We start from the raw sequence: 57,671 nt of genomic DNA, 5'->3' as shown, positions 1-57,671 counted from the left end.
ACAACTTCAGGCTCTGGAGCTGGTTGAACCGGCTCAGCTGGCGCTGCATTTTGACCAAATAAGTAGTTAATACCAATTTTTGCACCAACATCTGTGTAACCACGGTCAAGGCCTTGGTATACAGCTGTTTCAGCGTTTACGAATAAACCATCTGTAATAAAGTGTTGGTAACCAACACCAGCATTTAAGAATGTGTTGTCATCTACTACGTCCATTTCTTTAATACCAAATAGACCGTAGAAAGGACCGCCGTCAAGGTGGTAAAGTGCATCAATACCGTAACGCTCGCCGTCAATGTTGTTACGGTTGCCAGCTACTTTGTCAAAAGCGTTAAAATCCATGTCTGCGTATTCTAAGCGTGCGCTCCAGTAATCGCTGAAACGGTAACCAGCTTCAACACCCCAGCCTGTAGACTCATTTACGTCTAGGCCAGCTTGGTCACGCATGTTTTTCCAAGATGCGTCGTAGTAATCGCCAAATGCGCCAATGTAGAAGCCTTCTTCTTTATCAGCAGCGAAAGTAGATGCGCTAGTTGCAGCCAACGCGATTGCAATTGTAAGTGATTTTAATTTCATTGTTTTCTTCCCATTTTAACAACCAATAAATTGTAGCTAATCAATTCTAGCTCAACCAGTTTTTTACAGACTACCTGAGCTTTTGTTAATCGATACTTAACGAAAAATAAAGTTTATAAATTTTTTCAATGGTCTATGACGACATCCAACCATTTATTGTAGGTCAGATTAAACGCTTTACCTAACCTGCAAACAATAAATATAGTGGTTTTATTATAAATCGCTTACTTGTAAGCTAATACAAGGTAAATTCAACTATATGCACTGTATATACGCAAAAAATTACTTGGCTTTACGGTCGCGGATATTACCACTTGAATATACTTTGCTCAATCAATGAACACTATTTAAAGCCAAATATAGCCGTATATAAGTAAATATGGCCATTTATAATCATGAACTTATGAGTTAACCCAGCACTTAAGTACCGCAAAATGTGCGGTAATCTTTGTCCTCTTTAGGCACTTCCTGATACTGAGTGATGTTTTTGCTAGTAAAGTATGGATCACTAAGCACTTCCATAAACGGCTTTAGTAATTCACTAGTCCCCATGTTTGTATATTCATCTAAAATTGTTTCAATAATATGATTACGAGGGATCACTCGAGGATTAGCAGCTCGCATAATTTCATAAGAACTGTTATCTGTTCGACTTTTCCAAAGCTGTGCCCATTGCGTTAATGGCTCAGGTATTACAGATTCACCCTTTAATGACTCAGTAAGGGCATCAAAGGTGTTGGTGTAATCAAGCTTATATTCTTGAAATAAGAGTAATAACTTACTTACTAATTCAACATCGTCTTCATTATGACCCGCTAAACCTAGTTTTTGTGCCCACATTTGATTGTATCTATCGTTAAATAGCATTGAGAACTGGCTGATTATGGGCGTCATTAAGTTTACAGCTTGCTCGTCATCGTCATTAATAAGCGGTATTAAACTCTCGGCTAAACGAGCGCAGTTCCAGCTCGCTATGTTTGGTTGATTACCAAATGCATAACGCCCTTGCTTATCAATAGAGCTAAATACGGTATCAAAATCAAATACATTCATCATCGCACACGGGCCATAATCTATGGTTTCACCGCTTACTAGCGTGTTGTCGGTATTCATAACGCCATGAATAAACCCGACTCTCATCCAGCTAATTATTAAGTCTAATTGGTTTTTTATCACCGCATCTAAAAAGGCTAAGTAACGCTCTGGCCCGGTTATGTTAATTTCAGGGTAATGGCGCTCAATGGCTGTATCGGCAAGCTTTTTAAGACCCTCAGTATCCCCTTGGGTAGCTAAATATTGAAACGAGCCAACTCGAATGTGACTACTTGCTAAACGAGTAATTATTGCACCTGGCTGAGGGGGATTACGGTAAACCGCTTCTCCTGTGCCTACAACAGCTAAGCAGCGCGTGGTTTTAATACCTAACGCATGTAAGGCCTCACTCATAATATATTCACGAATTGCAGGGCCTAATGCACAGCGTCCATCGCCCCCTCTAGAGTAAGGCGTAGCGCCGGAGCCTTTTAGTTGAATATCCCATAGCTGATTTTTATCGTCGCTAATAGCACCAAGCAAATGCGCTCGCCCATCACCTAAACGTGGTGAAAAGTGTCCAAACTGGTGCCCAGAATAACCCAGTGCCACTGTCTTTACAGATTGCGGCTCGTTGCCTGCAAAAATGCTAGCACGCAGCTGCGGCTCAACATCTAGATTAAATTGCTCAGCTAACGATGTATTCCACAATAGCAACTGCGGAGCAGCAACACTCGATGGGTTATCCTCTATCGCAAAGTTATCTGCTATGTCTGTGTATCTAGGCACTAATTTCATTATTAATCCTCTGCCTTTTGGCGTATGCCAACCCGGTTATCGCCAACGCTATAGGCCACAATTAAACTAAGTTCTTGTAGGCTTAAACCACTTTGCTTTTGCATTTCGTTAAAAAATGCCTGCGCTGCAGTGAGTGATTTTTTAGTTTGTAGCCCACCATCAATAATTTTATGTGCTCTTAGGTAACTTTCTACATCGCGCGAAAGTAAAAATGTATCTTTACCGAGCGCTCTTAAGGCATACGGACCGGTATTCCCACCTAATCGAGCGCCCTGTTTTTTTAAATGCGCCCACAAGCCAATAATATTATCTGTTGGCCACTGAGCAATAAACTTGCTAAAACTGCCATGTTCCTGAGCTATTTCGTGGATCATGTAAGCATTTTCAGGAATCGTTTTCACTTTTTTATAATTACGAATGATGCGCTCATCCGTTGCTTTTTGCTCTAGCATATCGGGCGGCATCATTAGTAATTTATCAACACTAAACTCCCAAAAAACCTCTCTAAAGCCCGGCCATTTGCTGTTTATTACCGACCAATAAAAGCCACTTTGAAATACTTTTCGAGTAAATTCCTCAAGCCAATCGTCGTCACTTAACGTGCTTAACGCTTTTTTAGATAAAGGTTTTGAGAGTAATAACTTAAGCATTTTTTCAGAGCCTTTTCGCTCTACCGCTCGCTTATAAATATCACTAAATTTTTCCATACTTATTAAATACCTCGCTGCTCATAGGGTTAGTGTACGAGAAAAGCAGCCAATACGTAACCACCACTATTTTCGATGAGCTAATCTATATTTAGCAGCTTGACACCTAGACGGCTAAAATGTTTTAATCGCCGCAATTACCCTATTTAAATTGTATTTTGTTAAAGCCTTATTAGTTAAAACAAAATACAAAGGGCTAGAAGAGGTGCGTTATTCAGGTAGCGTATGTTAGGAGCGCAAACTCCAGTGAGCATACGCCAGGGGAATACCGCCGAGAGGTAAACGCTTTTGCGAAGCAATTACTTCGGGCGACTAGGTTGAATCCTAGCGACTGTCACCAAGAGCTGTTTTTTAGCAGCTTATTAGTTTGGTGGAGAGCTTCTGGTCTTAAATAATAAGGCCGTGCGCCCTATTATTTTAAGCCCATTCGCTCTTCGAATACTGTTCGAACGACGTTAATGCGGCTCACATCATAAAGCCCCTTTAATATCTCGAACACCTTATAGGTTCGTAAGAGATGATCAACAACTTCAATTTAGACGACTACGCACTGTGGACAGCGCTTGTAACGCCGTTTGATCAACAAGGTAATGTTGACTACGACACACTGACAACTCTCGTTAGTGAACAAGAAGCCGCGCAAAACGGTATTTTACTCCTTGGTAGTACAGGTGAAGGCTTAGCGCTTACACTTAAAGAGCAGCAAGCCATTGTTGAGCACGTGTGCCAGTTAAAGCCCCGTGTGCCGCTTATGGTTGCTGTGGGCGGTAGCAATTTAGCCCAACAAAAAGAGTGGGTTAGCTACTGTAACCAATTACCTATTCACAGTTACTTACTAGGCTCGCCCCTTTATGCAAAACCAGGTGCTGTAGGGCAAACTCATTGGTACGAAAGCTTATTAAACGTAAGCGCGCACCCGTGTATGTTATACAACGTACCAGGTAGAAGCGGTGTAAGTATTCCGGTGCAAACCATCGAAAATCTACAGGCGCATCCAAAGCTGTGGGCGTTAAAAGAAGCCAGTGGCAACATCACCCAATTTGAAGCATACCGACAAGCTGCGCCTAATTTAGCGCTATACAGTGGCGACGATGCACTTATGCCCTATTTCGCGCAAGCTGGGGCAAAAGGCTTAGTATCGGTTGCGGCAAACGCGTGGCCAAAACAAACGCACGAGTTTGTAAAACGCAGCCTAGGTGGCCAACACCCCAATTTATTTGCTCAGTGGACTCGCGCTATTAATAGCCTTTTTGCTGTTGCAAATCCCATTCCCGTTAAAGTGTTAATGCACCAACAAGGCCGCTTAAGTAGCCCTTTGCTGCGCCCACCTTTAACACATCTTGAGTTAACGCAAACCGATTGCATTACCACTGCAAACGACACCATTTTATCTTGGCATTAAATACAGGTTTTTATAATGAGCTGGTTAGAACTACTAAATAATTTAGAATCGGGCGCAGTACGCGCAGCATCACAAAACGAAAGCGGCCAATGGGAAGCTAACGTAGAAGTAAAACAAGGCATTTTAGAAGCCTTTAAAAATGGCACTAACACTGAGTTTGTAGGTGGTTTTGTAGATAAACACAACCTTGCACCGCAAGAGTTTAGTACTGACGATGGCGTGCGTATGGTACCTGGTGGTTCAAGCGTTCGTCGTGGTGCATACGTAGCTAAAGGCACTATTATTATGCCACCAGCGTACGTAAACATTGGCGCATACATCGACGAAGGCACGATGGTTGATAGCCACGCATTAGTTGGTTCGTGTGCACAAGTAGGTAAAAACGTACATTTGAGCGCAGCTGTGCAACTTGGCGGTGTACTTGAGCCAATTGGTGCAAGCCCTGTAGTAGTTGAAGACGATGCCTTTATTGGCGCAGGTTGTGTCATTGTTGAAGGCGTAGTTATTAAAAAAGGTGCAGTACTGGCACCTGGCGTACGTTTATCTGCAACCATTCCGGTATACGACTGCGTTAATGAGCGTCAGCTTGATAAAGGCGAACCAATCCCAGAGTACGCAATTGTAATACCTGGCTCTCGCCCGGCGTCTAACGAATGGGCACGTGAGCAAGGCTTAAGCATGTCGTGTGCGTTAATTGTTAAATACCGCGACGAACAAAGCGATGCATCATTATTGCTAGAAGAGGTTTTACGATAATGAGCTTTTTGAGCACGCCAATCAAAACCGCTGTTAATACGCTTACACAGCAGCTTGATACTCCTTTTTTTGTTTACGACTTAGATAGACTAAACGCACACCTTACGCGCTTAGTTGCGCAAACCGATGTAAAACTTTGGTATGCAGTAAAAGCGAACCCGCTTTCTAAGATTATTCAAAGCTTAGATAGCGCAGGCTTTAACTTTGACGTAGCAAGTAAAGGTGAACTTGAACAAGTACTTGCACAAGGTATTAGTTCGCAGCGCGTGCTCAACACAGGGCCTGCAAAGAGCCCTAAACAAATTAAACACTTTATTGAGCGCGGCGTACGCATATTTGTTGCCGAAAGCCTCAATCAGGTACGTTGGTTAAACCAACAAGCGCAGCTGCAAAGTACGCAGCTGCAAGTATTACTGCGTGTTCAATTACGCTGGCCCGAAGGTGAAAAAAACCCACTAGGCGGCGACAGCCTAACTCCGTTTGGGCTTGGCTGCGATGAATGGCAAGCACTAAATACCGCCGATTACTCAGCTCTTAGCTTTGACGGCCTACATATTTTTCAGTGGGGCAACATGCTTAGCACGCAAAAGCTAAGCGAGCTGTGGTCGCAAATGATTGCACCGCTTACAGCCCTTGCTAATAACTTAAATATAAACCTGAAAATTTTAGATTTAGGAGGCGGTTTAGGTATCCCTTATACATCAAGCGATGCAACACTTGAGTGGGATGGCCTTATAGCCGCGCTTGCTAAAATTAAAAAAGATGCAGATGTAGATGAATTATGGATGGAGCTTGGCCGCTATGCTGTAGGTGAATGCGGTCATTACGCCAACCCCGTAGTCGAGTGCAAACAAAACTACGGCCAACAGCAAGTTATTTTAAGCGGTGGTATTAACCATTTATTACGCCCTGCTGTTACAAGCCAAGATTTTCCTGCGGCGTTATTGCGCGAATCAACTGCGCCAGAACAGGCAATGAGCCTATATGGCCCTTTATGTACGGCCCTTGATTGCTTAGGCGAGCATAACCTACCAAGCGATTTAAACGCGCAAGACTGGCTGGTATTTAGCCAATGTGGCGCCTATGGTTTTACCGAAAGCATGCCGTATTTTTTATGCCATGAGCTGGCAGCAGAATACGTTTTACAAAATGGTGAGCTCACCTGCGTACGCCAAGCAGAAGATGCCAGCCACTATTTAAGGTAATAAACATGAGCACAACAACACCAATCAGCCAAGAAAACATTGTAGTGGGGGAAGTGGCTAACGGCTTACCACTCACTATTCCTGTGTATCGCTTAAAAGGCAATGGCAGCGGGCCAAGTGTTTATATTCAAGCCAATATGCACGGCGCTGAAGTACAAGGTAACGCGGTTATTTTTCAGCTGTTAGAGCAATTAAAACAGCTCAATTTAAAAGGCGACATTACCTTAGTACCTTACGCTAACCCTATTGGCTGCAATCAAAAATCAGGGGAATTTACCCTTGGACGATTCGACCCGATTACTGGCACTAACTGGAACCGCATGTATCACTACAACGCTGATTTAGTGGCCCAGTTTGCCAAAGATCATAGCCAGTACGACGATGCAGCTTTAAAAAATAACTTTAAACAAGCCCTGATTGATGAAATAGATACCAAACTTAACGGCCCAGCTTATTTACTTAATACGGGTAAACGCATTGCGCTTAATTTGCAAAAGCTTGCGCACCAAGCCGACATAGTCCTTGATTTACACACAGGGCCTATTTCAAGCAAGCACCTATATTGCCCAACGTATGCAACCGAGAGCGCCAGTTATTTCAATATTGAGCATGTACTGCTGATCCCAAGCGACTTTGATGGCGCCATGGACGAAGCAAGCTTTTGCCCATGGTGGCACCTAAGTGATGCACTTGGTGCACAAGGCAGGGACTTTAACGTACAGGTAGAAGCCTTTACGGTTGAGCTAGGTAGCCAAGAAAAAATAGACTTAACAGAAGCACTCAACGATGCAAATAGCATTTTAAGCTATTTAAATCATAAAAATGTATTGGTAGACGCCCCACACAAACCGAGCAATATAACCCGCTACGCATGCCATTTAGATGACTACTTTGCTTACTACGCCCCTATTGGCGGCATGGTTGAATATGTAGCCCCACTAGCTGGGCATATTAAAGCAGGTGAGCCCATTGCGCATATTTTACGCATGGAGCGCTACTTGAGTGAGCAGCCACTACAAACACTTAGCCTCGATTGTGATGCTATTGCAATTTTGCACTTTGCCTCGGCAAGTGTTAACCAAGGCACTGAACTTTATAAGTTTTTTACAAACGTATTTGAGCTATAGCTCACCCTTCTCATTGCGTGAGAGTAAATTAATGATTTAAAAGTTAATTTACATTAGATAAGCGGCTTAGGCCGCTTTTCTTTTGATCTAAACACTACGAGCAAACGTAAATAACATGGTATAAACGTAAATTCAGTAAAAGTTCACCGTTACAAATGTAAAAAGACGTTATAATTTATAAATCTACCCTACTCTCAAAGGAATAAACAATGAGCTGGCGTTATTGGATTGCACTCACGGCTTTACTTAGTACCCCCTCTTTTGCCCAAGAAGAGGTAAAAGAAAACGAACAAGACAACGATATAGAACTTGTTAAGCAATGTATTTTAAACGAAGTAATTGGTGGCGACGGAAAGCAAACCTTAGACGAACTCCGTCAAAAGTGTTCAGCTCTTGAAGAAAACAAACAACTTACCGCACTTGATAAACGTAAAGCCCGCGAAGAAGTAAGCAAAAAAAACCGTAACGTGATTACACCGCATAAACGTAACTACATTTTGCCACTTTCGTATGTATCGCATCCAAACGATCGCCCGTTTGATGGCTTTGACGAGCTAACAGATGAAGAAAATGGCGAACCACTTGATAACTTAGAAGCTAAATACCAGCTGTCTATTAAAGTGCCACTATACGATGATTTTGCTGATGAAGACCAAGCTATATTCTTTGGCTTTACACTGCAGTCATATTGGCAGATTTATAACTCAGAGATTTCATCACCGTTTCGTGAAACCAACTACGAGCCAGAAATATTTTGGGTAAATTACCTCGATGAAGAGCATGTGCTTTGGGGCGACGAAATGGCAATTGCACTGGGTATTTCGCACCAGTCTAATGGCCGCAGCCAGCCAAACTCTCGTTCATGGAACCGTATTTACGCCGATTTTATTTGGGAAAACAGAGGTTTTGTTTTTAGCTTTAAGCCTTGGTACCGAATCGCTGAAGATAAAAAAGAAGATCCACTAGAAGCCGATGGCGATGACAACCCAGATATTTACAAATACATGGGTTACTTTGAATTTAGCGGCGCGTACCGTTACCAAGATCATGAGTTTAGCTTTATGACTCGTAATAACTTAAATTCAGATAACCGTGGTGCGATTCAATTAGATTGGTCATTTCCTATGTGGGGCCGTTTACGTGGTTATGCACAATACTTTAACGGCTACGGCGAAAGCTTAATTGATTACAATGCCGATATTGAACGTATAGGTGTAGGTATATTATTGACTGATTTGTTATAAAATCAGCGCATAAAAAAGCCAAGCATTAATTACTTAGTGCTTGGCTTTTTTAATGAAGCATTGCCCGTTATTTCTTAACGGCAAATACACCTTCAAACTCTGCAACTACGTTGTCACCATCATAAATAGTTACTGGCACTACGTAACTTGTTTTACCATCGGTTTCTAAGTCGCTCAGTTTACCTTTACATGTTTGTAATTCTACACAGCCTTTAGGGTCAGTATTAAGTGGTTTTAAGTACTTAATGCTCGCATCCGCCAGTACAATATTACCTTCAAGCCCCGCTTCTTTAAGCGCTAAATACGTTGCCCCCCAACCAGTGAGCGTTGCTAAACTATAAATAGAACCTGCAAACATGGTGTTATGTAAGTTTAAGTTAGCATCTAAATCTGCACTAGTTGTAAACTGCCAATCTGTGTAGCTTTCTACTTTAATACCCATTGCATCACTAATAGGAATTGATTCGCGCCAAATATTTTGCAGTACTTGAGTCCAATTTGGGTGGCGGAACCAACCCGGCTCACTAGGTTTTTGCTTAATCATTTTAAAATGCTGCACATCGCCATACGCAAGGTGAGCTTTTTCTTTTAGCTCGTAACCATGGCGTTTATAGAACTCAAGTGCACGTTCGCGAGCAAATAACACCAGTTCACCTGCATTTTGCGTCCACGCTATTTTTTCAAGCTCATGCAATAAACGGCTACCAATATGCTGGTTTCGGTTACCTTCAGCCACAGCCATGTAACGTACTTGCGCTTGTTCATGGTTATTAAAGTGCAAACGTGCAACACCCAGTACATCGCCTTCTTTATTTTTTATAAAACGATGCTCAGAATCTTGCTCCATGTCGTCTTGCTCAGAGCCTCGAGGCTCGCCCCAAGGCGCACGTAATACTTCCCATCGTAATTGATAATACGCTTGCCAATCTTCGCTGCTTTGCGGTGTACTTACCTGAAACATACATACTCCTGTTGTTTGGCCGTAAATAAAAAATAAAGGCTACGGCATGTAATCCAACTGAATAACTCTTTAACCCACGCTCTGGTTATTAAAAACTAAAAAATTAAAGATTAAGTTGGTTGGAATTATTATGGCAAATACCATACTCCATCTTTGAAACACTGCCAATACGACTTTGGTAAGCGAGCGAAAAAATAACTAATTTAAAGTGTGAACATTAAATCCACCTTTAACGCTACTTTAAGCGCTAGCTAGGTTAAATAATTTGGCTTATAACTACAATTTTAGTTAACTATTTTACCCAGTGCACCATGTAGTTTATGCTAAATGTTATGAGCGATTTTATAAACCCTTTAACGGGTGTAGTTAGTAGCCACTTTATTAGCCACAGCCAAGATATTGGGCAACTAGTTTACTGGCATAAATATGCAGGCGATCACATACAGGTTCGCCAAGCCGGACAGCTTCGCTGGCTGCTGATTAACGATACTTTGCAATCGGTGATAGAGCTTAGCAATCCACAACGCCTGCTATTTCCACATTTAACCTATTTGGCTAAGCAGTGGCAAACCTTAGCACCACCAAATCGTGTATTAGAGCTTGGCCTTGGCGGCGGCGCTATACGTAATTATTTACAACACACCTACCCGCAGGCACAAGTAACATCAGTTGAAAAAAGTGCTGATATAATTGCCTGCTATACAGATTTTTTTGCGCTTAAAAACCAAAGTGATGTGCAGTGTGATGACGCGCAAAATGTACTTAAAAAAGCATATAACAATGACTGGATTATTCTTGATTTATTTAGCCAGATAGACGCGCCACGGTTTTTATTTGAACACGCTTTTTATCAAAAAATATATAACGCCCTCAATGGTGGTGGCACGCTATTTATTAACTTTTTATCGCAACATGAGTCGCAGTTAATTCAGTTACAGCAATTACTATTTAATGTATTTGGGGTAAAAGTAAGCCCGCATAAAGTAACGGGCTTTGTAAATCATATTGTTATTGTTACTAAGTCTGATAATTAAACCGATAAGTTAAAAGTGACAGGCCCATCGTTACATAGGCTCACTTGCATATCTGCGCCAAACTCACCGGTTGCAACGCTAATACCCTGTGCTTTAGCTTGAGTTACAAAGTACTCGTAAAGCGCGTTAGCCTGGCTTGGCGTTGCTGCTGATGAAAAGCTTGGGCGCATGCCTTTTTTGGTATTAGCTGCCAATGTAAATTGCGAAACCACTAGTAACTCTCCACCTATATCTTTTAGGCTTAAGTTCATTTTGTCGTTTTCGTCAGTAAAAATACGATAATTGCTTACCTTATGCAGTAACTTATCGGCTGCTTGCTCATCATCTGGTTTTTCTACACCTAATAACAATAAAATACCATGGCTAATCTCACCTACAATTTGGTCATTAACTTCTACTTTGGCATTTTTTACACGCTGTATTAACCCTTGCATTTAGTGTGTATCCTTCAAGTTTGGCTCTTCTTCAAGTTCAAGTTCAATTTCTGGGGTATCTTCAATATCATTTGGGCTAATACACGCTGTAAATTCAGCGCCTAGCAACACCACTACCCAAGACAAATACACCCAAACAAATAAAATAGGTATGGTAGCAACAGCACCATAAATAACTTCGTACGATGGGAAATGGCTAATATAAAGGGCAAACCCTTTTTTAGTTAACTCAAATAATATAGCCGCAAAAAGAGCGCCGGGCACAGCCGCCCTAATAGAAACAGGCGTATTAGGTACTAAGGTGTATAGCATTAAAAAACCAATCATCGAAAAACCATAAGGCACCAGCTTTAACAAAAAGCCGCTAAACCCAGGAATTCCCTGATCAGCAAACGAGACTAAAGATACAATATACGATGTAACACCAATACTTGCGCCAAGTAGTACGGGGCCTAGGCTTAATACCATCCAATACACTGCAAAAGAGATCATCATAGGGCGTTTTTTCTTAATTCGCCAAATCCGGTTTAGCGTGGCATCAACATTACGGATAAGCAACAATGCAATAGCTGCTAAAAAGCCAATACCTACTGCGGTCATTTGATTAGCATTGCCTGCAAAGGAGCTTATGTGCTCTTTAATAACATCGGACGAGGTAGGTACAAAGTTAGTAAATAAAAAGCTCTCTATTTCCATACGAGTCGATTCAAACCCCGGAAACGCCGAAAATATAGCTACACCCACTGCAATTAGCGGTATTAATGAAAGCAACGTTACGTAAGCAAGGTAGCCTGCATTAACTGTTATTTGATCGTCTATACATCGATTTATATATTGCATCCACCAGCTAGGCTGCTGGCGCATAAAGGACTTAACTTGCTGTTTGTAATGGGAGAGCTTATCATTCATACAATTGACTTGTGCTTATCGAGTTTTGATTATAATAACAATCAGTACCATAATTTACAGCACTTACACGTAAATAGGGATCCAAATGAAAAAACAAACACTACTTAGCGCCTCTATGCTTGCACTTACGTTAGCATTATCGGGCTGCCAATCAGCTTACTATTCTGCAATGGAAAAAGTAGGTGTTCACAAACGTGATATCCTTATTGACCGCGTAGAAGAAACAAAAGACTCACAAGAAGAGTCACAAGAAGAGTTTAAATCAGCGCTTGAGCGCCTAACTACATTAATAGATTTTAACGGCGGCGAACTACAAGACACTTATAATCAGTTAAACGACGATTACGAGTCGAGCTTAAAAGCCGCAAACGAAGTATCAACGAACATCAATAAAGTAGAAGACGTAGCAGAAGCACTTTTTGATGAATGGAGCGATGAGCTAGAGCAATATAAAAGTGCCTCACTTAAACGTGAAAGCAGTAAAAAGCTAGCCGCTACTCAGCGTCAATTTAGCCAGTTACTTAGCTCAATGCGCAGCGCAGAGAGCAAAATGGAGCCAGTACTAACGTCGCTTCATGATAATGTTTTATATTTAAAGCATAACTTAAACGCACAAGCAGTATCGGCTATTAAAGGTGAGTTCACTAACCTTAAGCGCGATATACAAATATTAATGAACGACATGAACAAATCGATTGCCGATTCAAACAAGTTTATAGAGCAAATGAATAGCGCAGGCTAATCACTTTAAACGCACTTATTAAGCCTGCAAAATTGCAGGCTTTTTTGTTGTTACTTTTTGTTACCTTTGAATTATTCGTTAATCTACTGTTGTTGTTATACTTTTACAAAATAATAATTAAATTATGACAATGAAACTAACCACTTTTAGCCTCATCACTACCTGTATGTTGCTGAGCGCGTGCCAAACACCCAATCACATTGAAGTTATTGCAGGGGAAGATACCATAACTCCACTGCATCAAGATGGCGAACGAAAAGGACGCTTTCATAATCTCTATCCCGGTAAAAAAGCGTACCCGACCACCTGCGAAGCCGACTGCTATCCAACGAGCCCTAAACTACAGTGCGAACAAGACAGCGAGAACTGCCAATATATTGCTGAGCAAGAAACGCCAAAATTAAATACTGGCTACACTGTTCGCTGGCTTGGTCATGCCGGATTTGTGATCCGCACGCCTAACGGTCAACAAATGCTATTTGACCCTGTCAAAGAGCAATTTGATTCACCTGTTGATTTAGCCTTTAGGCTAGCCTCTGGGTTTTACAGGCAGCCGGGCGATTGGCTAACGCAAAGTGAGCTCGAGAACTTAGACGCTGTGATGTACTCGCATATTCATTACGATCACTTTAATAAAGCAGATATAGAAGAGCTCGGTAATAAACCTCGCTACTTAACTCCACTAGGTATGGCCGACAACTTCCCTACTGGCGGATTTAACATTAGCGAAATGGCGTGGTATGCAAAAACAAATATTAGTGATTTAGCTATTCATGCTTTACCTGCTCATCACTTTAGTAGCCGAGTAATGGTACCCTTCATTTATGAAGATAACGACAAAGACCTATGGAACGGCTGGCTACTGGAGCAAAACGGCAAAACCCTATTTTTTGCAGGCGATACAGGTTACTCAAAGCACTTTAAAGATATTCAGCAAAAATATGGCGATATAGATATATGCCTAATGCCCATAGCCTCCTATTACAGCGAAGAGAGCTCTAATTGGTATCGTTACGTGCACACAACACCAGAGGATGCACTTAATGCTTCGCAAGATCTTAACTGCAAAGTAATGATACCGTGGGGCTATGGCAACTCAAGTTGGAAAATGGGCGACCACACTAGTCACTCTGCATTACTGCGTTTATTGCATATGGTTGATGAAATGAACTCTCAAACGCCACTGTATATTCTCAACGAAGGCGAAAGTATTTCACTGTAACTCATTGCTTAACTGTTTTAGGATGATTGTTATATCAAGATAAATAATAAAATTGAGAAATTAATGAAAAAACAAGCATTAGCTTTAAGCTGTTTATTAAGTGCTCCGGTAATGGCCATTGATGTAGTGCATACCTCAATCCCTATTACCATTGATGGCGTATCTGAAAGCGCATGGGATAAAGCCGCTTGGCACGACATGCCGTATTTGATGGATGGCACGCTCCCCTCTTCAGATGCCGATTTTAAAGGCCGCTATCGTTTGTTGTGGGATCAAAACTACTTATATCTACAAGCCGATATTGTGGATGATGTATTAATTGATACACACGCAGATCCAACTGTAAAATACTGGGATGACGACGCGCTTGAAATATTTATAGACAGTGATGCATCAGGCGGTATTCACCAGTTTAACCACTCTGCTTTGGCGTACCACATTGGCCTTGATAACCAAGCCGCTGATTATGGACCTGATAAACAAGCCCACTTGTATACTGATCACTTAGTGAGTAACTGGAAGCGCAACACCAACGCACCTTTTAACATCACGTGGGAAGTTGCCATAAAACTCTACCCTAATGATTATAAAGAAGGCGCTAATAACACTCCGCTCACCCTAACGCCAAAACAAGTAATAGGCTTTATGTTAGCGTATTGCGATAATGATGGCAGTGACGTGCGCGAGCACTTTATGGGTTCGCACGAAGTACAACCAGTAAATGGCGACAGAAATCGTGGCTTTATAGACGCAGACGTATTTGGCAAAATCACTTTGCTACCAAAAAGTAAGTAACCATTAATAAAATAATTGATAACGAAGGTTGGGTTGAGCGCAGCAAGACCCAACGAAAAATACCCTACCAACAAAAACAGAGACTTTGCAATATCGATTATTTAATTCTCAAGCACGTTTTTGCTTAGACAAAGAGCGCTGCGCCCTAATGTAAAGCTAATTTCAGCCACCCTTTTGCTCATGTTTAATAATTTTAAGAAGCAAATCAATTCTGCGATTTGTTTTTTTGGTTTGCTCCTTAATCATGCTCTGCACCACAGCTGAAGCAAGGAAAATAAAACATATTATTTGCATTAACTCAGTTTCAATATCATAGAGGCTATTAGCGATTGACAACAAAGCAAATGGTAAAAAAATTGATATGAGATCTTTCAAGCCCCAATCATTTTTGCCTAACGTTTCAAATTCATCTTTATATTTTTGCAGTTCAGCAATATGTTCTATCTCTAGTTTTGCCTTAATTTCATTTTCGGTATTCACACTAGCTTACTCGCACATATTAAATATAGCTTTGATAATAACTTAATACCTTTTTTAGGTTCAATATTAAAAACTGTTTACCAGTATCGAACCAGCCGCGCTGTGTTAATCTGACAGCTTAAAGCTCTTCTCTTGCTAACTAAAAAAGTCCACAAAAAAGCCGCTGTATTTTGCAATACAGCGGCTTTTAAAATCATTATTCTAAATTAATAGATTATGACTTAGGAGCACGACCCGCACGTTTACGCTCATTTTCAGTTAAATGACGTTTACGAATACGAATGTTCTCAGGTGTAACTTCTACTAGCTCATCATCAGCGATAAACTCAAGCGCTTGCTCAAGTGAATAGTTAAGTGCTGGTGTAAGTGTTTGTGCTTCATCTGTACCAGATGCACGAACGTTAGTAAGTTGCTTACCTTTAAGCGCGTTAACTGTAAGGTCGTTATCACGGCTATGAATACCGATAACCATACCTTCATAAACCTCAACACCGTGACCGATGAATAAACGGCCGCGCTCTTGTAAGTTAAATAATGCGTTAGTAAGTGCCTTACCTGTAGCGTTTGCAATCATTACGCCGTTCTTACGAACACCTAGCTCGCCACCTTTGTGCGGACCGTAGTGATCGAACGTATGGTAAAGTAAGCCAGAACCTGAAGTTAGCGTCATGAACTCAGTTTGGAAACCGATTAAGCCACGGCTTGGGATCATAAAGTCCATACGCATACGGCCTTTACCATCTGGTGCCATGTCAGTAAGTTCACCCTTACGAAGACCAATTTGTTCCATGATAGAACCCTGGTGCTCTTCTTGACAGTCAATTGTTAGTGTTTCATACGGTTCTTCTAACACGCCATCAACAGTACGTAAGATAACTTCTGGACGAGATACAGCTAGCTCGTAACCTTCACGACGCATGTTCTCGATTAAGATACCAAGGTGTAATTCACCACGACCCGATACGCGGAAGCTATCTGGGTTGTCAGTATCTGCAACGCGAAGTGCTACGTTGTGTACTAATTCTTTGTCTAAACGCTCACGGATATTACGTGATGTTACAAACTTACCTTCTTTACCACAGAACGGAGAGTTATTTACAGAGAACGTCATCGTTACTGTAGGCTCATCAACGCTTAGTGGAGGTAGTGCTTCAACATTGTTAGGACAACAAACTGTGTCTGAAATCTTAAGTTCGCCAATACCTGTTACAGTTACGATGTTACCAGCGTAAGCTTTATCAGTTTCGATACGCTCAAGACCTAGGTAGCTTTGTACTGCACCAATTTTACCGTTACGTTTTGAACCATCTGCACCGATGATTGTAACTTGTTGGTTAGGAGCAACAGAACCACGTTTGATACGACCAATACCAACTACACCAACATAAGAGTTGTAATCTAGTTGAGAAATTTGCATTTGGAAGTCACCTTCAGGATCTGCATCCGGTGGTGATACTTCTTCAACGATCATCTTGAACATAGGTTCCATGTTTTCTGATGGCTCGTCTAAATCTAATGTTGCCCAGCCGTTGATAGCTGATGCGTAGATTACTTTAAAGTCTAACTGTTCGTCAGTTGCACCTAAGTTGTCGAATAAATCAAAGATTTGATCCATAACCCAATCAGGACGTGCACCTGGCTTATCAATTTTATTGATAACTACGATTGGCTTTAAGCCTTGCGCGAATGCCTTTTGCGTTACGAAACGCGTTTGTGGCATTGGACCTTCTTGAGCATCAACAAGTAATAATACTGAGTCAGCCATCGAAAGTACGCGTTCAACTTCACCACCGAAATCGGCGTGTCCCGGAGTATCTACGATATTGATATGGTAGTCGTTCCAAGAAATGGCTGTGTTTTTAGCCAAAATGGTAATACCACGTTCTTTCTCAATGTCGTTTGAGTCCATCACGCGCTCTTCGTTACCGCCGCGTGTTTCTAATGTACCTGATTGCTCAAGTAGTTTGTCAACCAGAGTTGTTTTACCGTGGTCAACGTGCGCGATAATCGCTATATTTCTTAACTGTTCGATGCTCATATATTTACTCAGAGAAATTAATTCTCATTGATCCTGCAAGATCTACGCACTCATCTGCGTTTTCACGAGATGTCCAAGCATAGGATTTAAAAGGGCGCATATTATCCCTCATTAATGACATGGATGAAAGTTTATCCAATACAATTTTCAAAACTTTCTCAATACTTTTACTAAGTATCTGTTTTATATATGACAATTATATGAATTAAATTTCAATTAATTTTTGAAAAACAGCCTTTTTTGCTATTTCGGTGATATTTTTGGCACTCTTTTGCATTTAGGTTATGCTAATTTGAAGCGATTAAATTAGCAGCAAATTACACCCTGTAAATTTTGCACCAAAAGGGAATTTTTACGCACCAAATTGGTGCGTTTGTTTATTCCATTTTGATGCAACTATAAAATTTCAAAGTATAAACAGCCAGTTACAATCATGGCACAAAATCAGCTTACTAAATATCAAAGCAATTATGCAGCAATAATAAAACCCAATAGTTGGAGGACACATGTCACAATCGGTTTTAGATTTTATTAAAGAAAATGACGTTAAGTTCATTGATTTACGCTTTACTGACACTAAGGGTAAAGAACAACATGTATCTATTCCTCATCACCAAGTTGATGAAGACTTTTTTGAAGACGGTAAAATGTTCGACGGCTCTTCAATTGCAGGCTGGAAAGGCATTAACGAATCAGACATGGTGCTAATGCCAGTACCTGAGTCTGTTAAATTAGACCCATTTACAGAAGAAACAACGCTAATTGTTCGTTGTGATGTTGTAGAGCCTTCTACACTACAAGGTTACGAGCGTGACCCTCGCTCTGTTGCAAAACGCGCTGAAGATTACATGCGCTCTACTGGTATCGCAGATACTGTTTTATTTGGCCCTGAGCCAGAGTTTTTCCTTTTTGATGACGTTAAATACAAATCAGACATGTCAGGTTCTATGTACAAAGTTGACGCTGTAGAAGCGGCATGGAATTCAGATAAAGATTACGAAGGCGGCAATACTGGCCATCGTCCTGGTGTTAAAGGTGGTTACTTCCCTTGTTCACCGGTTGATTCTTCACAAGATTGGCGTTCAGCTACGTGTTTAGTTCTTGAAGAGCTTGGTCAAGTAGTAGAAGCGCATCACCATGAAGTAGCAACAGCAGGTCAAAACGAAATCGCTACTCGCTTTAATACAATGGTATTAAAAGCGGATGAAATTCAAGAAATGAAATATGTTATCCACAACATGGCTCACTTGTACGGTAAAACAGCCACGTTTATGCCTAAGCCAATTGTTGGTGATAACGGTTCTGGCATGCACTGTCACCAGTCTTTAGCTAAAGACGGTGTTAACCTGTTTGCTGGCGATAAGTACGGCGGTCTTTCTGAAGACGCACTGTACTACATTGGCGGTATTATTAAGCATGCTAAAGCAATTAATGCTTTTGCAAACGCATCTACTAACTCGTACAAACGTTTAGTACCAGGCTTTGAAGCACCAGTAATGCTTGCATACTCTGCACGTAACCGTTCTGCTTCAATCCGTATTCCAGTGGTTCCATCTGAAAAAGGACGTCGTATCGAAGTACGCTTCCCAGATCCAACAGCTAACCCATACCTTGCTTTCTCAGCAATGCTTATGGCTGGCCTTGACGGTATCAAAAACAAGATCCACCCTGGCGATGCAATGGATAAAGATTTATACGACCTTCCAGCTGAAGAAGCAGCAGAAATTCCAACTGTTGCAGCGTCACTTGACGAAGCACTATCTGCACTTAGCGCAGACCGTGAATTCTTAACTCAAGGTGGTGTATTCACTGATGACTTAATTGACGCTTACATTGGTCTTAAGTCTCAAGAAGTTGAAAAGCTTAACATGACAACTCACCCAGTTGAGTTTGAAATGTACTACAGCTGTTAATTTAGCTGTTAAAAAATGTGTGTTCTCAAGCCCGCTTTGCGGGCTTTTTTAATGGTAAAATTAATCAAACTCCACTAGAGTTAAGTTACCGATAAAAATGCAGGGCTGCAGAGTGAATTACAAGATTTTATTACTATTAATTGCTTTAGGATTAAGCAATTATGGTTATGCGGGTGAAAAAAAAATATACGCTTGGAAAGATAAAAATGGCGTATTGGTGTTCTCAGACACACCCCATAAAGGCGCTACCGAGGTAAAACTCACAAGCCAAAATCTTAATATGCCTGCAACGAATACTGACGTTTTTAACGAGCCAACCCAACCTCAACAAGCGGCGTTTAAAATTGCCATTTCCTCGCCTGAGCATAACCAAACTATACGTGAAAATACCGGTAGTGTTTATGTTACTAGCCGAATAACTCCACGCTTTGAAAGTGGTTTTACTATTCAACTTTTTATTGATGGCAAAGCGAATGGCCCCGCTAGTGATAGCTCAACCTTTGCAATCAGAAATGTAGAAAGAGGCGAGCACACACTTCAATTAAAACTGTTTAACAGTAAAAACCAAATTATTGCCGTTAGCCAGCCATGTATATTTTTTATGCATCGAACAGGGTTAAACCTTGGCAATTAAATAATGGCTTTACTTAATAGGTGCTGTAAGTATTTGAGTGCAATGACTTGCTTTCAAATACCAGCGCACTAAAGTGGTGCAATCATGATCGATAATAAAAATTTTAGCCCTGAGTTACTCGACGCTATTTGGCAGAACCAAACAACAGCTATCATGCTTCTTGATAAAAAGTTTAATGTTGTTTACGCCAATACGAGCACCAGCGAGCTACTTGGGCTTGGTAATAAGCGCTTACTAGATCAGCCTTTTGATAGCCTTTTTAATTACCATTCAATTGATTTACAACGTATTAAACAATATTCATTAATTGAGGGGTTAGATTGCCAGCAGCATAGAGCAGACGTGGTTTTCAGCGATTCTCGCCATGCCAAGGTTGCAGTAAGTACAAGGCAAATCAAGTTCAACAATACCTTATATATTTTATTTGAATGGCGTCAAACCGATGACGAAATAAAACACGACCAAGCATCTAATCAAATGCATCAATACCAAGCGGCCCGAAACTTAATTAGAGGGTTAGCACATGAAATTAAAAATCCTTTGGGGGGAATTCGCGGAGCGGCGCAGTTATTGCAGTATGAGGTTGATCAACAAGAAAGAGATCAATGTGCCGAGCTCATTATTGAGCAAGCAGACAGATTGCGCGAATTAGTAGATAGGCTCTTAGGGCCAAACCAACTCCCGCAGAAGTCTTATGGCAACATACATCAATCACTTGAGTCGGTTGTAAGACTCAGTACGTTAGACAATTGCTCTAACATTAGTTTGGTTAAAGATTACGACCCAAGCATTCCTGATGTATTCATTGATCAAGGCAAAATACAGCAAGTTGTATTAAACATTGTTCGTAATGCTCAACAGGCACTTGTAGATGGCGGTGAAATAAAAATAAAAACCCGCATTAATCATCAACATCGTCGCCCAGGTAAAGCGCCTAAAAAAGCCTTGATGATCCAAATATCTGATAACGGACCAGGCATTGATCCTAGTGTACGTGAAACGCTCTTCTACCCTATGATCACCAACAAAGAAGGTGGATCGGGTTTAGGGCTCTCAATAGCGCAAACACTCATAGATCAGCATGATGGCTACATAGAATGTGATAGCTGGCCTGGACATACTGAATTTAATATCTATCTGCCCTTTGCAGATTAATGTTTGGAGTTTTCATGAAAACAGTTTGGCTTGTAGATGATGATGCATCAATTCGATTTGTACTCGAAAAAGCACTTACCCGTTCAGGGTTTACCACGGAAAGCTTTGCTAATGCGCAAGATGTATTAAGCGCATTAAAGTTTAGCCAACCAACTGTTTTGGTATCTGACGTTAGAATGCCAGGCATGGATGGCATGGCATTGCTTGAACTTATTGCAGAGCAAAATCCTGGGTTGCCGGTAATTATAATGACCGCCCATTCAGATTTAGACTCAGCAGTTAATGCGTTTCAAAAAGGCGCATTTGAATACCTAGCAAAACCGTTTGATTTAAACGAAGCCGTTGCTTTGGTTGAAAGTGCATGCAGAGCAAACTCCACTAAAAAAACAAAACGTAAGCAAGCTCCACCTAAAAGCGCGCATATTATTGGTGAAGCACCTGCCATGCAAGAAGTGTTTAGAGCCATAGGTAAGCTTTCGGCCTCTAGTATGAGTGTGCTTATTAATGGTGAATCAGGTACTGGTAAAGAGCTGGTAGCCAGCGCATTGCATAATCACAGTCCGCGTAAAGAAAACCAATTTATTGCTCTTAACATGGCCGCAATTCCAAAAGAGCTCGTTGAGTCTGAATTATTTGGCCACGAAAAAGGCGCATTTACCGGTGCCGATAGCGTTCGTAAAGGCCGCTTTGAACAAGCAAACGGCGGCACTCTGTTTTTAGATGAAATTGGCGATATGCCACTTGATGTACAAACTCGTTTATTGCGCGTACTGGCCGATGGGGAGTTTTATCGAGTTGGCGGTCATCAAAGCATAAAAGTAGATGTACGTATTATTGCAGCAACGCATCAAAATTTAGAAGACTTAGTAAAACAAGGTAAATTTAGGGATGATTTATTTCATCGCTTAAATGTAGTGCGCCTACGCTTACCTGCGCTTCGTGAACGAACTGAAGACATTGAGCGCCTTGCACAGCACTTTTTACATAAAAGCGCTAAAGACCTGCAAGTAGACAGCAAAATTTTAAGCCCAAAAGCCACTGATCAATTACGTTTATTTAGCTGGCCAGGTAATGTTCGCCAACTAGAAAACACATGCCGATGGCTTACTGTTATGGCACCGGGGGAGCTTGTAAGTGAGCAAGACTTACCACCTGAAATACTTGATGCTTCACCTACTCAACAAGAAGGTGACTGGCTTGATGCATTTCAACAATGGCTTAATCAAGAGCTTAAACAAGGCAAAGAAAACATATGGCCTGATATTCAAGCCCAGCTTGAAACTCGATTAATAAAAACAGCCCTCGCTAATTGCTCTGGCCATAAACAAGATGCAGCCATAAAAATAGGCTGGGGACGCAACACGTTGACCCGCAAATTAAAAGAGCGCAATATTAACTAACACTCCTTATTAATTTTGGTTATTGATGAAGTTAATTGAACATATTCCTTTGTTTAAACAAATGGAAATTATAAATAGGCTGCACTTTTTTAAAGACTTCACACTTGGTGAGCGCCAAGTGCTTTTAGAATCGTTTGGCCTTTTATATTTAGTTAATCAACATCAGTTTTTATTTAAACAGTTCGATAATGACAAGCGCTTATATATTGTATTAAGCGGCGCATTATTAGTATTTAAGCACAACCACTTATTAGAGCTAGGTACTATTGAGCCTGGTGAGTTTATAGGTGAAGGTGCATTTATTAATAACCGAGAGCGCAGCACCAGTGCTCGTGCTAAAACCGACACCATAGTACTTGCCATTACCCCAGAGGCACTTACTCGCTTGCCTAATGTAATACGCGAAAAAATTAAAGACCGAATTATTGAAGGTATGAGCCTACGCATCGCTAAGCTTAGCGAGCACATAGAAACCCACGGTTAGATCAGTCCATATAAACAGTTTGTAATGAGCAATCAAGCCACCCGGGATTATTAACGTGCGCAGTAAACGTGTAAGTATCTGAAGGCTTGGCACCAAAGGGGGTATTTACAAGTGGCTGTGAATGGCTATATGTTTGCGAATAGGTTTTATAATAAATAACAACATACCCATACAAATACTCCCAACTGAGCCTCACAACCGCACCACTTGGTAATGTAAATTCAACATGTTCATTTGCAAATTTGACCGCCAAATCATTGTACTTATCGTCGCTGCAATGGGTTGTTCGTAAGCGAGAGGGCATAGTGAACGCGTCTTCCCCATCAGTACTCTTTAAATAAAAACCAATATTCCCATCACCATAAAAATGATTTGATCGTGTGGTGTAGTTAATTTGTGGCTCGTAACCTAGCCCCTGCATAATAATAGCTAACTGCTCAGTCTCTTTTTGGTAAATTTTATCGCTTGATAAAAGCAATGTGGCTTCACCAAAATCCGATGGAATTGTCAGCGGTACGTATTCATAAGGGAGGTTTTGTGCGCTTAGTGCAGCATCTAGTTGATTGCGTTGCTCATCTTGCAAGTTTTCACTAAACACATACACGGTAGGTTGTTGGCACGCAGCTAATAATAATGCCAACACACATATCAAAATCCCATTTTTCATAGTTCCCCTCCAATGATTACACTTGTAGTCTATTAGAGAACACTATCAATAGCAATTTAATAACAATTCGCTTAATTAAATATTATTACTGATTGGTATGGCTGGTTTGGCTATCTAACCATGCATCAACACTTTGTCGAGTGTATAAAACTTCGTTAAACAAGCGGTGGCGTTCAAATTCAAGCTTTGATTTTCTAAGCGGATCGCCACTAATTAAACGGCTGTGCGTATCATTAAATTTTGAAATAACCGAAAAGCCACTGTCGCTAAGTTGTGTTTGCTCTTTTACCAAACTCGCTAGATGCGATCGAACGTCGTCAGCAGTTAACATATCAGAATTATCTAAACCCATTAGCTCTTTTTTCATTGCTAATCTTACGCCCATTTTCTACTCCGTTTTATATGTATACATTACACATCAGTTAATCCGCCAGAGTTTTAGCAATTAGCGAGCCATCAATGAAAATCATTTGCCGTGAAGCTTAACCTGCAATTGCTTCAGTTTTCTTAAAGACAGAGAAAAAGGCATAAAAGTTTCAATATAATTAGCCAGCATCTTCTTAGTTTTATATTTGCTTTGGTGCAAAATGCTCTGCAAGCCTTTATACTAGGGGACTATGCGTTACCCCACTGGAGCTAACATGAACGAAGAATACATAGAGATTGAATTAGAAGAAGAGCCAATAGAGCTCTGTAAATTATTAAAAGTACTCGATTTAGTTGAAGGTGGCGGCCAAGCAAAAAACCTAATCGCTGAAGGCTACGTGGGTGTTAACCATGAAATTTGTACAATAAAACGGAAAAAATTATACAGTGGCGACGTATTAGAATTTGATGGTGAGTTTTTTCAATTATCATTAAGTGAAGATGCAATACCTGCAGAGCGAGCAGTAGTGCAAAGTACACCAGAGCCAAAAACAACGCTTGAAAGCACTTCTAATCAACCTGCTAAAAGTAAGCGTAAGCGCACTAAAAAGCCTAAAAGAGATGAAAATACAGGGCGACGCCCAATTTCATTTGGCTAAAATTTAGGCGCCGTTGCAATTTTTAAATATAAAAGCCAGCTTGTAATACTGGCTTTTTTACTCTTTAATTACCTTGTAAATAACAATAAAAACAAGGTAATTACATGTCTACACCCACTTGGTTAAAACCGCTTGCTTGGGCTGCACTTATTTGGAACTCACTAGGTGTTATTGCATTTGTGATGCAAATGATGATGACCCCTGAACTGATAAGCAAACTGCCTATAGATCAACAAGCTGCCTACTCTGACATCCCCCTTTGGTCTACCATTGCTTTTGCTATAGCCGTATTTGGAGGCTTGCTAGGGTGTATTTTTTTACTGAAGAAAAAGACGCTCGCCATACCGACATTTGCAGTGTCTTTAGCGGCTATTTTACTGCAGCAATACTATAACTTTGTTGTTATAAATAGTATTGATCTGTTAGGAGCAAGTGCTGTGTTTATGCCTATTTTAGTTATCATTATTGCCATAGGCCTGCTTTATATAAGTATTAAAGGTAAGCAACAAAGCTGGTTAAACTAATTACGTTTAAGGGCTAATATTTTTTGGCCCTTTATCACCCTTGAAAAACTATTCTTCGCCATCACCTCTATACTTATTACTGTACAAATTTCGCACTTTTAACCACGTAGTTTACGCTGGTATATACTTTGCACATAAGAAAATAAAAGAGGTCATCTTTTCAAGGATATTTACCTAATTACCAAAGGGGCAAAAAATGAATAGTTTCGAAACAGAACATCAACTAACTATTAATGGCGAGCAATATCATATTCACTCACTTAAAGGATTAGGCGATAAAGCTAAGCGACTGCCCTTTTCCCTCAAAGTATTACTCGAAAACCTGCTACGCAATGAAGATGGCGTAAATATAAAAGAACAAGACATTCAAGCCCTCCTAAATTGGGATTCTAAAGCTAAACCATCATCTGAGGTCGCTTTCACACCAGCACGCGTTGTTATGCAAGATTTTACAGGTGTTCCTGCAATTGTCGATTTAGCGGCCATGCGTGATGCTATGGAGAAGCTAGGTGGCGATCCTGCAAAAATAAATCCGCTATCTCCTGCTGAACTTGTTATTGACCATTCGGTACAAGTAGATGGTTACGGCGATGATGGCGCATTTGATTTAAATGCAAAGCTAGAATACGAACGTAATAAAGAACGCTATGAGTTTTTACGTTGGGGGCAAACAGCGTTCGATAACTTAAAAGTTGTGCCACCAGCAACCGGGATTGTTCACCAAGTAAATTTAGAATACCTAGCACGTGTTGTATTTAACGAAGACAGTAATGGTAAAAAGTTTGCTTACCCAGATACCTTAGTAGGTACCGACTCCCATACCACTATGATTAATGGCTTAGGTGTTCTTGGTTGGGGCGTAGGCGGCATTGAAGCCGAAGCTGCAATGCTTGGCCAACCAATTAGCTTACTCATTCCACAGGTGGTTGGCATGAAGCTAAATGGTCGCCTTCCTGAGGGAACAACAGCAACCGATTTAGTATTAACAGTGACCGAGATGCTACGTAACCATGGTGTTGTAGGTAAGTTTGTAGAATTTTATGGTGACGGCCTAGCTGATCTACCACTGGCAGATAGAGCAACGATTGCTAATATGGCACCCGAGTACGGCGCTACGTGTGGTATTTTCCCTATTGATGATGAAACCATTAATTATTTACGCCTAACAAACCGCGATGAAAAACACCTTAAAGTAATTGAAGATTACGCCAAGCACCAAGGTTTATGGCGCAACGATGGTGACGAAGCAAATTATACAGATACTCTTGAACTTAAACTTGATGATGTCGTGCCAAGCCTTGCAGGGCCTAAACGTCCGCAAGACAGAATCGCATTAGATAAAGCCGGCGAAGTTATTGGCCAGCACTTAAAAGGCTTTCAAGATGAGCGTATGGAGCGCCGTGATAAAAGTGATATAGAGCAAGCTCGCATTGAAAGCGAAGGCCCTACCACTAACCCAGATGAGCCAGTAGACGAAGCACAGTTTATGGGGGCTGCAAAAGTTAAGTTTAAAGGACAAGAATTTGAACTTAACGATGGCGCCTGTGTTATTGCAGCCATAACTAGCTGTACAAACACCTCAAACCCAAGTGTAATTTTAGCCGCTGGTTTAGTAGCAAGAAAGGCTAAGCAACTCGGCATTGATGTAAAACCTTGGGTTAAAACATCACTTGCGCCGGGCTCTCAAGTTGTAACTGACTACCTGGAAAAAGCAGATCTGATGGATGACCTAGAAGCATTAGGCTTTAACTTAGTCGGTTATGGCTGTACAACATGTATTGGTAATTCAGGCCCACTAGCAACAGAGATATCAGATGCCATTCAAAAGCATAAGCTGGTTGTAAGCTCAATTTTATCGGGTAACCGTAACTTTGAAGGGCGAATTCACCAAGATGTTAAAATGAACTTTTTAGCATCACCGCCACTGGTTGTTGCCTATGCAATTGCAGGCCGAACAGATATAGATGTATATAACGAACCCCTTGCGCAAGATAAAAACGGTAACGATATTTACCTTAAAAATATTTGGCCAAGTGTAAGTGAAGTGAATGAGTTAGTACAAAAAACGGTAACTAAAGAAATGTTTGAAAAAAGCTATGCCAATGTATACGAAGGCGATAGCCGCTGGCAAAAAATTCAAATTCCAAATGGTAAACTTTACGATTGGAATGATGAATCAACTTATATCAAAAAAGCCCCATTCTTTGATGGCATGAAGGTAGAACCGCCGGGCGTTCCTACAATTGAAGGCGCACGCTGTTTAGCTAAATTAGGCGACTCAGTAACTACCGATCATATTTCGCCTGCGGGTGCGATAAAAGCAGATGCACCTGCTGGCCTATACTTGCAAGAAAAAGGCGTAGAAAAAGCGCAGTTTAACTCATACGGTTCGCGCCGTGGTAATCACGAAGTAATGATGCGCGGTACATTTGCCAATGTAAGGCTTAAAAACTTGCTTGCACCGGGTACTGAGGGTGGTGTTACTCGCACGCAACCAGAAAACGACCTAGCTAGCATTTACGATGCGGCTAAGGAGTATCAAAAAAATGAAACGCCATTAATTATTTTGGCAGGTAAAGAGTACGGTACAGGCTCATCGCGTGACTGGGCAGCTAAAGGCTCATTGTTGCTTGGTGTAAAAGCAGTAGTAGCGCAAAGCTATGAGCGTATACACCGCTCTAACTTAATTGGCATGGGGGTTTTACCTCTGCAATTTAAAGATGGCGAAAGCTATGAGTCGTTAGGATTAACAGGGCAAGAGCAATTTGATATTGAAGGCCTTTATGATAAAACTGACGAAGTAAGTGTAATCGCTACTAATGCTGAAGGTAAAAAGGTAAGCTTTAGTGCCGATGTACGTATTGATACCCCTAAAGAGTGGGATTACTACAAACACGGCGGTATTTTACAATATGTACTGCGTAATATGCTTGATTAATTCGCGCCGTAATTAATGCATTTAAAAGCCCAGCTTAGTAAATAAGCTGGGCTTTTATATTTGTTAATCAATATTGAGCTGCACTGGCTTCTCTAGAACGCAATAATTAAAGCGCGCTTAAGTTGTTTATTTCTTTATTACGCTTTTCTAGTTTTTCTTTTACGTTTTCCGCATCATCAAATAACTTTTTAACCGAGTCAGGATTAAATATTGATGGGGTTTCTGGGTTTGCTGTCATTTTGTTTGTATTAGGTGCAGCGTTTAAAATAGACGTGTCTTCAGCAGCAATAACAGTAATATCTTTAGGGTCTAACTTTACCTCAATACTTGTTACATCTGGATTTGGCGTATCTGAAAAATGCCACTGGCCGCTTTCATCTTGCCACTTATAAATTTTATTACTTGATGTAGTAGAAGGAATTGGCTCATCAGAAATGCTGCTCGCAATTTTATCGCCAGCTTGCTTTACACCCTGTACTGCTTGGTCGAGTGTATTTGTAGAAAGTGCGACCATTTTTTCTTTAATTTGCAGGGATTCGTTGCTAATTGAGGATGTAGAAAGCCATGTTTGGCCGTCGGGCTTTTTTAAATAAAACAATGAGATAACAGCAATAACCATGATTGATATTGCTAAATAGGTAAAGTATTTCATAGCGTTCCTGCTTTAGTTAATCCTTTATTGTAATGAGTCTAATAAAAAATTCTTAAACAGGCAATTTTTTTGTAATAAAAACGCAGCTTAAGCTGCGTTTAAAATATACATTTTTTAGCATTAACGATTAAATACCGTCACCATCAATGTGCAAGCCACATTCACGATTTAAACCAAAAAAGCGGGTTTCCTCTTCGCTCATTCCTGGCTCTAGTTTACGCGTAGTATGTACATCACCCATCGACACATAACCTTGCTCCCATAATGGGTGGTAAGGTAAATCGTGCTTAGTAAGGTATTGATATACATCGCGGTTTGACCATTCAATAATTGGGTACACTTTTACCGTACCACGGCTTATTTCTACAAACTGCTTATCAGCACGAGTAGATGACTGATCGCGTCGCAAACCACTAAACCAGGTGCCTGCTTCAATGTCTTTAAGTGCGCGGGTCATCGGCTCAACTTTATTAAGCTGGTTATATTGCTTAATACCCTCTTCGCCTTGTTCCCACAACTTACCAAATTTGGCTTCTTGCCATGCGGGGCTTAGCTGCGCTTTGTACACTTTTAGGTTAAGTGACAGTCGTTCACTCATTTGCTCAATAAACTGATAGGTTTCAGGAAACAAGTAGCCAGTATCGGTCAAAACTACAGGTATATCTGGGCGTTGTGAGGTCATTAAATGCAGCATCACCGCTGCTTGAATACCAAAGCTAGATGATAAAAATGCCGTCTCAGGCAAGTTATCAAGCGCCCATGCAACACGCTCCTCAGCGCTCATATTCGCTAGTAAACCATTAGCATCAGCTAACATAGCCGCTTGGCTTTGTTTATCTTGCTGTAAAATATTTTTAAATTCACTCATGGAAAATTCCAAGCCTCACCAGCGCTAAAGCGCTGGTATTTAATTATGCGTGAAAATCGGTTACTGACACTTTAACTTCAGCAACAATGCCTTTGCGAATAACAAAGTCACCAAAACATTCACCGTCGTTGCGCTCACTTGCCCACTGGCCAATTAGCTTATCAAACGCGTCTAGGTAAACATCTTCGCCTACGTTTTCTAGGTACAATTTAGGAATACGTGTACCTTCAAGGTTACCGCCTAAGTAAACGTTATATTTACCCGGGCCTTTACCTACTAAACCGGCTTCTGCGAGCATTGCGCGGCCACAACCATTAGGACAACCAACAACACGCATAATAATGCTGTCATCCGGAATGCCGTGTTTAGCTAGCAATGCTTCGGTTTTTTCAATTAAGCTTGGTAAGTAACGCTCAGCCTCAGCCATAGCAAGCGGACATGTTGGTAATGCTACACATGCCATAGAGTTTTTACGTTGCTCTGTATCTTTATCATCAATTAGGCCGTGATTACGGGCAATCTCTTCTATCACTGCTTTTTGATCTGCCGGTACACCCGCTATAATTAAGTTTTGGTTTGCCGTCATGCGCATGTCACCTTGGTGAACTTCTGCAATTTTACGACACCCTGTTTTAAGTGGCTTACCTGGGTAATCTAAAATACGGCCGCTTTGAATAAATAGCGTTAAGTGGTGCTTACCATCAATGCCTTCAACCCAACCAATACGATCGCCACGATGAGTAAACTCAAACGGACGGCTTGGTGCAAATTTAACGCCTGAACGCGCTTCTACTTCTGCTTTAAATACATCAGTACCCACACGGTCTAGTGTGTATTTAGTTTTTGCATTTTTACGGTTTGAACGGTTACCCCAATCGCGTTGTACAGATACAACATGCTCTGCAATTTTTAAGGTATCTTCTAGTTTGATAAAGCCAAAATCATCAGCCTTACGCGGATAAGTTGCTGTATCACCGTGAGTCATGGCAAGGCCACCACCAACAAGGACGTTAAAGCCAACAAGCTTGCCGTTATCGGCAATTGCCACAAAGTTTAAATCGTTAGCGTGAACATCAACTTCGTTATTAGGCGGAATAGTTACCGTGGTTTTAAACTTACGTGGTAAGTAATTAGACCCTAAAATTGGCTCTTCAGTGGTTTCTGCTTTTTCGCCATTTAACCAAATTTCAGCATATGCTTTCGTTTTTGGTAATAAATGTTCAGAAATTTTAGCAGCCCAATCGTAAGCCTCTTGATGTAACTGTGACTCAACAGGATTAGTAGTACACAGTACGTTACGGTTAACGTCACCAGCGGTAGCAATAGAGTCAATGCCTACGCTGTTGAGCATTTGGTGCATGCCTTTAATATTTGGCTTTAATACACCATGAAACTGAAACGTTTGACGCGTAGTTAAACGAATGCTGCCGTAGCTTGTTTTGTCATCAGCAAATTTATCGATTGCTAACCACTGATCTGGCTTAATAATACCGCCAGGCATACGCGCACGTAGCATTACGTTATGAAGCGGTTCTAGCTTTTGCTTTGCACGCTCACCACGAATATCACGGTCATCTTGTTGATACATGCCGTGAAAGCGTATTAATTGAAAGTTGTCGGCTGTAAAACCACCGGTAATTTCATCTTTTAAATCTTGCTCTATGGTGCCACGTAAAAAGTTACTTTCTCTTTTCAAACGTTCATTATCAGAAAGTTTTACGTTTTTATCTTGTTCGCTCATTTTAAATCCTAAATTTGTTACAGTGACGGCTGCTAGCTGTTAATAAAATAAGAAACGTGATTAATACACGTCTTTCTGATAGCGGTTAGCGCTACGTAAGTCTTTTAAATATTGCTCTGCGTCTTCATTGCTCTTGCCTGTGTTTTCTTTAACAATATCAACAAGTGCATTGTGTACATCTTTTGCCATGCGGTTTGCATCGCCACAAATATATAAGTGCGCACCCGCTTCTAGCCATTCAAATACGTCTTTGCTGTTACTGCGTAATTTGTCTTGTACGTATACTTTTTCTGCTTGGTCACGGCTAAATGCAACATCTACTTTATTAAGTAAACCTGACTTTAAATAACCTTGAATTTCTACTTGGTATAAAAAGTCTTGAGTAAAGTGTGGGTTACCAAAAAACAGCCAGTTTTTACCTTGTGCTTCACGCGAGTCACGCTCTTGTAAAAATGCGCGGAATGGCGCAATACCGGTGCCAGGGCCAACCATAATCACTGGTGTATTGTCGTCTGTTGGTAAACGGAAGTTATCATTATGTTCGCTAAATACTTTAACTTTACAGCCTTCTTCAGCACGACGAGTTAAGTAACCAGAACAGCCGCCTAAGTGCTCGCTATCAAATGCATCAAACTGCACTAAACCAAGTGTTAAATGTACTTCGTCTTCTACCTCACTTTGACTAGAGGCAATCGAATATAAACGCGCTTGTAATTTACGTAAGCAATCTACTAGCGTTTGCGCATCAAGTTTTGCTGGATTTTGACGAATTACATCATATATTTGGCGAGGCTCAATGTATGCTCGCATTGCAGCTTTATCTTCAACTAGCTTAAGTAGCTCTGGCGTGCCCGTGGCAATTGCATATTTTTCTACAAACCCTGGGTATGACTGAGTTAGCTCTAGCTTCTCAATTAGGGCGTTGCGTACGCTTAGCTCTTCTTCGCCTACTTTTACAATGCTAGTTGCCTCTATTTGAGTAAGCTCAAGCACTTCATCAACTAATACATCGTCATTTAAAAAGTACACACCTAATGAATCACCTGGTGTGTAGGTAATGTCAGAACCTTCAAGCGAAATTTCAACATGGCGTACGTCTTTAGTAGAATCGCGGCCAGTAATTTTTTGAACCGTTAAAAGCTCTGCTTCAAACGGATTCTGCTTGGTGTATTGGCTTGCTGCAGCCGTTGGCGCACCAAATGGCATTGACACAACTTGGCCGCCAGCCGCATCTTGCTGCGCTTTTAAGTCTGGTTCAAAAGCGTCTATTGCGCCTGCAATCCACGTTGCAGCTTCATCATCGTAATCTACGTCTAAATCAGCACGTTGATAGATAGTTTGCGCACCCAATTTATTTAAGCGCTCTTCAAAATCTTTTGCTGTTTGGCAGAAAAACTCATAGCTAGAATCACCCAAACCTATAACAGCTACTTTTACATCATCTAATTTAGGTGCTTTTTTAGTGGCTAAAAATTCGTGTAATGTTTCTGCATCTTCTGGCGGCTCGCCTTCACCGTATGTAGATACAACGATGGTTAAAAACTTTTCTTTTTTCAGGGCTGTTGGTTTGTAATCCGACATACTTACTAACTTAACAGCAAGTCCACGCGACTCGGCTTGCTCTTTTAGCTTAGTTGCTACGCCTTTTGCGTTACCTGTTTGAGAACCATATAAAATAGTTAGCGGTGCAGCATCGCCTGCAGCAGGTGTATTTGCAACTGGGCCACCTAATGCAGCCGAGTTAGCGTTAGCGGCTAAGTAACCACTTACCCACGCTTGTTGAATTGGATTAAGTTCAGCCACTAAGCCTTGCAGCTTCTGTACTTGCTCTTGCGTTAGCGGGCTTGCCGCAGCGTTTAGTTGACCTAACAACATGAATCTATTCCCCATAACCCTGAAAAATTAAACACAATGCAATTTAAGCATTGTTGAAAATGAGCTTCCCTCTTGCAGAGCGTCTCTGTTGAGGTTTTCTAAGTGTGAAGGATAACGGGCTATGCGTTTATAAAAAAAGAATAGAATCTGCTTTGTTATTCCATTTAGTTATTAATTTATATAAAGACCTTCAAAAACAGCTTAAAGGCTTATTATTGCTATTTCATTAAGTTTAAATTTAACAATTTTGTAACCAAGCGCAGTTAGTGTATGTTATTTATTCAACTATAAAAATAGGAACAACCATGTTACACGGGAAATATAAAACTAAATTATTAGGCAGCGCTATATTATTAGCAGCCCTACCCACTATGGCTAACGTAGCCAATGGTGGCTTTGAACAATGGACTGGCAATACACTTAGCTCTTGGACCACCATTGATAGCGGGATCAGCTTAACGCACTCTACCAGTACAGTTAAAAGCGGTACTAGCGCCGCAGCTATAAATGTAACGACAGCTTCGCAAAGCAATACCGATCTACTACAACAAATCAGTGTTGAAGCAGGTAAAACATATGAATTTTCTGTGGATGTTTACCACACCGAAGGTAAAGTTAAAGCACGCTTGTATATAGATGGTTATCAAGGCTATTCAAACCAAGCACAAATGAATCAATGGCAAACTATAAGCCATAGCTATACGCCAAGCAGTAATAAAACAATTAATGTAGGGCTCCGCTTTTATGATGTAAGCGGCTTTGATGGTAGTGAAACCGTTTATATCGACAACTTTTTACCTAATACCGATGGCGGCTCCTCAACTAGTTGCAACGACAATAGCCTCACTTTAACGTTGAATACAGATAACTACGGTAGCGAAACCAGCTGGGCGGTTAATAATGGCCAAGGTAGCAGCGTTGCTAATGGCAGTGGTTATGCATCAAACACCCAATACAATGAACAACTGTGCTTAACTGATGGCGCATATACACTTGTTGTAAGTGACAGCTACGGCGACGGCATGTGTTGTAATGTTGGTAATGGTAGCTATACGCTTACTCAAGGCTCTACAGAGCTTGCAAATGGTGCAAGCTTTAACAGTACCGACAGCACTTCATTTACTTTAGGCGATGGCTCCGGTGATGGCGATGGAACAAACCCAACGCCTACGGGATACTATGTTACAACTCAAGGGCTATCCGGTTATGCTTTAAAAACTGAGCTTTACAACATTATCAACAACCACAGCTCGCAAGGTTACTCTGCTATTTGGAATTTTTACGATTCATCAGCACGCGATAAATACTTTGAAAACGATAACAGCATTTTAGATATGTACAGTGAAAAGCCTAACGGCAGCGATAGTTACACATACACTGCTGTAAGCGATCAGTGTGGTAATTATAGTGGAGAAGGTAATTGCTATAACCGTGAGCATTCGTTCCCTAAAAGCTGGTTTGGCGGCACAAATGAGCCAATGAATTCAGACGTACACCACATTTACGCAACTGACGGTTATGTAAACTCAAAACGTAGTAACTATCCATTTGGTGAAGTAGCTAGTGCATCATTTACATCAACTAACGGTAGCAAGGTAGGCACAGCAACAAGTTCACTAAACTACTCTGGTACTGTATTTGAGCCAATAGATGAGTTTAAGGGTGACTTTGCGCGTGCTTATTTTTATATGGCTACGCGCTACGAGAACGTAATAGGCTCGTGGCAAAATAACACAACTGCAAGTAATGCAGTACTTAATGGTACAAGCAATCAAGTATTCGAGAGTTGGGTTGTAACCATGCTGCTTAATTGGCATAACGCAGACCCTGTTAGCCAAATGGAGCTTGACCGCAACCAAGCCGCTTATGAGTTTCAAGGGAATCGTAATCCGTATATCGACCACCCTGAATTTGTAGACATGATTTGGTAGTAAATAGTTTAGAAGGTTTTAGCCTCAGCACTGACTGGGGCTTTTTAATACCTGTACTTTTTGCTCAGCAATAAGTGACTCCACATACAGCTTTTCTAAATTCCAGGGGTGGCGTTTCCACCCCTTAAAACCAAAGCCGATAATATACACTTGTGCTTGTTGCTTTAAAAAGTACTCAATAGCTAATACCCCAGAGCTTGGCGCTTTTGGTTTAAAAGCGGGTTTGCCAAAAGTATGTAAATGTTTTAAAAAAGCATTTTTTTCGTGCTGAGGAATTCGCTCTACATTTGCATGTTCACTATATTTGAGCGTTATTTTATTACCATGATCAATACAGCCCTTACGCTGAATTAGCTTGTAAAAGGTTTGAGTAAATAAATTAGGTTTAGGGTCGGTGATCATGATATTTTGCAGCCGCTTTATATCTATAGCTGGAAATGCCGTGGTAAATTTTAAACCTTGCTTACCCCTTCCGACTAACCATAAATCAGTACATTTAAGACCTAAGTGTTCTGGCATGTTTGCACACATATTAAAACGCACCACTCTATCAAAGCTGTTTATCGATTTACTGATATCGTCTTCTACTGGGCCATTACCTATAATTAAAACTAACTGCCTGGTCATGCTACTTTCCATGTACATTTATTGGAGCATACTAGCGCGCATATTTGTATTTTCCAAATAAGTAATATGAAACTTTTATTGCAGCAAACGAGCCTCCAACTCAACGTAAGTATGCTTATCTACCAGCTATTATTACTTAGTGCCTGCTGTCCTAACTCTAACGACTCGTAGCGTTTACCTGTAATTTTAATAAGCCAAACCTTATCTGTAAAAGTTCGGCTTAAATACACTGTTTGACCGTTTGGGATCCGCGGCATAAAAGAAGAGATAGATTGCCACTTCCCATCAACTTGCTCTTTAAGTTTCATACTGGCATTAAAGTAGCTGCCATCTTTATTTGGTTTTACCTCTAGCGCTGTTAACTTCTTCTCATCACCAATTTCTATCAGCGCACTTTTGTCCAACAAAGTAAGTAACTGGGGTTGATGGATAGGGCTTAAGCTTTTTAGGGTTTCTTCAATTTTGCTATCAACGGTAACTTGGTTTTTAAGTTTATAAATACTGGCTTTAATTGCAAAAACAGGCTCAGCATAACTAGCATTCGTGTAAAAAAACGCTCCCATAAGCACTAAAATAGCGCAAGTATATTTGTTTAACATTTTATAGCTCCTTAGTGGTGGTAGGGTTGAGCATAACTGAAATTGCGCAATTTAATATATAAGCTATTAATATTCATAATATTCTTTGTATTAATAGGTGTGAATATTACTTATTAGGGTATTTATAAATACAATTTTTAGCGATAATAAAATTGTTTACTAATAATAAGAGCAAGGTTTATGCAAGCGTTAGGAATGGAGTTAAAGCGCCTAAGATCAGATAAAAAATGGACTCAAGCTTTTGCTGCACGCGAAATTGGAATTCAACAATCATATCTATCAAAACTTGAAAATGGGCAGTTCATACCATCTCTCGAAGTACTTGAAAAATTAAGTAGCTGTTATGGCATCAGCTTTAATGAATATTTACCGGCTTCTCCCATAAAGGCAGCACAAACTCCTAAGTTAGCGATAATGTGTAGTTTGATGTTTATTTTGGCTATTACCGTTTGGCTTTGTGCCCACTACGAGATTTTTTATCCAGAAACCTACTTTACCTATCAGGCAAAACTAGATGATTTTTTAGCGTTTAATGTAAGTCAGCAATATCAAGGTGAGCGGTATATTGAAGGTGATGTTACTTACCAAATTGTAGGCGAAAGACAAGTCAGTAGGATCGAAAACCGCTTTCTAATTGTAAGCTCCGCAGTATGTATCTTAATATCTATTATTACTGGTATATTTTCAAAAAGGCATAAACTTCGTAAATTATGATCCTGCTATTTAAGTGGTTTTTTACTGTTCCACTTATCCATTATTTTATCGAATAAAATACCATCGTTATCTTTGCATGGCCTTGGCGACCCTTGTGGTAGACCCACTTTCCCCATCACTCCATTGAAATCAATTTTATAGCACATACCTTTATACATCTCCATTCGCTGACTGCCATCAGCACTTTGCCACACTACATCTGATTGAAAGCTAGATGTATGTTCTTTAGGCACTGTTAGCCGCAACTTATCATCAGCGCTTTGCGGTATTGCTGAGTGTGGGTAGTCAAATGAGTTGCGCACTTCATTTGGCGGTGTAATTAGAGGTATCGGTGCGTATGGATTAAGCTTTTTAAATGGCTGCTCTGCACCTTGCTGATCAACGCCTACTTTGTGCTTATCAGCCGCAACTTGAACCGATGGGGGCTCAACCTTTGCTGAGTTTGATGATGGTTTTGTCTGGGGGCTTGTTTTACTAATAATTGCAGGCTCATCAACATGCGACTTAGCGTCATGTTTACGCAGCTTAGCTTCTGGTTGTTCTGTGGATTGCTCGACCTCACTAAGCTTTGCCTCACTTTCAAAGGCTGTTGCTGCAAAGGCAGGTTGCGTACTACTGTTAATATCTGGCACTGCTGCAAGGTCAACCATGACGTAGGCTTGCATGACTGTCACCTTTTCAGGTTGTTGAACCTCTACCGTTTGCCTTGAGACTGAATAAATAATGACGACATGTAAGCCAATAGAAATGCCCCATGTCTTATAGTTATTTTTAAACACCGTGAACTCCCTGTGAACAGTTTGCTTTATGAGTGTTTAAATACAGATTTAGTTCAATGCGTGGAGTTTCAATTGGTACAACGAAAGGTTTTTATTAATGTATGAATAATGCCAGCGTATTCGTATCGCTCTTTTCTCATGATATATACCTACTCCTATGTATTCTCGGTGCTCTTTTCTCCTCGGGTTTCGCAATACTCAACCCAAGCTACGGGGCTTAAATGCACTGCGAGCGGCTGACAGCTATTCACAAACAAAAAAGCCCCAGCTAATGCCGGGGCTTTTTTACAAAACTAACTTAATTAAAAATTAAGCTTGTTTTGGACTAGAAACAACGTCTACTAAAGTCCAAGATTTATTCTTAGAAATTGGTGCACATTCACGGATAGTAACTACGTCACCCGCTTTTGCTGTGTTGTTTTCGTCATGTACGTGTAGCTTAGTTGTACGTTTAATGAATTTCCCATAGATTGGGTGCTTCACGTAACGTGCGATAGCGATAGTGAAAGATTTTTCCATCTTGTCGCTTACTACACGGCCTTGAAGAGTACGAATTTTATCGCTCATTATTGACCTGCCTTCTGGTTAATAATTGTTTTTACACGCGCGATATCGCGACGTACTGTTCTTAGCGTGTGTGTCTGAGCTAACTGACCAGTGCTTGCTTGCATGCGCATATTAAATTGCTCACGAAGAAGTCCTAGAAGTTCAGCATTAAGCTCTTCTACGCTTTTATCTTTTAGTTCGCTTGCTTTCATCACATTACCGTCCGAGTTACGAAAGTTGTTTTGAATGGCAGTTTACGAGCTGCAAGGTCAAACGCTTCACGAGCAAGCTCTTCTGAAACACCTTCCATTTCGTAAAGTACTTTACCAGGCTGAATTTCAGCAACCCAATATTCAACAGAACCTTTACCTTTACCCATACGAACTTCAAGAGGTTTTTCTGTGATCGGCTTGTCAGGGAAGACACGGATCCAGATTTTACCTTGACGTTTCACGTGACGCGTCATAGCACGACGAGCTGCTTCGATTTGACGAGCAGTCATGCGGCCACGACCAGTAGCTTTCAAACCGAAAGTACCGAAGCTTACTTTGTTACCGTTTTGCGCTAAACCGCGGTTGCGGCCTTTGTGCATTTTACGGAATTTTGTACGTTTTGGCTGTAACATTACTCGCTACCTCTACTTAGCACTTTTCTTGGCTTTCTTTGGTGCGCGTTTAGCTGGCTTCTCTTGCTCTTGTACTAGTGGTAAACCACCAATAACTTCGCCTTTGAAGATCCAAACTTTAACACCAATGATACCATAAGTGGTTAAGGCTTCAGAAGTTGCGTAGTCGATATCAGCACGAAGAGTATGTAGAGGTACACGACCTTCACGATACCATTCTGAACGTGCGATTTCTGCGCCGCCAAGACGACCGCTAACTTCAACTTTGATCCCTTTAGAACCGATGCGCATTGCATTTTGTACCGAACGCTTCATAGCGCGACGGAACATAACACGACGCTCTAGTTGAGAGGCAATGCCGTCTGCTACTAGTTGTGCATCAAGTTCTGGTTTACGTACTTCAGAAATATTAATCTGAGCAGGTACACCAGCAATCTTAGTTACCGCTTGACGTAATTTTTCTACGTCTTCGCCTTTTTTACCGATAACAACACCCGGACGAGCCGTATGAATTGTTACACGGATAGATTTAGCTGGGCGCTCAATAACGATTTTAGACACAGAAGCCGCTTTTAATTCCTTAGTAAGGAATTTACGTACTTTGTGATCGCCAAAAAGCTGATCAGAGAAATCTTTTGAACTCGCGTACCAGGTAGAAACCCAAGGTTTAGATATACCTAGGCGAATACCAGTAGGATGAACTTTTTGTCCCATTACTTATACTCCTAGCTATCTGAAACCACAACAGTGATGTGGCTTGTACGCTTAAGGATGCGGTCTGCGCGTCCTTTAGCACGTGGCATAATACGTTTCATTGTTGGACCATCGTCCACAAAAATCGTAGTTACACGAAGCTCATCAATGTCAGCACCTTCGTTATGCTCTGCGTTAGCAATAGCAGACTCAAGTACTTTCTTAACTAATACAGCCGCTTTTTTAGGGCTGTACGCCAGGATTTCTAATGCGCGGTCTACAGGTAGTCCGCGAATTTGGTCTGCAACTAGACGAGCTTTTTGCGCCGAACCAGAGGCGAATTTATGTTTAGCTAATGCTTGCATTTATCTTCCCCTCTTATCGTTTCTTCGCTTTCTTATCCGCAGCATGGCCACGGTAAGTGCGAGTTGGTGCAAATTCACCTAGTTTGTGACCAATCATTTCGTCAGAAACGAAAACTGGCACGTGCTGGCGACCATTATGGACAGCAATGGTCAATCCGATCATGTTAGGTATGATCATTGAACGACGGCTCCAAGTTTTAATTGGCTTCTTTTCACCGCTTTCCAAAGCTTTCTCTACCTTCTTCAGCAAGTGTAGGTCTATAAAAGGACCCTTCTTGAGAGAGCGTGGCATGGCTATTCCTCAATATTACTTAGTACGACGACGTACTATAAATTTATCCGTACGCTTGTTCTTACGCGTCTTCGCACCCTTAGTCGGTTTACCCCATGGAGACACAGGATGACGACCACCAGATGTACGACCTTCACCACCACCGTGTGGGTGATCAACCGGGTTCATGGCAACACCACGAACTGTCGGACGAATACCACGCCAGCGATTTGCACCTGCTTTACCAAGTGAACGAAGCATATGCTCAGCATTGCCTACTTCACCTAGAGTCGCACGACAATCAGATTCAACTTTACGAACTTCGCCTGAACGAAGACGTAATGTTACATATTGACCATCACGAGCAAGGATTTGAACGTATGCACCAGCAGAACGTGCGATTTGAGCACCTTTACCTGGTTTTAATTCTACGTTGTGAACAGTCGAACCTACAGGCATATTGCGCATAGGTAATGCATTACCAGGTTTGATTGGTGCATCAACACCAGACTGGATTGCATCACCAGCTTTTAAGCCTTTAGGTGCGATAATGTAACGACGCTCACCGTCTGCATATAATACAAGAGCGATGTTTGCGCTACGATTTGGATCATATTCTAAACGCTCAACAGTGGCTGGAATGCCATCTTTAGTACGTTTAAAATCGATTAAACGGTAATGCTGCTTATGACCACCACCGATATGACGAACCGTAATACGACCATTGTTATTACGACCACCTGATTTAGAGTTTTTCTCTAAAAGTGGTGCGTATGGCTTACCCTTATGTAAATCTGGGTTAACCACTTTAACTAGGTGACGACGGCCCGCAGAAGTAGGCTTACACTTTTGAAGTGCCATAATTCTATCCCCTTATTACTCGGCGCCGCCGACAAAGTCTAGCTCGCTGCCTTCTTTAAGAGTAACGTAAGCTTTTTTCCAGTCGCTACGACGACCGAAACGTGCGCCAGTACGTTTTGTTTTACCCTTAACGTTAAGTGTGCGAACACCCGTTACTTCTACTTCAAAAAGCTTCTCAACTGCTGCTTTAACTTCAGCTTTAGTTGCGTCATTTACTACTTTAAAAACAATCGTGTTGTTTTCTTCAGCAGCAATTGTGCTTTTTTCAGAGATATGTGGAGCAAGGATCACTTTTAAAAGACGTTCTTCACGGATCATGCTAGCGCCTCCTCAAGTTGCTTAACAGCAGCGGCTGTAATAAGTACCTTGTCGAAAGCAATTAAGCTTACAGGGTCGATACCAGCTACATCACGCGTGTCAACCTTATAAAGGTTACGTGCCGATAAGAAAAGATTTTCATCTACTTCTTCAGTCACGATAAGAACATCTTTAAGCTCAAGTTCTTTAAGCTTAGAAACTAATTCTTTTGTCTTTGGTGCTTCTAAACCAAAGCTTTCAACAACGATTAAACGCTCTTGACGAACTAATTCAGATAAGATGCTTTTGATCGCACCGCGGTACATTTTACGGTTTACTTTTTGGCTGTGGTCTTGTGGTTTAGCTGCGAAGCTAACGCCACCTGAACGCCAAATTGGACTACGGATTGTACCAGCACGTGCACGGCCAGTACCTTTTTGAGCCCATGGTTTTTTACCACCACCGCTTACTTCAGAACGTGTCTTCTGAGCACGAGTACCTTGACGAGCACCTGCTGCGTATGCAACAACTACTTGATGTACTAATGCTTCGTTAAACTCACGTCCAAAAGTAGCTTCAGAAACTTCAAGAGCGCCAGAAGCGTCTTTAATTGCTAATTCCATCACTAAATCTCCAGGACTTATGCTTTAACAGCTGGTTTAACGATAACGTCACCGCCGATAGCTCCAGGTACAGCACCTTTAACTAATAGCAAGTTACGCTCAGCGTCAACGCGAACTAGTTCTAAGTTTTGAGTCGTTACACGCTCAGCACCCATATGACCGGCCATTTTCTTACCTTTAAACACCTTACCAGGTGATTGGTTTTGACCGATTGAACCAGGAGCACGGTGAGATAGAGAGTTACCATGTGTAGCGTCTTGCATGCTGAAATTCCAGCGCTTAACACCACCTTGGAAACCTTTACCTTTAGAAGTACCGGTTACGTCAACTTTGTTGATTTCGTTGAATAATTCAACAGTAAGCTCTGCGCCTACTTCAAAATCGCCTTCACCACCATTTAGGCGGAATTCCCACAGACCGCGACCCGCTTCAACACCAGCTTTAGCGAAATGACCCGCTGAAGCTTTGTTTACACGGCTTGCTTTTTTAGTGCCTGCGGTTACTTGAAGCGCGTTATAACCGTCTGTTGCGTCAGATTTGATCTGAGCAATGCGGTTAGGAGTCGCTTCAATAACTGTCACAGGGATAGATACACCATCTTCAGTGAAGATACGTGTCATACCCACTTTACGACCGACTAGACCTAATGCCATTTTCCTATAACCTCTCTAATCTTTCGATTAACCCAGGCTGATTTGAACATCAACACCAGCAGCAAGGTCTAAACGCATTAGAGCGTCTACAGTCTTGTCAGTTGGTTCTACGATGTCGATCAGACGTTTATGGGTGCGGATCTCGTACTGATCACGCGCGTCTTTATTAACGTGCGGTGATGTAAGTACAGTAAAACGTTCAAAGCGTGTAGGTAGTGGAATTGGACCACGTACTTGTGCGCCAGTGCGTTTCGCAGTTTCCACGATTTCCGCCGTTGATTGGTCAATCAAACGGTGGTCAAAAGCTTTTAGGCGAATACGAATGCGTTGATTTGACATTCTTAAACCTCAATATAAAGAGCATTTAAAGAGCATAAAAAAACGACCGAAACAATCTTAATAATTAAGATGCCGGTTGTTAATCTATATCTACGTTGAGTTCCAAATCGGAACTCCTGTTTATTAGCTTGAAATCCAAGCTTAATTTATCCTTTCAAGTTCCCGGGGGAATTTTGAAAGCCTGCGTATTATAGTGATATTGGTGATAAATGCAACAACTAATTAGAAAAGATTTAAAACCGAGTATTCGATTAAATAAGCTACAGCCCGTTATCTACTAGATAATAAATAACTATACTTGAACCTATACTGCCGCATGCGGTCAATTATTAGCTCATAACCAATTACGCAAAATAACGGATTTAACAGATATTATGGTATCCTATGGGCTTATTTTGCTTTTAATACTCTCAATATGGTGAGGCGATGCGTATTTTTAATTATTGTTTAAATGTTCTTTCTGCTGGAGTTAGCCGCTTACTAGTTAAAAGCAAAGTGCTTCCTGAGAACCCGATTGAGCAGTATGAGCTAAATCCTCAATATCCTACATTTTATATAGTGCGACTAAATTCACGTTTTGATTTAGCGGCACTTGCACGTGTGTGTAAAAAGCATGGTTTACCTAGTCCAACCGAAGAGCAGGTGTTAGGTAATAAACAGCTCGATCGTTTTATTGGCATTAAAAATCCACCGCCATTATTTGGTGACGAAGCAAAACCAACCAATGCGCTTGCACAAGGCAAAGAGATTGTTGAGCACTTATTAAATAGTGGGCAAAAGAATGTACAGGTAGTGCCCGTTACTATTTTATGGGGGCGCGATCCCGGCAAAGAAAAACCAGGTCTGCGTACATTAATAACACACTCACTTACACCAAGTTGGTTTAGAAAGTTTTTTGTCGTGTTGTTTTCTGGACGAGATAACTTTATTAGATTTAGCCAACCGCTCGATTTATCATTATTAGTTAATGAAAAAGCTGACGTAAGTGAGCTGCCACATAAACTACTGCGTGTTGCACGCGTACATTTTAAGCGCCAAAAGCTTGCGGCTACAGGTCCTAAAATGCCTTCTCGCGAGCAATTATTTAACTCTCTTCTTGCTTCAGCAACAATAAAAAAAGCCATTCAAGATGAAGCTAAATCAAAAAATATAAGCCAAACAGAAGCGCGCCAAAATGCACTTAAGTTACTTGATGAAATAGCCGCTAATTACTCTGAAGCAATGATACGTGTGGCTGAGCGCTTTTTAACATGGTTATGGAACAAGCTATATAACGGTATTGACGTAAAATACACAGAGCAAATCCACGAGCTAACCAATAAAGGCCACGAAATTATTTATATGCCGTGCCACCGAAGCCACATGGATTATCTGCTTCTTACTTATGCGATTTATCATCAAGGCTTAGTGCCACCTCACATTGCAGCGGGTATTAATCTTAACTTTTTCCCTGCCGGTGGTATTTTTCGCCGCTCGGGAGCATTTTTTATCCGCCGTTCGTTTGCAGGTAACAAACTATATTCAGCGGTATTTAAAGAATATTTAAGTCAGCTATTTATTAAAGGTTACTCAGTTAAGTTTTACACTGAAGGCGGACGCAGCCGAACTGGGCGACTACTACCGCCAAAAACAGGCATGCTCGCTATGACTCTACAAGCTATGTTACGTGGAATAGACCGCCCTGTTTCTATTGTGCCGGTATACATAGGCTACGAGCACGTAATGGAAATAAATACTTACCTTAAAGAGCTTGCCGGTAAAGACAAAAAAGGTGAGTCTATTTTTGGTATTTTTAAAGCCATTAAAAACCTTAAAAACTACGGCCGTGGTTACTTAAACTTTGGCGACCCAATTTCTATAAACCAATATTTAAACGATAACCAACCAGATTGGCGCGATGCCATTCATCCAACCGACGTGCAAAAACCGCAATGGTTAGGTCCACAAGTAGCCGCCCTTGCCGATCAGGTAATGGTTAAAATAAATAGTGCAGCTGCACTTAATGCCGTTAACTTGCTAGCAATGATATTACTAGTTAACGACAAACATGCACTGAGTAAACCAAAGCTTTTAGCTCAGCTAGATTTTTATTTACGCCTACAACGCGATGCCAGCTATAGCGAAAAAGTAACCGCACCAGATGAATCGCCGGAGCAGCTATTAACGCATGCTTTAAAGCTTAATAAGTTTGAAGTGATTAGCGATGAGTTTGGTGAAATTATTGCGATTAGCGAAAAAGAAAAAATCTTGTTCAACTACTATCGTAATAACATTTTACACTTGTTTGCGGTGCCTAGCTTACTTGCACTGCACTTATTTAAGCAACACACCACAACCATTGGACAATGTGAGCAATTAGTAAAAGCGTTTTACCCTTTATTTGCTAAAGAGTGGTACTTGCAAGAGCTGGATGAAAACTACATTACACGCATTTTAGCTAACTTTGCAGATCAAAACTTAATAGAAATTGATGGTGATAATATTCACATCACCAACACAAATGACTGTTTAGCTAAACTAGAAATGCTAGGCAGAGCACTTAGCTTTACGCTGCAACGCTACGCTATTGTTATTGGCTTTATCCAAACTAGCAATGGTATTGAAAAGGCTGAACTTGAACGTGAAAGCCAAGTACTTGCAGAGCGCTTAGGGACTCTTCATGGAATTAAAACACCTGAGTTTTTTGACAAAAAAGTGTTAGTTGGCTTTATTGATAACTTACGCGGTGAGTTTTTAATAACAGAAGGTGAAAACGGTTTAGTGGGTAGTACGCAACTTTGTGAAACTTACATGCACCTTAAAACGTTATTGCCAGCTCGTATTTGGCAATCAATCAGCGATATAGTGCAAGGTCAGTGTAACTAGCATTTTATCGCTGTGTATGGGTTAGCGCTGGCGCATAACCCCTTCTTGTATTGTTGAGGCAACTAAGTTGCCCTGTCGGTCAAAAAACTGCCCTCTTACTAATCCTCGGCCTGAGCTAGCGCTTGGGCTGTCGATTGTATATAAAATCCAATCATCTAATCTAAACGAGCGGTGAAACCACATAGCATGGTCAATTGTCGCGACTTGCATATTTGGCTGCATAAACGATACGCCGTGTGGCTGAAGCGCAGTAGGCAAAAACTCAAAATCTGAAGCATAAGCAAGTAAGTAATTATGAATGCGCTGATCGTCCGGCATTTCACCATTGGCTTTAAACCAAATATGTTTTACAGGCTCTATCGCTTCTGGCTTAAATGGGTTATGAAAAGTCACAGGGCGCATTTCAATTGGCATTTCGCGAATAAACTTATTACGAATTACCTCTGGAATATGTGCAGCATTTTCTTGGTAAAATTCAAGTGATGAACGCAGCTCTTCTGGTGGCGGCACATTTGGCATAGTTGCCTGATGCGATAAACCCTCTTCTTCACCTTGAAAAGACGCAGTCATGTAAAAAATAGGCTTACCGTATTGAATAGCGCTTACACGGCGCGTACTAAAGCTTTTTCCATCACGTATGGTTTCTACATCGTAGACAATGGGCTTAGCTGCATCACCTGGGCGTAAAAAGTAAGAATGTAATGAGTGAACTATTCGCCCTTCAGGTAATGTTTCTTTTGCAGCAGAAAGCGCCTGCCCCATAACCTGACCGCCAAATACAGCTCTAAAACCTAAATCTTGGCTTTGCCCACGATATAAACCTTGCTCGATTTCTTCAAGCGTTAACAACGACAATAAATCATCTAATACTTGGCTCATTATTTCTTCCTCAATCCCCAGATAAGTTAATGATACTATAGACTACAACTATGTAAATCTTTGTTAGGAATGACACTATGTCTTATTGGTTGTTTAAAACAGAACCCGATGCATTTTCAATTAATGATTTAAAAAATGCACCAAACCAAACCACACTTTGGGAAGGTGTACGTAATTATCAAGCGCGTAATTTTATGCGTGATGATATAAAGCTAGGCGACCAAGTAATGATTTACCATTCAAGTTGCAAGCACGTTGGTGTTGTAGGCATAGCCACAGTGACAAAAGAAGCCTATCCAGATCCAACACAGTTTGATTTAAGTAGCGACTACTATGATGCAAAATCCACTAGTGATAAACCGCGCTGGTTTGTTGTTGAAGTAACATATAAGAGCCATTTAAATAAACTAGTTAGCTTAAAAAATATAAAAGCTAACAATGCAATAACCGAGCTCGCGCTTAAAAAAGCAGGTCGCCTTTCAGTCATGCCAGTAACGCACAATGATTGGCAAGAAATAATAGCTATGAGCAATTAAAAACATTTACCTAGCTTACAACCTGGCTATGTTTGACCTCTTTTAGCCGGGTTTGATACGATCCCCGCGAGATATAATTGGGGGATTAATGAAATTACTGTATTGGTTAGATGAATGGTTAACGCTTTGTCGTGATGAACAACAAACTAAGCTGCCTATGTGTGGTGGCGACTTACTCGGCGATGTGTATGTAAAATACGACTTTGTTGATTTAAATAAACCCCTGCTTTTTACTTTCTCCCCCGCAGGTACCAATGTTCAAGAGCAAGATCTAACCGATGACTTTGCCCCATGGGGCTATCACTTAGCGCAAAAACAAAACGTTAATGTAATTTCATTTCAGCATTTAGGAAAAAGTAATTGGTTTAGAAGCCGTAATTTAATTTTCTTTTTAGAGCAGCTAGCAACGTTACTTGAACCATTTAAATGTCGCTTAGGTTATGGCTTAAGCCGCGGTGGTTTTGCTGTGGGTGCATTTGCTAAATTATTAAAGCTCGATCAGGTTTTGTTTTTTCACCCTGTGAGTACTAAAAATTCCGAAATAGTGCCGTGGGATAATCGCTCAAGCACTGCGCTTGCACAACAGTTTGATTGGCAAAGTGAGTACAACGATCTAGATCTAGGCCATGCTAAGGGCTATATAATTTATGATCCAACCAATAAAATAGACCGCTTACATGCTAAGCGTTACCCACAGCTTACGCACTTGCGCGTATTTGGTATGGGGCACGGCACTCATGCCAGCTACCTAACTAAGTTTGGGTTTTACAAACAAGTAGCCGTTGATTTTATTCGCCACCAGCAAATTGATATTGCGCAATTTCGCCTGCAAACCAAAACACTGCGTTTAAAAGAAGAGTATTATCAGAGCCTAAATAAGGCTAATGCAAGCTCTCCTCACCGCTTAGCATTACTAAGTACTGCACATAAAATTTTAGCCGACGAAAAAGAAGTGCACGTACAGGAGCATCAGGCCAAAATTGATATTCAACCATTAATTGATGTGGCGCTTAAACATCAAGATGAACACCCCAATGATGCGATTCAGCTATTGGAGGTCGCACAGCAAATTGTGCCTGACGACCCACTAATAGAGCATAAACTTAAGCAATTAGAATAATATTATGACGATTTTTTCTTCTTTCTTTTCTTGCGACCATGCTTTGGCACAATAGCAAAGTACATTACAAGCCCAAGCCACGAAAATATAATAACGCCTATTAGCCAGCCGTTTTTTTCGTGGCCTTGGGTGCGCTTACTATTTACTACTATAACGACAGGTAAAATATAAGCGCTTAAAATAATAATTAAAAATACAACTTCATTCATTATTTTGCCAAGCTCTGCCAATCCACTTCGCTAGTTAAAACACGCTCCAGCGCGATATAGTGTAATATATCGCCTTCACTTACTTTGTAATCAAGTGGTGGGTTTAAATCCATATTTTGTGCACTTAAGTTATGCGCTACGCCTAATAAAATTGCATCGTAGTCATGCTTAAAATGATGAAATAAAGTGCCAAATTCCATATCACTACAACCCTCGGGGATCGCTAAGCTAAATTGAGTATCGCCATGCAAAGTAGAAAGCAGTTCTTCTTGTACTCGGCTTGAGCCAGGATCTTGCATTGAACGCACTAATATCTCTGCCGATTTAGCACTGCTGCACTCTACATTTTGGCAATGCTCATGCAGCATATCTACTTTGGTTTCATCTAAAAAGTGAGCGCTTATATGGCACTCTTTTTTAACTAAACGACTAATACGCAGCGCCGTTGTAAATGTTTGGTCGTCGTCTTGGCCATCAATAATCACTTTATCGGCACGGTTTATTGCAACACGCTCTAACTCTTCTAAATCAGTAAAGCTTGTAAGGCGGGCAAAATCGACGTTTTCGTTAGTTAAAAACGGGTGATCCATTTGCTCAGTAACCGCCAATAAAATACGGCGGTCGGTGCGCTTGGTATCGGCAAGAATATAATCAATCATCTTTTTTGTACGAGTATCGTGCCAACCAAAAATAATGATGTGGTTGTTACTGTGAGCAAAATTTTTATCACCAGTCATAGCGCGCCTAATTAAGTAAGTTACTGTTTGCCCTGTTTTTCCTAACAGAACGCCAAATAAAGCTAAACCAAACGGAATTTGTATTAATGCTACAACCCAGCGCCCAAGCTCGCTAGTTGGGCTAAAATCACCATAACCTACGGTTGAGGTTGTTACTGTGTAGTAGTAAAAAAAGGTAGTAAACGATGTAAGCGCTTGCTCATTAGCTACGTACAATAGCCCCCACGTTAGTAACATGTGAGTTAATATTGCAAGTGCTACAGCCTGCCAACTCAACTGATCAATATGAGCTCGAACAAGTAGCGCTAGCCTTTTAAATATTACCGGCATAATACAAAATCTTTGTTAGTAAATTATCTATAAACAGTACGTTACTGTAAGCCATGCTTTTAAGCAACGTTTAAGCTTTTAAGTAGGAGCTGTTGGCCTTCTAGGATTAAAATTCGGTCAACTTTTATAGATAAACCACCCCGACCAATATAAGACTAAATGCGGGTTTGCTAATCAGCTAAGAGCATGATTAATTATATTAAGAATAAAAAACACACAGACACACTATGCTAAATAAAATTGCCACACCATTTACTAAATTAGTAGAGCGCTACTTACCCGATCCCTTTATATTTGTAATATTGCTAAGCATTATTACCTTACTAGGCGCTAGCCTATTTACCCCCTCAACCAGTATTGAAGTTATTAACACATGGGGGAGTGGTTTTTGGAACCTACTGAGCTTTGCCATGCAAATGCTGTTAGTGCTTATTACCGGCTTTATGCTGGCAAGTACACCGCCTATAAATAAACTATTAGAAAAACTAGCTACGCTTGCCAATACAGCGCCAAAAGCCATTATTTTAGTCACGCTTATTTCGTTATTAGCAAGCTGGTTAAATTGGGGGTTTGGCTTAGTAATTGGCGCTTTATTTGCTAAAGCCATTGCTAAGCAAACAAAGGTTGATTACAGGTTGTTAGTAGCCAGTGCCTACTCGGGCTTTGTAGTATGGCATGGCGGTTTAGCAGGCTCTATCCCGCTCACCATTGCTACCGAGGGGCACTTTTCACAAAGTAGCATTGGTATAATTAGTACTGAACAAACACTGTTTGCTGGTTTTAACATAGCAATATTAATTGGCTTATTTATTATTATGCCGCTGGTTAACCGCTACATGCTACCCAGTGGTAAAAACAGCGTATATGTAGACCCAGCGCTAATAAAAGAATCCCCCGCTCATAATGAAAGCATAACCCGCCCGGCACAACATTTAGAACACAGTAAACTGCTTGGCATAGCAATTGGCTTGCTCGGTCTGTGTTATTTGGCGTATTACTTTATATTTGCAGGCGGTAGCTTAAATCTTAATAGCGTTATAGCGGTGTTCTTGTTTTTAGCCATTACATTACACCAAACACCACATAACTTGCTTAATAGCTTGCATCAAGCAATTCCTAGCGGCGCAGGCATTGTTATTCAATTTCCGTTTTATGCAGGGATTATGGCCGTTATGGTCGATAGCGGTTTAGCGCAGCAAATATCAGGTGGTTTTATTGCCGTAGCAGATGCCGATAGCTTGCCATTTTTTAGCTTTATAAGTGCAGGACTCGTTAATATGTTTGTACCTTCTGGCGGCGGCCAATGGGCAGTACAAGCACCTATTGTTATACCCGCAGCGCAAGAGCTGGGCGCCGATATATCACGCGTTGCTATGGCTGTTGCGTGGGGCGATGCGTGGACCAATTTAATTCAACCCTTTTGGGCATTACCCGTATTGGCAATAGCAGGCTTAAAAGCAAAAGATATCATGGGGTTTTGTGTAGTGCAGCTATTTGTAACGGGGGTATTTATATCGCTGGTATTGAGCTTCTATTAACGGCAAGCATAATGGAGAGGCGGGTAATATACACGCCTTGATCATTTTAAGCACTTTCACCTTGCTGGCCTAAGTCCACTAATTCACCTGCATTTAAATGATAGACTTTGCCAGCCATATTAATAGTTTCTTGGCGATGAGCAATCATAATCCGTGTGATTGGTAAGTGCTGAATTTGCTCACTTATTTTCGCCTCGTTATCCTTATCTAAATGGCTAGTCGCTTCATCCATAAATAACACACACGGCGATTGATACAACGCACGCGCTAATAATAACCGCTGTACCTGCCCACCCGATAAGTTTGACCCCATGTCACCCACTAATGAGTTATAGCCCATTGTCATTTTGGTAATATCATCATGAATAGCGGCATGGTGGGCACACTGCTCTATTTTTAAGTAGTTGGGCTGAGGGTCAAAAAAGCTGATGTTATCGGCGATTGAGCCAGCTAATAAAGTGTCATTCTGCATCACCGCGGCTATTTGTTTGCGGTAATTTTTAAGGCCAAGCTGGGTGATATCTTTACCATCCAGCAGCACTTTACCCGAGGTCGGCTGTAATAACCCCAGCATAATTTTCATCAACGTGGTTTTACCTGCACCAGAAGGCCCGGTAATCACAATAGAATCACCCACTTTTAGGGTTAAGTTAACATTATTTAAAATCGGTACTTGCTCTTCACTGTAACTAAAGCAAATATTCTCGAGCGTAAGCTGGCCTTTAACTTTACCTTCGTCATCACCTGTATATACCATTTCACTGTCACGATTAGCTTCTTGTTTCGTGAGTGCAATATCGGCGATACGGTCTAAGTGTAAGCGCATCATTTTAAATTGAATAATTTGCTCAATTAAGTTGGCAAAGCGGCTAGTCAGTTGGTTTTTATAAGCAATAAACGCCAGTACCATACCTACAGATAAGCTATTGCTCATAACTAGTAGTGCAGCAAAGTAAATCACTAATACATTTTCAAGGCCAAATAGCAGTTTATTAAATGAATCAAAACTTATGTTTAATCGTCCTAAGCGAATTTCACTATTTATTACCTCAGCATAACGGTTTTGCCAAATGCCTTGGCGCTGCGATTCATTACCAAACAATTTTATAGTTTGCATACCCCGAATATTTTCTAAAAAGTTCGATTGCTCTTTGGCAGATGATTGAATCATTTCTTCGGTGGCTTGGTGCAGCGGCCTATACAGCGCTAAACGTACTAAGGTGTAAAGGACAATTGCGCCGAGAACTACCGCAGTAAGTTTCAACGAATAAATAAGCATCATAATGAGGACTGTAATGGCCATCACGCCATCGACCAGTGTTTCTACAAACCCAGTGGTAATACGCTCACGTATTTGTGCTAATGAGCCAAAACGCGACACAATATCACCGACATGGCGCGACTCAAAATAATTCATCGGTAGTCGCAATAAATGCCTGAGTAAATTAACCCCCATCTGCATATTCAAAAGGCTGGAAAGCCGTAAAATCAACCAGCTTCGCACCGCATTAGTCACCACCGAAATAATCGCAATAAGGGCAAAACCCATGGCAAGTACCGTTAATAACGATTTATCAAAACTGATTAAGACTTCATCCACCACCCACTGCATATAGTAAGGGGCTACCAAAGCAAATAATTGCAATACCAGAGACAACGCAATGAGTTTTAGTAACCCCGCTTTCAAGCCCTTCATGGTGCTCCAAAGCTGGGTAAACTTCATTCGAGCTTGTTCTTGTTTAGCTTCAAATTTACTGGTTGGCGTAAGCTCTAAGCAAATGCCGGTAAAGTGCTTACTAAATTCATCACTACTTAAACTGCGTTTACCCACAGCTGGGTCGTTTATAGCAAATTTAGCCGCAGCACCTTTGCCTGATACTTTAGTCAGCACTACAAAGTGATTTAAATCCCAATGTAAAATACACGGCGTTTGTAGTTTATGCACTTCATCAAGCGGGCATTGTAGCGCACGACTCGCTAGCCCTAAATTATCTCCCAGCTCAATTAGTTGCTGTAAATTCATACCCTTTAAATTAGCAGAAAAGCGCTTTCGCATGGCAGGCATATCCAGCTTATGGCCGTAGTAACTTGCCACCATTGCCACAGAGGCTAGGCCGCATTCAGCTATTTCGGATTGAAGGATAAGTGGTATATTTTTAGTAAGAGTAAAATTTAATTCATTCATGTTCTGCCTATTGCAATACTAGAAATTTGTCACTAAGTAATAATTAACAAAGTATGGATCTCAACTTAAATTAAATAAATATCTAACCTATGCTTTAGAAAATATAGAGCGTTCCCAATAACTTTTTATAATCAGAGATCTTGAATCTACAACAACGCAATAAATGCAAATAAATTATAAATAGCATGAGCTAGTATCGCATAAGACAAGTTATTAAAAATTAATCTAATATAGCCAAGGAACATACCTACTAAGAAAATAGATATAAAAGTATGAACACATTCATATTGCCAATGCATTAAGCTGAAAATGATTGCTATAACAGAAATTCTTACATGTGGTTGAATAAATTCTATTTTTTTATATAACCACCCTCTAAAAACAAGCTCTTCAATTAGAGGAGCCGCAACACAAGCAGCAAATAATAAGATAGCTAACGAAGCTACACCACTCGTTAATGTCGTCGCTTCGGACATAAACCTCTCCCCTTCTAAAAGGAAATAATCGCCGACATACCCGAAAAAAAGCCAAAGACAAACCATCACAAAGAAAAGGCATAATAAATTTAAAAAAGTCACTTTTCTTAATTCTAAAAACTTTACTCTTTCTTTACACCCCCTCCCTGGAGTCACTGTAAACAAAATAGGAATAAAGAAAATAATAGATATAGAAATCGAGAGATAAGGTAATAAATCTAGACTGAGTCGATTGTAGTAGCTTGAAATAACCCTTACAGTAACCTCAGCTAAGAGTGTCGGAATAAAAAAAATGAAAAAAGAAGCTACTAAATAAAAGAATATATTCAAAATACACACACCTCAAACGTCAATACAATTCAATGCTTTCTCTATATAAAAGGTTAAATATGGAATTTGTAGATTAGGTATTTAACCTTTAATCATTCAGACTCTAATTAAAGACGGTTAGTAGCTGCCATTGGGTTACTTGAGTTATGACTTGCTTTACTCCAATCTGCTGATATAGCAGCATCTAAAATTTTACCTGCTATATAAGTGATAATAAAACCCCTCACTCCACCATTCACTTCTTTAATTTCATTTACGTTTAATTCACGCATAATGTTATACTCCATAAGTCCGATGCTTTTTAGTTAAGTCATCGGGTTGTTAATATGCTCAACCTTTACAATAAAGGTGAGCGATTAATTGGCTGGCTTTAGCTGCTCGCTAAAGTTAACTAAAGCTGGCCGTCTTTTTCGGTTTTTTGCCTTTAGCAAACCACCAAAACTTTCAAATTTTTCTTTATTTTATAAAACGCCACACTTAACTTATCCGCCCTTTTAGGCTGTACAGTGGCTCGAGTAACCACTCGATTAATGTGCGCTGCTCCAACATAATATCTGCCTCAAACAACATGCCACTTTTCAGCTCAAACGCCTTACCATAAGCCTGCATTTGTTGCTGGCTGAGCGTTGCTCGCAAGCGATATACTGGCTCTTGCAGCAAAATAGGTAAACGCACTTCGTTTGGTGTAATCAATGCCTTATCAATACGGCTAATTTTGCTATTAATAAAGCCAAAACGTTGATAAGGAAAGGCATCAAAACGCAAGCGCGTATCGTTACCAAGCGCAATAAACCCTGCTGAGCGGGTAGGTAATAGCAACTCAGCCACCAGCTCAGAACCTTCAGGAATAATATGCAGTAGCGGTTTTGCTTGGGTGAGTGTTTCACCCTCAACCACTTGAATACCAGTAATAACACCGCTGTTGCTGGCTGTTATGGTATATTGATAGTTACTTTTAATTTGTGTGAGCTGGTTTTTAATATCCGCTTGTTGGCGTTTAAGACTATTTATACGCAGCGTATATTGCTGGGGTACGTTGGCAATATTAAAGCTAAGTTGACTTAATTGGTTTTCTTGCTGCATCAGCAAGCGCGCTAGGTTTTGTTTTTCTTGCTTAACATCTAACAAAGCTTGCTGTTGTTGCTCACGCTCAATGTTTGATAAAAAGCCATTTTTATTAAGCTGGTTAAGATTACTTTGTTGGCGGCTAAGTAAGGCTAATTTTTCATCGGTAAGTTTAAGTTGGCCTTGTAATGCGGCTTGCTCATTAGTAAGTGCACGTTTTTGCGCTTGCAAGTTAAGTGATTCTTGCTTCTGTAGAGTGTGGTTTTGTGTTACTTCGTCATTAAGCAGTAGTATTTGCATACTTAGCTGCTCAACAAGCTGGGTACTCAAGGCGATGCCTTGGCTGTTATTTTGCTGCACAATGATGGTCGCCAAAGGCTGACCTTTAGTTACGGCATCACCTTCTTTTACAAATAGCTGCTCAATCATACCACCTTGATTAGCAAAGCTTTGTATTATCCCTTTATTAGGTATTAAAAATCCCCGTACTGTTTCCTTGCGTGAATATTCAGCTGTAAATAAAAAGACAACCACTACAATCGAAATACATACTAAAAAAAATACAGTAAACTTTATCGATAGCGGCTGTGCTAGCGAAATCACTCCTGTTAAACGCTCACTTTGTTGAGCGACAGCTTCCTTTCTAAATAACATCCTGTTGGTTCACTAATATTGTTCTAATTTATATTACACTAGAATTCAATTAACAATAAATCAACATTAAAACTTAAAAAACAGATTATTAATGCACAAAATAAACTTATATTATTGGCAAACAAAAAATACTAGCTCGATAAAATCGTCATCGGTAGGCTAAGTATTGGGTTTTCAGAGTCTGCAAAGTGCATCATCACTGCCACGTGGCCTGCAACTACAAAAGCGTACATAGCGCCTGAAAAGCCTTGGCCGTATTTATCAAGCGGTAATAAATGCGAGTAATGACGGCCTCGCCATTCAAATACAATTTCCAGTGCGCCTACAAACAAAAAGAATACCAGTAACATTAAACCAAATGTATAACTAAGCCATAAGCCAAATAACACACCGAGTAAACACACACTTAGGCCAATCCATGAACGCATAGAAAAGCTGATACTCTTTAATACATGCCCACCATCTAGCGGTAAAATAGGTAGTAGGTTAAATAAGTTAAGTAGTGCGCTTAATACCGCAACACCTGCAAATATGTCCATTTCAGTGGCGTAATACAAAACCACACCCAGTACAGAGGTGAATAAGCCAAATGCAGGGCCCATTAGTGATATAACCACATCTTGCCAGCGAGTTGTTATTTTATCGTCGCTTACAGCAAGCCCGCCTACAAAGGGAATAAGGTAAATACCTTTGGTTTTTATGCCAAAGTATTTCATGGCTCTTACGTGCCCATATTCATGCACTACTAAACACGCAATAAGCATCAGCGCAAATTCAATGCTAAATAGCCACGCATAGCCAGCAACCGATGCCCCCGCTAGCGCCACCTTAATTACTTTTGCACTTTTAAATAACTTAAAGCCCAGTGCCGCCAGTCCTAAAAAGCCTTTTTTAGGTGTGTTATTTACAGGATTTGGTAAAGCAAGTTGAGTAGCAAATACATCATTAACAAATAACGAAATTGATTGATTATTTACCTCTGTACTGTCGATCCCAATAAGCTTGTTATCTAAATTAAATTGATAATAATTCTCTCGAGGGTTGTCAAAAGAGATTGCTTGTTGATTATGAAATATTTGTACTATTTGTTGCCCCGAAAACATTATTGTAAAAGGCTGTTCGGCTAGCATTAAGTCTATTTTTATCATCTTTATGACCATTTAAAACAATGCCGCTAGTATACCTGTTCAACTTAAAAACACGAGAGGGCTAGATTGTAGGTTATTTAATTACTCTAGGGCGTGTTGTTCTTTGCGGATTGAAATTTGTTCAATCTAGGGGCGATTAAATCGCGGCGCGAGGTTTGTAACCTAGTGGGCTAAGTAAAAACCGAGTAACAAAGAGTTTATCGCCCCTAGGCAGAACCCGAAGGGCAGCGCATGTTTGGCATTTATGCTGCGTTATCGCCTATTTATGGGGAATAACCACACTTCATAGGCTCTGCCTTGCCTTAAAACCAAACATACTGCTGCAAATTCAACTATCAA

The 57,671-nt window shown here is 40.7% G+C and carries 59 protein-coding genes and 1 riboswitch (1 of these 60 running past the window's edge); of the genes, 23 read left to right on the top strand and 36 right to left on the bottom strand.

The window, feature by feature from the left end; genetic code table 11:
* The 3 genes from CWC11_RS01505 to CWC11_RS01495 all read right to left on the bottom strand — a co-directional run.
* Window positions 1-575, bottom strand: partial view of an OmpA family protein gene (locus CWC11_RS01505; RefSeq protein WP_138681299.1) — the 5' portion only. 487 nt of this gene lie to the left of the window's left edge; 575 of the gene's 1,062 nt are visible here — the first part of the coding sequence; its start codon is at window positions 573-575; its stop codon lies beyond the left edge, outside the window.
* A gap of 420 nt (window positions 576-995) precedes the next feature.
* Window positions 996-2,405 carry a protein adenylyltransferase SelO gene (locus CWC11_RS01500; protein ID WP_138681298.1) on the bottom strand — a complete coding sequence of 470 codons (1,410 nt, stop codon included), beginning with the start codon at window positions 2,403-2,405 and terminating at the stop codon, window positions 996-998.
* 2 nt (window positions 2,406-2,407) lie between these two features.
* Complete coding sequence (locus CWC11_RS01495; protein ID WP_138681297.1) at window positions 2,408-3,112, bottom strand: DNA-3-methyladenine glycosylase I; 705 nt, start codon at window positions 3,110-3,112, stop codon at window positions 2,408-2,410.
* A gap of 192 nt (window positions 3,113-3,304) precedes the next feature.
* Window positions 3,305-3,501: riboswitch (Lysine riboswitch) on the top strand.
* Window positions 3,502-3,629: 128 nt separating this feature from the next.
* Between CWC11_RS01495 and dapA the strand changes: the two genes are divergently transcribed.
* The 5 genes from dapA to CWC11_RS01470 all read left to right on the top strand — a co-directional run bounded on the left by dapA (window position 3,630) and on the right by CWC11_RS01470 (window position 8,846).
* Window positions 3,630-4,514 (top strand): 4-hydroxy-tetrahydrodipicolinate synthase, encoded by an 885-nt coding sequence (gene dapA / locus CWC11_RS01490; RefSeq protein ID WP_138681296.1) that lies wholly within the window; start codon window positions 3,630-3,632, stop codon window positions 4,512-4,514.
* Between the two features lie 15 nt (window positions 4,515-4,529).
* Entirely contained in the window at window positions 4,530-5,270 is a 741-nt protein-coding gene (locus CWC11_RS01485; RefSeq protein ID WP_138681295.1) for a 2,3,4,5-tetrahydropyridine-2,6-dicarboxylate N-succinyltransferase, read from the top strand.
* Window positions 5,270-6,475, top strand: a complete 1,206-nt coding sequence (locus CWC11_RS01480) for a PLP-dependent decarboxylase (protein WP_138681294.1) — start codon at window positions 5,270-5,272, stop codon at window positions 6,473-6,475. The genes CWC11_RS01485 and CWC11_RS01480 overlap by 1 nt, the downstream gene beginning before the upstream one ends.
* Before the next feature lie 5 nt (window positions 6,476-6,480).
* Complete coding sequence (locus CWC11_RS01475) at window positions 6,481-7,602, top strand: succinylglutamate desuccinylase/aspartoacylase family protein (protein WP_138681293.1); 1,122 nt, start codon at window positions 6,481-6,483, stop codon at window positions 7,600-7,602.
* Window positions 7,603-7,811: 209 nt separating this feature from the next.
* Complete coding sequence (locus CWC11_RS01470) at window positions 7,812-8,846, top strand: phospholipase A (protein ID WP_138681292.1); 1,035 nt, start codon at window positions 7,812-7,814, stop codon at window positions 8,844-8,846.
* Between the two features lie 67 nt (window positions 8,847-8,913).
* Here the strand turns inward: CWC11_RS01470 and CWC11_RS01465 are convergent, their stop codons facing one another.
* Entirely contained in the window at window positions 8,914-9,807 is an 894-nt protein-coding gene (locus CWC11_RS01465) for a bifunctional GNAT family N-acetyltransferase/hotdog fold thioesterase (RefSeq protein ID WP_104643471.1), read from the bottom strand.
* A 320-nt stretch (window positions 9,808-10,127) separates the two neighbouring features.
* On the opposite strand from CWC11_RS01465, the gene CWC11_RS01460 reads away from it, so the two are divergent.
* Window positions 10,128-10,841 carry a spermidine synthase gene (locus tag CWC11_RS01460; protein WP_138681291.1) on the top strand — a complete coding sequence of 238 codons (714 nt, stop codon included), beginning with the start codon at window positions 10,128-10,130 and terminating at the stop codon, window positions 10,839-10,841.
* On the opposite strand, the gene dtd is transcribed toward CWC11_RS01460, so the two are convergent.
* Both dtd and CWC11_RS01450 read right to left on the bottom strand, forming a co-directional pair.
* On the bottom strand, window positions 10,838-11,275 hold the full coding sequence (gene dtd, locus CWC11_RS01455; protein WP_138681290.1) for a D-aminoacyl-tRNA deacylase: 438 nt from the start codon (window positions 11,273-11,275) through the stop codon (window positions 10,838-10,840). The two genes, CWC11_RS01460 and dtd, sit on opposite strands and share 4 nt — an antisense overlap.
* Window positions 11,276-12,184: a virulence factor BrkB family protein gene (locus CWC11_RS01450; RefSeq protein WP_138681289.1), complete on the bottom strand. Its 909-nt coding sequence runs from the start codon at window positions 12,182-12,184 to the stop codon at window positions 11,276-11,278.
* Window positions 12,185-12,269: 85 nt separating this feature from the next.
* On the opposite strand from CWC11_RS01450, the gene CWC11_RS01445 reads away from it, so the two are divergent.
* The 3 genes from CWC11_RS01445 to CWC11_RS01435 all read left to right on the top strand — a co-directional run bounded on the left by CWC11_RS01445 (window position 12,270) and on the right by CWC11_RS01435 (window position 14,943).
* The gene (locus tag CWC11_RS01445; RefSeq protein ID WP_138681288.1) at window positions 12,270-12,926 is read left to right on the top strand and encodes a DUF2959 domain-containing protein; all 657 of its coding nucleotides are present in this window, start codon (window positions 12,270-12,272) and stop codon (window positions 12,924-12,926) included.
* Between the two features lie 130 nt (window positions 12,927-13,056).
* The gene (locus CWC11_RS01440; protein ID WP_138681325.1) at window positions 13,057-14,148 is read left to right on the top strand and encodes an MBL fold metallo-hydrolase; all 1,092 of its coding nucleotides are present in this window, start codon (window positions 13,057-13,059) and stop codon (window positions 14,146-14,148) included.
* A gap of 63 nt (window positions 14,149-14,211) precedes the next feature.
* Window positions 14,212-14,943 carry a CBM9 family sugar-binding protein gene (locus tag CWC11_RS01435; protein ID WP_138681287.1) on the top strand — a complete coding sequence of 244 codons (732 nt, stop codon included), beginning with the start codon at window positions 14,212-14,214 and terminating at the stop codon, window positions 14,941-14,943.
* A 162-nt stretch (window positions 14,944-15,105) separates the two neighbouring features.
* On the opposite strand, the gene CWC11_RS01430 is transcribed toward CWC11_RS01435, so the two are convergent.
* Together CWC11_RS01430 and typA are read right to left on the bottom strand one after the other, a co-directional pair.
* Entirely contained in the window at window positions 15,106-15,423 is a 318-nt protein-coding gene (locus CWC11_RS01430) for a hypothetical protein (protein WP_138681286.1), read from the bottom strand.
* A gap of 214 nt (window positions 15,424-15,637) precedes the next feature.
* Complete coding sequence (gene typA, locus CWC11_RS01425) at window positions 15,638-17,461, bottom strand: translational GTPase TypA (protein WP_058549219.1); 1,824 nt, start codon at window positions 17,459-17,461, stop codon at window positions 15,638-15,640.
* Between the two features lie 506 nt (window positions 17,462-17,967).
* On the opposite strand from typA, the gene glnA reads away from it, so the two are divergent.
* The 5 genes from glnA (at window position 17,968) to CWC11_RS01400 (ending at window position 23,047) form a co-directional block, all read left to right on the top strand.
* Window positions 17,968-19,374 (top strand): glutamate--ammonia ligase, encoded by a 1,407-nt coding sequence (gene glnA, locus CWC11_RS01420; RefSeq protein WP_058549218.1) that lies wholly within the window; start codon window positions 17,968-17,970, stop codon window positions 19,372-19,374.
* A gap of 112 nt (window positions 19,375-19,486) precedes the next feature.
* Complete coding sequence (locus tag CWC11_RS01415; protein ID WP_138681285.1) at window positions 19,487-20,008, top strand: DUF4124 domain-containing protein; 522 nt, start codon at window positions 19,487-19,489, stop codon at window positions 20,006-20,008.
* Between the two features lie 84 nt (window positions 20,009-20,092).
* A complete protein-coding gene (gene glnL, locus CWC11_RS01410) occupies window positions 20,093-21,163 on the top strand; it encodes a nitrogen regulation protein NR(II) (RefSeq protein WP_138681284.1) in 1,071 nt (356 codons plus the stop codon).
* Between the two features lie 14 nt (window positions 21,164-21,177).
* Window positions 21,178-22,563 carry a nitrogen regulation protein NR(I) gene (gene ntrC, locus CWC11_RS01405; protein ID WP_058549215.1) on the top strand — a complete coding sequence of 462 codons (1,386 nt, stop codon included), beginning with the start codon at window positions 21,178-21,180 and terminating at the stop codon, window positions 22,561-22,563.
* Between the two features lie 25 nt (window positions 22,564-22,588).
* Window positions 22,589-23,047 carry a cyclic nucleotide-binding domain-containing protein gene (locus CWC11_RS01400; protein WP_058549214.1) on the top strand — a complete coding sequence of 153 codons (459 nt, stop codon included), beginning with the start codon at window positions 22,589-22,591 and terminating at the stop codon, window positions 23,045-23,047.
* 1 nt (window position 23,048) lies between these two features.
* On the opposite strand, the gene CWC11_RS01395 is transcribed toward CWC11_RS01400, so the two are convergent.
* Both CWC11_RS01395 and CWC11_RS01390 read right to left on the bottom strand, forming a co-directional pair.
* A complete protein-coding gene (locus tag CWC11_RS01395; protein ID WP_138681283.1) occupies window positions 23,049-23,714 on the bottom strand; it encodes a putative periplasmic lipoprotein in 666 nt (221 codons plus the stop codon).
* A gap of 85 nt (window positions 23,715-23,799) precedes the next feature.
* Entirely contained in the window at window positions 23,800-24,099 is a 300-nt protein-coding gene (locus CWC11_RS01390; protein ID WP_138681282.1) for a hypothetical protein, read from the bottom strand.
* 256 nt (window positions 24,100-24,355) lie between these two features.
* Between CWC11_RS01390 and CWC11_RS01385 the strand changes: the two genes are divergently transcribed.
* The 3 genes from CWC11_RS01385 (at window position 24,356) to acnA (ending at window position 28,201) form a co-directional block, all read left to right on the top strand.
* Entirely contained in the window at window positions 24,356-24,739 is a 384-nt protein-coding gene (locus CWC11_RS01385) for an RNA-binding S4 domain-containing protein (protein ID WP_138681281.1), read from the top strand.
* Between the two features lie 104 nt (window positions 24,740-24,843).
* Window positions 24,844-25,263 carry a hypothetical protein gene (locus tag CWC11_RS01380; protein ID WP_138681280.1) on the top strand — a complete coding sequence of 140 codons (420 nt, stop codon included), beginning with the start codon at window positions 24,844-24,846 and terminating at the stop codon, window positions 25,261-25,263.
* A 196-nt stretch (window positions 25,264-25,459) separates the two neighbouring features.
* Entirely contained in the window at window positions 25,460-28,201 is a 2,742-nt protein-coding gene (acnA, locus tag CWC11_RS01375) for an aconitate hydratase AcnA (protein WP_138681279.1), read from the top strand.
* Between the two features lie 106 nt (window positions 28,202-28,307).
* On the opposite strand, the gene CWC11_RS01370 is transcribed toward acnA, so the two are convergent.
* From CWC11_RS01370 to CWC11_RS01355, 4 genes are all read right to left on the bottom strand, one after another.
* The gene (locus tag CWC11_RS01370; protein WP_058549209.1) at window positions 28,308-28,853 is read right to left on the bottom strand and encodes a DUF4124 domain-containing protein; all 546 of its coding nucleotides are present in this window, start codon (window positions 28,851-28,853) and stop codon (window positions 28,308-28,310) included.
* 127 nt (window positions 28,854-28,980) lie between these two features.
* Window positions 28,981-29,721, bottom strand: coding sequence for a phosphoadenylyl-sulfate reductase (locus tag CWC11_RS01365; RefSeq protein ID WP_058549208.1), 741 nt, complete (start codon window positions 29,719-29,721; stop codon window positions 28,981-28,983).
* 43 nt (window positions 29,722-29,764) lie between these two features.
* Window positions 29,765-31,462: an assimilatory sulfite reductase (NADPH) hemoprotein subunit gene (gene cysI, locus CWC11_RS01360; protein WP_138681278.1), complete on the bottom strand. Its 1,698-nt coding sequence runs from the start codon at window positions 31,460-31,462 to the stop codon at window positions 29,765-29,767.
* Window positions 31,463-31,522: 60 nt separating this feature from the next.
* A complete protein-coding gene (locus CWC11_RS01355; RefSeq protein ID WP_138681277.1) occupies window positions 31,523-33,337 on the bottom strand; it encodes an assimilatory sulfite reductase (NADPH) flavoprotein subunit in 1,815 nt (604 codons plus the stop codon).
* Window positions 33,338-33,642: 305 nt separating this feature from the next.
* Here CWC11_RS01355 and CWC11_RS01350 point away from each other — a divergent pair, with 305 nt between their 5' ends.
* Complete coding sequence (locus tag CWC11_RS01350; RefSeq protein WP_138681276.1) at window positions 33,643-35,268, top strand: endonuclease; 1,626 nt, start codon at window positions 33,643-33,645, stop codon at window positions 35,266-35,268.
* Window positions 35,269-35,292: 24 nt separating this feature from the next.
* Here CWC11_RS01350 and CWC11_RS01345 read toward each other — a convergent pair whose 3' ends face one another.
* Both CWC11_RS01345 and CWC11_RS01340 read right to left on the bottom strand, forming a co-directional pair.
* On the bottom strand, window positions 35,293-35,895 hold the full coding sequence (locus CWC11_RS01345; RefSeq protein ID WP_138681275.1) for a hypothetical protein: 603 nt from the start codon (window positions 35,893-35,895) through the stop codon (window positions 35,293-35,295).
* 119 nt (window positions 35,896-36,014) lie between these two features.
* The gene (locus CWC11_RS01340; protein ID WP_138681274.1) at window positions 36,015-36,494 is read right to left on the bottom strand and encodes a hypothetical protein; all 480 of its coding nucleotides are present in this window, start codon (window positions 36,492-36,494) and stop codon (window positions 36,015-36,017) included.
* A gap of 180 nt (window positions 36,495-36,674) precedes the next feature.
* On the opposite strand from CWC11_RS01340, the gene CWC11_RS01335 reads away from it, so the two are divergent.
* Window positions 36,675-37,208, top strand: coding sequence for a helix-turn-helix domain-containing protein (locus CWC11_RS01335; protein ID WP_138681273.1), 534 nt, complete (start codon window positions 36,675-36,677; stop codon window positions 37,206-37,208).
* A gap of 5 nt (window positions 37,209-37,213) precedes the next feature.
* On the opposite strand, the gene CWC11_RS01330 is transcribed toward CWC11_RS01335, so the two are convergent.
* From CWC11_RS01330 to rpsJ, 12 genes are all read right to left on the bottom strand, one after another.
* Window positions 37,214-37,987 carry a hypothetical protein gene (locus CWC11_RS01330; protein ID WP_138681272.1) on the bottom strand — a complete coding sequence of 258 codons (774 nt, stop codon included), beginning with the start codon at window positions 37,985-37,987 and terminating at the stop codon, window positions 37,214-37,216.
* Between the two features lie 309 nt (window positions 37,988-38,296).
* Complete coding sequence (gene rpsQ / locus CWC11_RS01325; protein WP_006791355.1) at window positions 38,297-38,554, bottom strand: 30S ribosomal protein S17; 258 nt, start codon at window positions 38,552-38,554, stop codon at window positions 38,297-38,299.
* Window positions 38,554-38,745, bottom strand: coding sequence for a 50S ribosomal protein L29 (gene rpmC, locus CWC11_RS01320; RefSeq protein WP_054206130.1), 192 nt, complete (start codon window positions 38,743-38,745; stop codon window positions 38,554-38,556). The genes rpsQ and rpmC overlap by 1 nt, the downstream gene beginning before the upstream one ends.
* On the bottom strand, window positions 38,745-39,158 hold the full coding sequence (gene rplP, locus CWC11_RS01315) for a 50S ribosomal protein L16 (protein ID WP_002957890.1): 414 nt from the start codon (window positions 39,156-39,158) through the stop codon (window positions 38,745-38,747). The genes rpmC and rplP overlap by 1 nt, the downstream gene beginning before the upstream one ends.
* A gap of 12 nt (window positions 39,159-39,170) precedes the next feature.
* Window positions 39,171-39,872: a 30S ribosomal protein S3 gene (gene rpsC, locus CWC11_RS01310; RefSeq protein ID WP_058549201.1), complete on the bottom strand. Its 702-nt coding sequence runs from the start codon at window positions 39,870-39,872 to the stop codon at window positions 39,171-39,173.
* Between the two features lie 11 nt (window positions 39,873-39,883).
* Window positions 39,884-40,216, bottom strand: coding sequence for a 50S ribosomal protein L22 (rplV, locus tag CWC11_RS01305; protein WP_004588690.1), 333 nt, complete (start codon window positions 40,214-40,216; stop codon window positions 39,884-39,886).
* Window positions 40,217-40,229: 13 nt separating this feature from the next.
* The gene (gene rpsS, locus CWC11_RS01300) at window positions 40,230-40,508 is read right to left on the bottom strand and encodes a 30S ribosomal protein S19 (RefSeq protein ID WP_004588689.1); all 279 of its coding nucleotides are present in this window, start codon (window positions 40,506-40,508) and stop codon (window positions 40,230-40,232) included.
* Window positions 40,509-40,523: 15 nt separating this feature from the next.
* The gene (gene rplB, locus CWC11_RS01295) at window positions 40,524-41,348 is read right to left on the bottom strand and encodes a 50S ribosomal protein L2 (protein WP_007376192.1); all 825 of its coding nucleotides are present in this window, start codon (window positions 41,346-41,348) and stop codon (window positions 40,524-40,526) included.
* 15 nt (window positions 41,349-41,363) lie between these two features.
* Window positions 41,364-41,666 carry a 50S ribosomal protein L23 gene (gene rplW, locus CWC11_RS01290; protein ID WP_054206127.1) on the bottom strand — a complete coding sequence of 101 codons (303 nt, stop codon included), beginning with the start codon at window positions 41,664-41,666 and terminating at the stop codon, window positions 41,364-41,366.
* On the bottom strand, window positions 41,663-42,268 hold the full coding sequence (rplD, locus tag CWC11_RS01285) for a 50S ribosomal protein L4 (protein WP_004588686.1): 606 nt from the start codon (window positions 42,266-42,268) through the stop codon (window positions 41,663-41,665). The genes rplW and rplD overlap by 4 nt, the downstream gene beginning before the upstream one ends.
* Window positions 42,269-42,285: 17 nt before the next feature.
* On the bottom strand, window positions 42,286-42,921 hold the full coding sequence (rplC, locus tag CWC11_RS01280) for a 50S ribosomal protein L3 (protein ID WP_016709048.1): 636 nt from the start codon (window positions 42,919-42,921) through the stop codon (window positions 42,286-42,288).
* A gap of 27 nt (window positions 42,922-42,948) precedes the next feature.
* Complete coding sequence (rpsJ, locus tag CWC11_RS01275; RefSeq protein WP_002957900.1) at window positions 42,949-43,260, bottom strand: 30S ribosomal protein S10; 312 nt, start codon at window positions 43,258-43,260, stop codon at window positions 42,949-42,951.
* A 426-nt stretch (window positions 43,261-43,686) separates the two neighbouring features.
* On the opposite strand from rpsJ, the gene plsB reads away from it, so the two are divergent.
* Window positions 43,687-46,125 (top strand): glycerol-3-phosphate 1-O-acyltransferase PlsB, encoded by a 2,439-nt coding sequence (gene plsB, locus CWC11_RS01270; protein WP_138681271.1) that lies wholly within the window; start codon window positions 43,687-43,689, stop codon window positions 46,123-46,125.
* Window positions 46,126-46,146: 21 nt separating this feature from the next.
* Here the strand turns inward: plsB and tesB are convergent, their stop codons facing one another.
* A complete protein-coding gene (gene tesB / locus CWC11_RS01265; protein ID WP_138681270.1) occupies window positions 46,147-47,004 on the bottom strand; it encodes an acyl-CoA thioesterase II in 858 nt (285 codons plus the stop codon).
* A gap of 77 nt (window positions 47,005-47,081) precedes the next feature.
* Here tesB and CWC11_RS01260 point away from each other — a divergent pair, with 77 nt between their 5' ends.
* Both CWC11_RS01260 and CWC11_RS01255 read left to right on the top strand, forming a co-directional pair.
* Window positions 47,082-47,540, top strand: a complete 459-nt coding sequence (locus CWC11_RS01260) for an EVE domain-containing protein (protein ID WP_138681269.1) — start codon at window positions 47,082-47,084, stop codon at window positions 47,538-47,540.
* Window positions 47,541-47,628: 88 nt separating this feature from the next.
* The gene (locus CWC11_RS01255; RefSeq protein ID WP_138681268.1) at window positions 47,629-48,660 is read left to right on the top strand and encodes a cytosolic protein; all 1,032 of its coding nucleotides are present in this window, start codon (window positions 47,629-47,631) and stop codon (window positions 48,658-48,660) included.
* 2 nt (window positions 48,661-48,662) lie between these two features.
* On the opposite strand, the gene CWC11_RS01250 is transcribed toward CWC11_RS01255, so the two are convergent.
* Entirely contained in the window at window positions 48,663-48,869 is a 207-nt protein-coding gene (locus CWC11_RS01250) for a PLDc N-terminal domain-containing protein (protein ID WP_058549196.1), read from the bottom strand.
* A complete protein-coding gene (locus CWC11_RS01245) occupies window positions 48,869-49,936 on the bottom strand; it encodes a potassium channel family protein (protein ID WP_138681267.1) in 1,068 nt (355 codons plus the stop codon). Before CWC11_RS01245 ends, CWC11_RS01250 begins: the two co-directional genes overlap by 1 nt.
* Before the next feature lie 227 nt (window positions 49,937-50,163).
* Between CWC11_RS01245 and CWC11_RS01240 the strand changes: the two genes are divergently transcribed.
* Window positions 50,164-51,474 carry a short-chain fatty acid transporter gene (locus tag CWC11_RS01240; RefSeq protein WP_138681266.1) on the top strand — a complete coding sequence of 437 codons (1,311 nt, stop codon included), beginning with the start codon at window positions 50,164-50,166 and terminating at the stop codon, window positions 51,472-51,474.
* Window positions 51,475-51,520: 46 nt separating this feature from the next.
* Here CWC11_RS01240 and CWC11_RS01235 read toward each other — a convergent pair whose 3' ends face one another.
* The 5 genes from CWC11_RS01235 to CWC11_RS01220 form a co-directional block, all read right to left on the bottom strand.
* Window positions 51,521-53,659: a peptidase domain-containing ABC transporter gene (locus CWC11_RS01235; protein ID WP_138681265.1), complete on the bottom strand. Its 2,139-nt coding sequence runs from the start codon at window positions 53,657-53,659 to the stop codon at window positions 51,521-51,523.
* A 146-nt stretch (window positions 53,660-53,805) separates the two neighbouring features.
* Window positions 53,806-54,465, bottom strand: coding sequence for a CPBP family intramembrane glutamic endopeptidase (locus tag CWC11_RS01230; RefSeq protein WP_138681264.1), 660 nt, complete (start codon window positions 54,463-54,465; stop codon window positions 53,806-53,808).
* 107 nt (window positions 54,466-54,572) lie between these two features.
* Window positions 54,573-54,737 (bottom strand): hypothetical protein, encoded by a 165-nt coding sequence (locus CWC11_RS22760; RefSeq protein ID WP_171038384.1) that lies wholly within the window; start codon window positions 54,735-54,737, stop codon window positions 54,573-54,575.
* A gap of 205 nt (window positions 54,738-54,942) precedes the next feature.
* Window positions 54,943-56,184: a beta-barrel domain-containing protein gene (locus CWC11_RS01225; protein ID WP_138681263.1), complete on the bottom strand. Its 1,242-nt coding sequence runs from the start codon at window positions 56,182-56,184 to the stop codon at window positions 54,943-54,945.
* A gap of 131 nt (window positions 56,185-56,315) precedes the next feature.
* Entirely contained in the window at window positions 56,316-57,332 is a 1,017-nt protein-coding gene (locus CWC11_RS01220) for a site-2 protease family protein (protein ID WP_138681262.1), read from the bottom strand.
* Between the last annotated feature and the right edge of the window lie 339 nt (window positions 57,333-57,671).

The organism is Pseudoalteromonas sp. S3178 (genome assembly GCF_005886985.1).
In the GTDB taxonomy this organism is placed as follows: domain Bacteria; phylum Pseudomonadota; class Gammaproteobacteria; order Enterobacterales; family Alteromonadaceae; genus Pseudoalteromonas; species Pseudoalteromonas carrageenovora.
The sequence above is the reverse complement of the archived record's forward strand: the minus strand, read 5'-3'. Positions and strand labels throughout refer to the sequence as shown.

Coding starts and splice junctions, on each gene's coding strand:
- CWC11_RS01500 (WP_138681298.1), bottom strand. CDS start 2,405: ATGAAATTAGTGCCTAGATACACAGACATAGCAGATAACTTTGCGATA.
- CWC11_RS01495 (WP_138681297.1), bottom strand. CDS start 3,112: ATGGAAAAATTTAGTGATATTTATAAGCGAGCGGTAGAGCGAAAAGGC.
- dapA (WP_138681296.1), top strand. CDS start 3,630: ATGATCAACAACTTCAATTTAGACGACTACGCACTGTGGACAGCGCTT.
- CWC11_RS01485 (WP_138681295.1), top strand. CDS start 4,530: ATGAGCTGGTTAGAACTACTAAATAATTTAGAATCGGGCGCAGTACGC.
- CWC11_RS01480 (WP_138681294.1), top strand. CDS start 5,270: ATGAGCTTTTTGAGCACGCCAATCAAAACCGCTGTTAATACGCTTACA.
- CWC11_RS01475 (WP_138681293.1), top strand. CDS start 6,481: ATGAGCACAACAACACCAATCAGCCAAGAAAACATTGTAGTGGGGGAA.
- CWC11_RS01470 (WP_138681292.1), top strand. CDS start 7,812: ATGAGCTGGCGTTATTGGATTGCACTCACGGCTTTACTTAGTACCCCC.
- CWC11_RS01465 (WP_104643471.1), bottom strand. CDS start 9,807: ATGTTTCAGGTAAGTACACCGCAAAGCAGCGAAGATTGGCAAGCGTAT.
- CWC11_RS01460 (WP_138681291.1), top strand. CDS start 10,128: ATGCTAAATGTTATGAGCGATTTTATAAACCCTTTAACGGGTGTAGTT.
- dtd (WP_138681290.1), bottom strand. CDS start 11,275: ATGCAAGGGTTAATACAGCGTGTAAAAAATGCCAAAGTAGAAGTTAAT.
- CWC11_RS01450 (WP_138681289.1), bottom strand. CDS start 12,184: ATGAATGATAAGCTCTCCCATTACAAACAGCAAGTTAAGTCCTTTATG.
- CWC11_RS01445 (WP_138681288.1), top strand. CDS start 12,270: ATGAAAAAACAAACACTACTTAGCGCCTCTATGCTTGCACTTACGTTA.
- CWC11_RS01440 (WP_138681325.1), top strand. CDS start 13,057: ATGAAACTAACCACTTTTAGCCTCATCACTACCTGTATGTTGCTGAGC.
- CWC11_RS01435 (WP_138681287.1), top strand. CDS start 14,212: ATGAAAAAACAAGCATTAGCTTTAAGCTGTTTATTAAGTGCTCCGGTA.
- typA (WP_058549219.1), bottom strand. CDS start 17,461: ATGAGCATCGAACAGTTAAGAAATATAGCGATTATCGCGCACGTTGAC.
- glnA (WP_058549218.1), top strand. CDS start 17,968: ATGTCACAATCGGTTTTAGATTTTATTAAAGAAAATGACGTTAAGTTC.
- glnL (WP_138681284.1), top strand. CDS start 20,093: ATGATCGATAATAAAAATTTTAGCCCTGAGTTACTCGACGCTATTTGG.
- ntrC (WP_058549215.1), top strand. CDS start 21,178: ATGAAAACAGTTTGGCTTGTAGATGATGATGCATCAATTCGATTTGTA.
- CWC11_RS01400 (WP_058549214.1), top strand. CDS start 22,589: ATGAAGTTAATTGAACATATTCCTTTGTTTAAACAAATGGAAATTATA.
- CWC11_RS01395 (WP_138681283.1), bottom strand. CDS start 23,714: ATGAAAAATGGGATTTTGATATGTGTGTTGGCATTATTATTAGCTGCG.
- CWC11_RS01390 (WP_138681282.1), bottom strand. CDS start 24,099: ATGGGCGTAAGATTAGCAATGAAAAAAGAGCTAATGGGTTTAGATAAT.
- CWC11_RS01385 (WP_138681281.1), top strand. CDS start 24,356: ATGAACGAAGAATACATAGAGATTGAATTAGAAGAAGAGCCAATAGAG.
- CWC11_RS01380 (WP_138681280.1), top strand. CDS start 24,844: ATGTCTACACCCACTTGGTTAAAACCGCTTGCTTGGGCTGCACTTATT.
- acnA (WP_138681279.1), top strand. CDS start 25,460: ATGAATAGTTTCGAAACAGAACATCAACTAACTATTAATGGCGAGCAA.
- CWC11_RS01370 (WP_058549209.1), bottom strand. CDS start 28,853: ATGAAATACTTTACCTATTTAGCAATATCAATCATGGTTATTGCTGTT.
- CWC11_RS01365 (WP_058549208.1), bottom strand. CDS start 29,721: ATGAGTGAATTTAAAAATATTTTACAGCAAGATAAACAAAGCCAAGCG.
- cysI (WP_138681278.1), bottom strand. CDS start 31,462: ATGAGCGAACAAGATAAAAACGTAAAACTTTCTGATAATGAACGTTTG.
- CWC11_RS01355 (WP_138681277.1), bottom strand. CDS start 33,337: ATGTTGTTAGGTCAACTAAACGCTGCGGCAAGCCCGCTAACGCAAGAG.
- CWC11_RS01350 (WP_138681276.1), top strand. CDS start 33,643: ATGTTACACGGGAAATATAAAACTAAATTATTAGGCAGCGCTATATTA.
- CWC11_RS01345 (WP_138681275.1), bottom strand. CDS start 35,895: ATGACCAGGCAGTTAGTTTTAATTATAGGTAATGGCCCAGTAGAAGAC.
- CWC11_RS01340 (WP_138681274.1), bottom strand. CDS start 36,494: ATGTTAAACAAATATACTTGCGCTATTTTAGTGCTTATGGGAGCGTTT.
- CWC11_RS01335 (WP_138681273.1), top strand. CDS start 36,675: ATGCAAGCGTTAGGAATGGAGTTAAAGCGCCTAAGATCAGATAAAAAA.
- rpsQ (WP_006791355.1), bottom strand. CDS start 38,554: ATGAGCGATAAAATTCGTACTCTTCAAGGCCGTGTAGTAAGCGACAAG.
- rpmC (WP_054206130.1), bottom strand. CDS start 38,745: ATGAAAGCAAGCGAACTAAAAGATAAAAGCGTAGAAGAGCTTAATGCT.
- rplP (WP_002957890.1), bottom strand. CDS start 39,158: ATGTTACAGCCAAAACGTACAAAATTCCGTAAAATGCACAAAGGCCGC.
- rpsC (WP_058549201.1), bottom strand. CDS start 39,872: ATGGGACAAAAAGTTCATCCTACTGGTATTCGCCTAGGTATATCTAAA.
- rplV (WP_004588690.1), bottom strand. CDS start 40,216: ATGCAAGCATTAGCTAAACATAAATTCGCCTCTGGTTCGGCGCAAAAA.
- rpsS (WP_004588689.1), bottom strand. CDS start 40,508: ATGCCACGCTCTCTCAAGAAGGGTCCTTTTATAGACCTACACTTGCTG.
- rplB (WP_007376192.1), bottom strand. CDS start 41,348: ATGGCACTTCAAAAGTGTAAGCCTACTTCTGCGGGCCGTCGTCACCTA.
- rplW (WP_054206127.1), bottom strand. CDS start 41,666: ATGATCCGTGAAGAACGTCTTTTAAAAGTGATCCTTGCTCCACATATC.
- rplD (WP_004588686.1), bottom strand. CDS start 42,268: ATGGAATTAGCAATTAAAGACGCTTCTGGCGCTCTTGAAGTTTCTGAA.
- rplC (WP_016709048.1), bottom strand. CDS start 42,921: ATGGCATTAGGTCTAGTCGGTCGTAAAGTGGGTATGACACGTATCTTC.
- rpsJ (WP_002957900.1), bottom strand. CDS start 43,260: ATGTCAAATCAACGCATTCGTATTCGCCTAAAAGCTTTTGACCACCGT.
- plsB (WP_138681271.1), top strand. CDS start 43,687: ATGCGTATTTTTAATTATTGTTTAAATGTTCTTTCTGCTGGAGTTAGC.
- tesB (WP_138681270.1), bottom strand. CDS start 47,004: ATGAGCCAAGTATTAGATGATTTATTGTCGTTGTTAACGCTTGAAGAA.
- CWC11_RS01260 (WP_138681269.1), top strand. CDS start 47,082: ATGTCTTATTGGTTGTTTAAAACAGAACCCGATGCATTTTCAATTAAT.
- CWC11_RS01255 (WP_138681268.1), top strand. CDS start 47,629: ATGAAATTACTGTATTGGTTAGATGAATGGTTAACGCTTTGTCGTGAT.
- CWC11_RS01250 (WP_058549196.1), bottom strand. CDS start 48,869: ATGAATGAAGTTGTATTTTTAATTATTATTTTAAGCGCTTATATTTTA.
- CWC11_RS01245 (WP_138681267.1), bottom strand. CDS start 49,936: ATGCCGGTAATATTTAAAAGGCTAGCGCTACTTGTTCGAGCTCATATT.
- CWC11_RS01240 (WP_138681266.1), top strand. CDS start 50,164: ATGCTAAATAAAATTGCCACACCATTTACTAAATTAGTAGAGCGCTAC.
- CWC11_RS01235 (WP_138681265.1), bottom strand. CDS start 53,659: ATGAATGAATTAAATTTTACTCTTACTAAAAATATACCACTTATCCTT.
- CWC11_RS22760 (WP_171038384.1), bottom strand. CDS start 54,737: ATGCGTGAATTAAACGTAAATGAAATTAAAGAAGTGAATGGTGGAGTG.
- CWC11_RS01225 (WP_138681263.1), bottom strand. CDS start 56,184: ATGTTATTTAGAAAGGAAGCTGTCGCTCAACAAAGTGAGCGTTTAACA.
- CWC11_RS01220 (WP_138681262.1), bottom strand. CDS start 57,332: ATGATAAAAATAGACTTAATGCTAGCCGAACAGCCTTTTACAATAATG.